Origin of the sequence: Phenylobacterium sp., from assembly GCF_035309685.1 — a bacterium.
Taxonomy (GTDB): domain Bacteria; phylum Pseudomonadota; class Alphaproteobacteria; order Caulobacterales; family Caulobacteraceae; genus Phenylobacterium.
In genome coordinates this window covers 1-55556 of record NZ_DATGEX010000012.1, presented here as the reverse complement: position 1 = coordinate 55556, position 55556 = coordinate 1, and the positions used below count along the sequence as shown (strand labels likewise).

Here is a 55556-nt window from a genome sequence, read left to right as displayed (position 1 = left end):
CGGCGTCGATCAGCGGCACGCAGACGGTGACCGTGGTGCCCTCGCCCAGGGTGCTGGCCAGGCGGACGTCGCCGCCCATGGCCTGCGCCAGGCGGCGGCAGATGGCCAGGCCCAGGCCCGTGCCGCCGTAGTTGCGGCTGGTGGTGGAGTCAGCCTGGCGGAAGGACTCGAAGACCTCCTCCAGCTTGTCGGCCGGGATGCCCACGCCGCTGTCGATGACGGCGAGCGTCAGCCGGGGTCCCGCCGCGTCCGGCTCGACGCCGACCCGCAGCGTCACCGCGCCGGCCTGCGTGAACTTAATGGCGTTGGACATCAGGTTGAACAGGATCTGCCGCAGCCGTCCGGCGTCCTCGACGATCCGGCGCGGCGCGTCCTCGACCTCCAGCACCAGCTCCAGCCCCTTGGCCTGGGCGCGCTCGGTCCACAGCTGGACGGTCTCGCGGCAGAGGCGCGGCAGGTCGAGCTCGCCGCGGTTCAGCACCACGCCGTCGGTCTCGATCTTGGCGATGTCGAGGATGTCGTCCACGAGCGCGCGCATGGTCTCGGCGGCGCCGTGCACCATGCCGATCTTCTCGCGGGTCTCCGGGTCGAGCTTGCCGCCGCTCAGGATCACCTGGGTCATGCCCAGCACCCCGTTCAGCGGCGTGCGGATCTCGTGGCTGGTGGCGGCCAGGAACTCGGTGCGGGCGCGCAGCGCCTTTTCCAGGGCGTCGTTGGCTTCGCTGAGCTTGCCGTTGGCGGCGCGGACCTCGTCGCGGCTGCGGCGGATCCAGAGGAAGCTCACCGCCAGCAGGATCGCGATGACCACCGAGGCGATCAGCAGCACCGTGGTGATCAGGTTGCGCGATCGGGCCAGCGCGATGTCGCGCTGCAGCTCGCCGGCCTTCAGCTGGGCGATGCGGGTCTTCTGGTTGGCGAAGTCGAACTGCGCCGACATCAGCGCCGCGGTCGTCGAGGCGGCGACGTCGCGCGCCTGGTCGTCCAGCCGCTTCAGCGCCGCCAGGTGCGCCAGCGCATGCGGCGCGTCGCCGAGCTGCGAAAAGGCCTGGTAGGCGGTCTCGTGGAAGTCGCGGAACGCCGGCGGGCTCTTGGCCAGGTCGACCCCCTGGAAGGTGCGGCCCAGGAACGCGGCGGCGGCCTTCGGCTGATGCCGCGCCAGCTGGATCTGGGCGGCCACGCCCCAGATAAAGGGCTGCTCTTCGCGCGCCGCGGGGTCGGAGCCGGAGAGTTTCAGGCTCTCGTCCAGGTGACGCTGGGCCGCGTCGAGCCGCCCGCCCGCCACCTCCGCGGCCGCCAGGTTCTCCAGCACCTGGGTCTGCAGCTCGACGCTGTGCATCTTGCGCGCCACGGCGAGCGCGCGTTCGAACGCAGCGATGGAGTCCGGGTATTTCTTCTGCGACTTCAGCGCCATGGCGATGTTGTTGTCGGCCGTGATCAACAGCGCCAGGTCCGCCGGATAGAGGTCGGCGGACTGGGCGTAGTATTCCAGCACCTTCGCGTAGTCGCCGGCGTCCTGGTAGATCGAGCCGATGTACTGCAGGGCCATGGCCTGGCTGCGCGGCTGATGGGCCTTGCCGAAGATGCGGTAGGCGGCCTGGAAGCGCTCGAGCGCGGGCTGGATCTGGCCGCCGGTCGCCAGCAGGTCGGCCTGCGCCAGCATCAGGTCGCCGTGCAGCTTGCTGTCCGGCGCGCGGGCCGCGGCCGTCGCCAGCGCCTGTTCGATCACCGGCGTCGCCTCCGGCAGGCGGTTCAGCCGCGACAGCGCCGCGCCCTGCAGCCACTGGGCCGTGGCGACGTGCACCGGCTGGGCGGGATCGCCGGTCTGGCGCTTCGCCAGATCGAGCGCCTGCAAGGCGTCCTGCAGGGCCGCGTGGGGATCGGCCATCATCGCCGACTTGGCGGCGTCGACGCTGGCTTCGAAGCCGTCCGGGGCGGCGGCGGGACGCGGCACAGTCCCCGCATGCGCGATCGAGGCCACGAGCACGGCTGCCGCGGCGGCGAAAGCCGTCCGTCTGGCGTTCATCGCCCGCTGTTCGCCCCAGAACATCCCGCCAGATTACGGCGTAATCTTTAAGGGTGCTCTAAGGCGGCCGGCCGGGCCCGCGCGCCCTAGAAGTGCAGCCGGTAGCGGGCGCCCAGGGTGTAGGCCTGCGCCTGTTCGGCGTCGGTCAGGGTCTCGGCGCGGCCGAACAGCGCGACGTAGCCCTGCCCGCTCTGCACCGGCCAGGCGTAGAGCGCCTCGCCGGCGATGCGGCGCTGGCCGGAGATGTCGATGTCGTGGCTCACGACGCCGATCTCGCCGGTGTCGCGGTTCACCACCTCGACGCCGGTCAGCTTCAGCGCGCCGTGCTCGATGACCATCGGCTGCGACACCGTCAGCTGCAGGCGGTCGCCGTGGCGGAACAGATCGTGGCCTTGGACGCCCGCCTCGTAGGACGAGGTGGTCAGGCCGCCGCCCTCCACGGCCAGTTGCTGACCCGGATCCGACTGGCGGGTGTGGCCCATGGTGCCGGCCGCGATGAAGCTGAGCTTCGGCGAGAGCGTCCAGTTGACGCCCAGGCTGTAGCCGTCGGTGGTCGAGCCGTGCTGGAAGTCGGCCGGATCGAGCGACTGGATCCCCAGGAGGCCGGTGGCCTCGCGCAGGTGGGTGTAGCCGGCGCTGAGCGTCAGGCGGTCGCTCGGCCGGTAGGTCATGTTCAGCACCTGGGCGCCGGCCTGGTAGGTGTCGGTCGCGGCGCCGGGCGCCTGCAGCATCGGGGCGAAGTTGGGATCGCGCCGCTCGCTGCGCTCTAGCACGCCGGTGGAAATGCTGAACTTGTGCGAGATGTCGTAGCTCCAGCCCACATAGCCGCCGCCCGACGCCAGGCCCAGCAGGGGATTGGCCCCGCCGCGGACGCTGTCGTAGTCGGCCGCCTGGCTGAAGCCGAAGCCCGCCACCGCGGGCGCGCCGTCGCCGTAGCCGGCGACCAGCTTGGCCCGCTCGCCCTGGACCTTCAGCGCCGACTGGTAGTCGGGACCGTCGTCGACGAAGCCGTAGTGCTTTTCCCGGGGCCCGATCGAAAGCGTCATGTCGGCGCCCCAGCGGTTGGGAACGGGCGTCTCCAGGGTGGCGAAGCCGTTGAAGGTCGAGGCGTCGGCGCTGAACTTAGTCGCGCCCGTCGCCCAGCCGTCCATCCGCGCGAGCAGATAGGCCTGGAACTGCTGCTGCGAGCCGTTGAAGGTCGTCAGGTTCTGGCCGATCAGCTTCTGCGACAGCGGGATCGCGAAATCGCGCTGCGTCAGGCCGATGGGCTCGAAGGCGTAGAAGTAGGCGCCGTGCGCGTCCCAGGTCGCCTGGTCGCCGCTCTTGTAGGCCGATAGCACCGCGGGCCGGCTCGTGGCGACGCTCTTGCCGTCCTGCACCGAGTACCAGATCAGGTTGTTCCAGTTCAGCGGCGACTGGGCGGCGGTGACGTCGAGCTCGCCGTAGCCATAGACATTGTCGACGCCCGGGGCGCCGAGGTCCTTGGCCGACTGCAGCAGGATCTGCACCGTCTCGTTGGGGAAGTTGACCAGCCAGGGCCACCGGCCTTGCAAGAGCGCGATAGCGCCCGACACCAGCGGGGCTGCGAAGGAGGTGCCGCTCTCGCGCACCGTGCCGCCATGGCCGTCCGACACCAGCACCAGCTCGCCCGGCGCCACCAGGAAGTGGTTGCGCAGGTAGTCGGTGCACAGCAAGCCGACCAGCGTCAGGCAGGACGAGCCGGGCGTGTTGGAGAAGTTCGAAATCTTGCCGGTCACGTCGACCGAACCCACGACCACGAAGGCCGGCGTCACCAGCGGCGTCCAGTTGACGTCCTTGGTCTGCATCAGACCGTCGTTGCCCGCCGCCATCACGAAGACGGTGTTCTTCAGCGTCAGCAGCACGCTCAGGTTGGTGAAGACGTTGTTCCAGCCCGGATCGAGCGTCATGCCGGGGACGCCGAGCGAAGCGTTGACGACGCTGGCGCCGCTGGCCTTCAGCATCTGGACGCCCTTGGTGATGTCGCTCCAGTTGGCCGTGCCGGTGGCGTCGAAGGGGTTGTAGGCCACCACCTGGGCGCTGGGCGCGATGCCCATCACGCCCACGCCGTCGTGGGCGCCGACGATCAGGCTGGCCACCGCGGCGCCATGGCCGTTGGTGAAGTCCGAAATGCCCGACGACTTGACGATGCTCTTCTGCAGGGTCGCGTCGCCCACGACGGTCATGTCGAGCAGGCCGATGGTGGTCTGCGCGCCATTGCCCTGCTGGGCGGACAGCGTCGGGCTCCAGTTCACCGACTTCATCCACCAGTCGACGTGGTCGGTGCCGGAGAAGTTCATCAGCCCGTCGTACCAATCGAGGAAGAACAGGGCCTGGGTGGTCTGGTCGAGTTTGGCGAGCGAACTCGGGTCGGAAAGGCTGATGCCGTACTTGGCCAGCACCCCATTGGCGAAGCCGGCGTCGAAGGACTGGCCGGTCTTGGCCTGGACGGCCGAACCCCAGAAGCTGCGCGAGCTGTCGACCAGGCTCTGCAGCTGGCTCTCGACCGAAGTGTAGTTCGCGCTCCCCGTCGAGGGGTTCCATGTCGCGAACAGCTGGTCCCAGCTGCCGCCGGCCGTGGTCCAGAAGTCGCCGATCGACAGATAGTTCGGCGCGCCCGAGCCGACCTGGGGCATCGAGACGCCCCAGAACGACTGCAGGTCGCCGTAGAAGGCGCCGGTGTCGCCCCAGAACGGCTTCAGATTGCCCCAGAACGGCTTCAGGTCGCCGTAGAACGGCTTCAGGTTGCCGTAGAACGGCTTGAGGTTGCCGTAGGACGGATCGACGTCGCCGTAGAACGGCTTGATGTTGCCATAGAGGGGCTTGAGCGGACCCGCGCTGGTCGAGGCGCTCGGCGTCGTGGACGTGGTCGGCGCCGTCGAGGTGCTGGGCGCCGTCGAGGTGCTCGGCGTGGTTGAGGTGGTCGGGGCCGTCGAGGTGCTCGGCGTCGTCGAACTGCTGCTCGTGCTGCTCGTGCTCGAGCTGCCGCCGAGCAGGTTGAGCCCGAGGAGCTGCGCGCAGGCGGGCTGCGCGGCGCACGCCACGGCCAGGGCCGAGGCGCTGGCCAGCGCGGCGCGGCGCAGCGGCAGACGGCTGTCGATCAGATAACGCGGCATAGAAATTCGCCCCCAATTGCTCGGGGAATATCGACGTTATTCGTTAAAAAGCCGGTTATAAATCTGGTAAACGCGAAATTCTCAAGGTTAGTCGAATTAATTTCCGTTTACTATGGGTATTATCCACGCCAGTTTGAATGTATAGATCTGTCTATGCCTGGAAACGTGCTGTCTTATGACCTTTCTATTCTGGCATATTCAAATCATCATTGCAACTGAGAGGGGAATCGGCTCGCCCGACAGGCGTATTCTCGGCAAGGGTTGCGGCGCCCTCGCCGTGAGCGGCGGTCATCCAAGGCGCATCCTCGCCGCGTTTCGGCGAAACCTGCCGCGACGTGACACTTGCCGGGACCTTGAAAGAGGCAGACGACAGATCAGCCTCGCGCGGCGCGCGCGGCCGCAATTCCATCGAGGAGCTCACGATGTCTGAAGCCTGGATCATCGACGCCTGCCGTACCCCGCGCGGCATCGGCAAGGTCGGCAAGGGCGCGCTGGCCGACCATCATCCGCAGCACCTGGGCGCCACGGTCCTCAAGGCGCTGGCCGAGCGCAATGGGCTGAACACCGCCGAGGTGGACGACATCATCTGGGGCACCTCCTCGCAGCGCGGCAAGCAGGGCGGCGACCTTGGCCGCATGGCCGCCCTCGACGCCGGTTACGACGTGCGCGCCTCCGGCGTCACGCTCGACCGCTACTGCGGCTCCGGCATCACCGCGGTGAACCTGGCCGCGGCCCAGGTCATGGCCGGGATGGAAGACCTGGTCATCGGCGGCGGCACCGAGATGATGAGCTACACCTCGGCCTCCGCGCCCAAGCCCGACCCAGAAGCCGGTCCGATGCTGATGGACAGCGGCAACCTTTCGCTGCGCGCCAAGCATCCCCAGTCGCACCAGGGCGTCTGCGCCGACGCCATCGCCACGCTCGAAGGCATCAGCCGCGAAGCCCTGGACGAACTCGCGCTGGTCAGCCAGCAGCGCGCCGACGCCGCCATCAAGGGCGGCCACTTCGACAAGTCGCTGGTCCCGGTCTACCGCGAGGACGGCTCGGTCGCCCTCGACCGCGAGGAGTTCCCGCGCCCGCAGACCACCATGGAGGGCCTGGCGGCCCTGAAGCCCGCCTTCGAGGCCATGGCCAACTTCCCGCTCGACAACAAGGGCACCACGTTCGCGGGCCTGATCAACCGGGTCTATCCGGACCTGAAGATCGAGCACTTCCACCACGCCGGCAATTCCTCGGGCGTGGTCGACGGCGCGGCCGCCGTGCTGATGGCCTCGCCGGACTACGCCAAGAAGCACGGCCTCAAGCCCCGCGCGCGCATCGTCGCCATGGCCAACATGGGCGACAGCCCCACCCTGATGCTCAACGCCCCGGTGCCGGCCGCCCGCAAGGTCCTGGCCAAGGCCGGCCTCACGCCCGACGACATCGACCTGTGGGAAATCAACGAGGCCTTCTCGGTGGTCGCCGAGAAGTTCATCCGCGACCTCAAGCTGGACCGCGACAAGGTCAATGTGAACGGCGGCGCCATGGCGCTCGGCCATCCGATCGGCGCCACCGGCTCGATCCTGATCGGCACCATCCTGGACGAGCTCGAACGCCGCGATCTCAAGCGCGGGCTCGTCACCATGTGCGCCGCCGGCGGCATGGCGCCTGCGATCATCATCGAGCGGATTTAGCGAAGCGTACCTCCCCCATTGCGGCGGCAATGGCGGGAGGGGGACCGCTCGCCGAGCCCGGCGAAAGCCGGGCGAAGAGCGAGGGGTGGAGGGGGCGAGCCCCATCCGCCGAGCTGACGGCAGCCGGTCCCATCCGCAGAGTGTGAGGTTCGCCCCCTCCACCATCCGCTCTCCGGCGGATGGTCCCCCTCCCGCCGCTGCGCGGGGGAGGTAGGGGTTTCACCCCGCCTTGCGCACGCCCTTCGACGCCCCGTCCGCCTTGTCGGCTTCGGCGGCGAAGTCGTCCGGGTGCACGAACTCCGACCGGTACCAGGGCCGGGTCTTGGGATCGAAGATCGCCTTCAGCCAGTCCTTGACCAGCCGCACCCGGGCCGGGCGCACGGCGTCGCGGTGATGCACCAGCCACAGCTTGGCCGGCCCTACAGTCAGCACGTCCAGCATCACCAGGTCCGGCTCGACCGAGGCGATGGCCGTCGGCATGGCGCCGATGCCGACGCCGTTCAGCACCGCCTGCACGCAGACCGAGCTGGAGTTGGTCTCGATCCGCTTGTGGGTCAGCGTCTGCCAGGCCTGCACCCGCTCGCCCCACAGCTCCTTCTGATGGGTCTGGGCCGAGTGGTGGATGTAGGGGTGGTGCAGCATGTCCTCGATGGTCTTGGGCGCGCCATAGAGGCTGACGTATTCGCGGCTGGCGAACAGCGCGTAGTGCACATATGCGATCGGCTGGGCGACCGCGTCCGGCTGGGTCGGCTCGCTGAAGGTCAGCGTCAGGTCCGCCTCGCCGTCCAGCGGCCGGTCGGGCCACAGGCCGCAATCGATCGATAGATCGATGCCCGGATGGGCGCGCAGGAACTCGGTCTGGTGCGGGCTGATGAAATAGCCGGCGACCCCGTCGGGCGCCGCCAGCCGCACGCGCCCCTCGGCCAGGGTCTCGCTGTCGCCGACCTCCAGCTCCAGGGCCTCGGCCATGCGCTCCATGGTGCGCACCCGCTGGAAGGCGGCCTCACCCGCCTCGGTGAGCGTCGCGCCGCGCGGCCCGCGGTGGAACAGGGTGGCGTTGAGCTGCCGCTCCAGTTCCTCGATGGCGCGGGTCACCGTGGACGGATTGATCTGCAGGGCGCGCGCGGCCGCATTGATCCCACCGGTCTCCGCGACCGCGAAGAACACGCGCAGGTTGGACCAATCGGCCCGGCGCCGCGAGATCTCCCCCATCTGACCTCCTGCAGTTCTGCGGGCAGCCTATTGCAATCTTATGGGGCGCCCAAGCGCGTTTACCAATGGCTAGACCTTCGGGAACCCGGAGGTCTAGCCCATGACGACCAGCGCAGCAGTCCTGAAGCCCGCCTTGGCTCCCACGGCGGCAGCCCCTCTGGGGGCGCGGCTACGCCGAGAGCTCGCGGCGTTCGACGTGGCGCCGGCGCAGGGCGACGACATCGCCGCGGCGCGCCAATTCGCCGCACAACTGATCGGCGAGGGCATCGTCGCCGCCGCCGACCTGGAGCGGGTGCACCACCTGACCGGCGACAGCGCGCTGTTCGTCACCCGCGAGGAGGGCGAACTCACCGGCGTGCTGGCCTTCGTGCTCTTGAACGTCAGCGGCCTGCGCGCCGTGCTCACCGGCGCCTTCGATGCGCTGAGCCCCGCCGCCGAGCATGTGGCCGGGCCCGGTCAGCCGGCCTGCGCCTTCTACGGCTGGGGCGTGGCGGCCACCACCAAGCCCTCGGCGCGGCGGGTCATCGACGGCGCCCGCGCCATCATGGGCGGCGCCTTCTGCCACCTGCCGAAGTTCGCCCGGCCCACCACCGAGGCCGGCCACCGGCTGATGCGCGAGCGCCTCGGCTTCGAGGATCTGCCCGGCTCGTTCGACGGTCTGGTCTGGCAGGCGCCGATGGAACAGGCGGCCGCCGCATGACCCGCCCGGCCCAAATCCCCGCCCCGCAAGGCGGCTATACGGTCAGCGTCGTCCGCACCTTCGACGAGATGGCGCAGGTCCAGACGGTCCGCTCCCTGGTCTACATGGCCGACCAGAACTGCCCCTATGACGAGGAATTCGACGGCAATGACCTCGCCGGCGCCACCCACCTGTTGCTGAAATGGGGGCGCGAGCCCGTCGGCGTGGTGCGCCTGCGCTGGTTTGGCGAGTTCGCCAAGTTCGAGCGGCTGGCGGTGCGCAAGGAGCATCGCGGCGGCCCGGCGCTCATGCTGCTCTGCCGCGCCACCTTCGAGCTCGTCCGGCGCAAGGGCTACCGCCGCCTGATCGGCCACGCCCAGGTGCGCGGCGAGGCCTTCTGGAAGCGCTACTTCAAGGGCCGCCGCCGTCCCGGCCGGCCGGTCTTCAACTTCTCCGGCTACGCCTATCTGGAGATGGAGTTCGACCTGGAGCCGCACACCGGCGCCGTGGGGCTGGCCAGCCCGCCCATGGTGCTGCTGCGCCCGGAAGGCGACTGGGACCGGCCGGGCGTGCTGGAACAGGCGCCGGCGGAGCTCGCGGCATGACGCGGGTGTTGCGGGGTCCGGGCGGGAAGGACGTCCTGCTGCTCTGTCTCGACGCGCTGAGCGTCGCGCCGGGCGGCGACAACGATGGCGCCCCCGGAGCCAGGGATCTGGCCGCCACGCGCGGCGGCGACGCCTGGAGCGCCAACGCCGCGCGCCTGCTGGCGCACGCGCGGGCCGAAGGCTGGGCGGTGGGCCACGTGATCTCCCGCCGGCCCCGGCCGGGCGAGACGCCCTGGCGGCCGGTCGGCGGCATGACGCCTGCGCCGTCCGAGCCGGTCTATCACCGCGGTGAGCCCTCGGCCTTCTCCAGCCCGGAGCTCTGCGAGGCGATCGAGCGCGGCGAGCGCGGCGAGGTGGTGCTCTGCGGGGTTTCGGTGCAGGGCTCGTGCCTGGCGACCGCGCTCGACGCCCTGCGCCTGAAGCTGCGCCTGACGGTGGCCGCCGACGCGGTGCTGCTGGCGCAGGCCGAGCGCACCGGCCTCGACGGTTTCCTGCGCCTGCAGAGCCTGGGGCTGGCGAAGAGCGCCGTGCGGCTCGCCGCCAGCGACGGCCTGGTGCAGCCCTGGCAACGCCTGCGCCTGGTGCAGGGCGGCCGGGCCTGAGGGCGCCGGCAAAGAGTCACGCCGCCGCCCCCTTCCTTTTGGCGGTCAAGGGACTAGGCTTCACCCGTCGGCAAGGTCAGGGGACAGACGATGGGCGCGGTCAGCGCGGACCCAATTGACGTCGGGGTGGGCGCGCGGATTCGGGCCCGCCGGCTGGCGCTGCGCATGAGCCAGTCGACGCTCGCCGAGCATCTCGGCGTCAGCTTCCAGCAGGTCCAGAAGTACGAGCGCGGCGCGAACCGCATCTCCGCCTCGATGCTGATCAAGGCCGCCCGCGCGCTGAACTGCCCCGGCAGCTTTCTGCTGGGCGCCCGCGGGTCCAACGGCGACGGCGACGGCGAGGCGCTCGCCCCGCAGGAAAAGGCCTTGGAGGCCGAGATCAAGGGCCTCCTGGCCACGCCCGGCGCGGAAGAGCTGCTGCGCGCCTTCGGCCAGCTGCCGGCCGGCGAGGCGCGCGCCTCGGTCATCGCCATCGTCAGCGGCCTGGCCTCGGGCTCCTACGTCCGGCGCGGCTAGGCGCCCGGCCCTCCGGCGGCCTAACCTCTCCAAGCGCGCGGCGCGCGGGAGGACCTGTCCATGCTGAAGCTCTATTCCGGCGATCTCAGCCCCTACTCGGCGCGCGTGCGCCTGCAGATCTACGCCAAGGGCATCGGCGACATCGTCCTCGAACGCCCGGCGACCTTCGGCACGCCGGAGTTCCGAAAGGCGTTCCCGATCGGCCGCATCCCGGTGCTGGACCTCGGCGCGGGCGACACCATCGCCGAGTCCGAGGTGATCGCCGAATACCTCGAGGAGATTTACCCGGAGCCCTCGATGCTGGGCGTAACCCCGCGCGAGACCGCCCACATCCGCACGATCGCCCGGATCGGCGACATCTACCTGATGAACAACATGTTCATGCTCTCGGCCCAGAGCCGCGCCAAGGCGCGAAACCAGGGCATCGTCGACTTGCTGGGCGGCCAGGTGGTGCGCAACATCAAGGCGCTGGACAAGCTGATCGGCCCCCAGGCGGGCAAGGACGGCTTCGCCTGCTGCGGCCGGCTCACCATGGCCGATTGCGCGCTGGTTCCCGGTCTCTTCCTGGTCGAGAACGTCCTGCCGGCCACCGGCATGGAAAATCCGATTCCCGCCGCCGCCAACGTGGCCGCCTACTGGGCCGCGATCCAGACCAACGAGCACGCCGCCAAGGTCCTGGCCGAGCTGCACCGTGGACTGGAAGAGCGCCGCGAGCTGATCCGCTCCGGCGCCTTCGAGAAGATGATGGCCAAGGCCGCCGCAGCGATGGCCGCGGCGGAAGACGCCTGAAGGGCGGCGATGCTGGCCTGGCCGCTCGCACTGGTGGTTGCCGTCGCTGCGGCTGGCGATCCGGCACCCCTGCCATCGCCCATCGACCTGTCGAAGCCATTCCACACCCGATCGGCCTGGCGCCTGGTCGTGACGCGGGGGCCCGACACCACAGATGTCTATGGAGACCCGGCACCGGGATTCCTTCAAATCTGTCTTCAAAACGACGAGGGCGGTTCGTGCGTCGCAGCCCCCGTTTCCCCACCGCCCGCCGATCACGACCCCCCCGGCTACTGGGGTCCGCACGATCTAAACACCGTTGAGCCGGTCTATCCGGGAGGCGCCAACCGAGCGCCGCTGCTTCTTCTGAAGACCTACAGCCTTCCTTCGGGAGATGGCGGCCGGGCGGCCGTCACCCAGTTGGTGAAATACGAGCCGGCGCGAGACGCCTTCGAGCGGATCTATCTCCACGCCACCGGGACCAATCGCAATCAGGAGGCCCGCTTCATTACCGACGGCCCTCTCAGGGGCGATGTGATCTCCGTCGAACCGACGGAAAAAGCGCCCTACAGCTACTGGGTCACCGTCAACCGGCTGACGCCCGCGCGAACCTACCGCCAGGTCCTGCGCTACCGCAGTTCCACCCGCTACAACGACGGCAACCAGCTCGCCGTCATCGACTCCGAGATGGCGACCATCGAGCGGCGCCTGGGCCTGTGGAAGCCCGGCTCGCCCCTGCCGCTGCCGGCCGGCAAGCCGTGCCTCCACCCGACCCTGAAGCGCGCCGAACTGTGGTGCGACTAGCCGCCTCCGGCCCGCCATAGTTCGGCCTTCCGCGGGAAATCATCTGCGCCCAAGGCGCCGCTTGAGGTCGCGCGCCGCGCGGGAGTTGCGATGACGTCTGTGCGCTGCTGGGCCGCTGTCGCCGCCGTGCTCGCGGGCCTCGCGCCGGCGCAGGCCGCCGACCTTTCACCCGCCCGCTGGCCCGCCCAGGACCGCGACCGGTTGCAAGCCCGCCAACTGGCGATCATGCCCGCCGCGACCCGGGAGTTCGCCGGCGGGTCCGCCCTGGTCGCCGGCATGACGTCTCCCATCGCCGTGCATGCCGGAAAGGTGGCGCTGGATCAGGGCGGCTCGGCCGCCGACGCTGCGGCGGTGGCGGCGCTGACCGAGATCGCCACCACGAAGGGGATGACGGTCTCCTTCGCCGGCAAGTTCGAACTGGCCTACTATGAGGCGAAGAGCGGCAAGGTCACGTTCCTCGACGGATCCTGGGCGCCCTATGCGCTGGAGACGGACCCGAAGAGCGTCCCGGAGGCCGATCTCAGGTGGCTGCGGCCAGGGTCTCCCGCGCCCGATGCGAAGACCGCCGCGTGGGGGCGCCAAACCATGACGCCGGGCTTCATGGCCGGCCTCGGCGCCATGCACGCCCGCTACGGTCGCCTACCCTGGGCGAGCCTGTTCCAGCCCGCGATCTGGTACGCTGAGAACGGGATCGTGGTCCCGGCTGGCATGGTCAACTTCTTCCGCCAGTACCGCCCGCTGTTCTCGGCCACGGCCGACGGGCGCCGGTTCGCCGGTCTGGACGAGGAGGGCCCGCCGAAACGCGGCGACCTGATGCGCCAACCCGATCTGGCCGTGACCCTCAGAAACGTCGCCGCCAACGGGCCCTCCGAGATGTATCAGGGCGCGTGGGCCAAAGCCTATGTCGCCGCTGTCGATGCGGCCGGCGGTAGGGCGACGCTGGGCGACTTGAAGCGCTACCGACCCGTCTGGCGCGAGCCCATCCGCACCGAGTTCGCTGGCGCCACGGTCTACGGCATGGAGGGCGGGTCGCTGTCCTGCGCGAGCCTCGGGGCCCTGAACCTGTTGCAGGCCATGGGCGCTCCGGGCCTCGGCCCCTACTGGCGGGACCCCAAGGCGTTCAAGGCCTACGCCCGGGCGATCCGCTACGCGACCATCCGCCAGTACTACCCCGACACCTCGTCGAGCCCCCTGGAACTTGCCAAGGGCTTCCCCGCGCCCGGCTGCGGCGCTCGTGTCACGCCAGCCTATGCCGCGGCCATCGCGCCGGAGCTGCTGAAGAACAACGGCGATCCCTTCGCCGCGCCCGTCGCCGCATCCGGCGAGGGCCACCACACCATGTCCGTTGTGACCGTGGATCGGTGGGGCGACGTCGCCGTGCTGGTTCACTCCAGCAACGGTGGGCCAACCGGTCTCGTGGTTGGCGGCGTCTCGATCCCCAACGCCGCCTCCATCAACAAGGCCTTGCTCGCCACGACCAAGTCTGGCGAGCTGCTGCGCAACGATATCGCGCCGCTCATCGCGCTCCGCCGCGGCAAGCCGGTCCTCGCGATCGGCGCGACGGCGAGTTCGCTCATGCCGGAGACGGTGCGTCTGGCGGGCGAGCTGCTCTCCGGCCACGCAGACCTGCCCGCCGCCCTCAGCGCGCCGCCGCTACTGCAGAACTTCAATCTCGCCACCCCCGGCCAGACGCTCTGGAGCCGCCCCGAACTGATCCCCGCCGCGGGGCCCGACCCGAGCCTCGCCAGGGCCCTTGCGTCACTGGGCGCGCCCACACCCGACCTGCCGCCAGCCGCCTACGATCCGGCGATGATCGCCGCCCTGGCCGCTATGGGCGTGCCCACGACGCAGGAGCCGGCCATCAGGGTGTTCGGCGATCTGCGCGGCTCGGCGACGGTCGTGGCCTTCGACAGGCCATCAGGCACGCCCCGCGCGGCGGAGGTCCCGCTCACCGACGTCTTTGTCGAGGCCGACGGGCCGCGCGACGGACAACCGCCGCGCCGCGCCCGCCGCGCGCCCTAGCTCTTCTTCTTGCCCTTGGCCTTGGTCTGGCCGGGCCACACCGTCTCGATCTTCATCTTCGGGTTGGCGGTGATCTTCAAGTCGGCGCAGTGGTGGTAGGTGAAGCGGCCGTCCGGGTTGATCGGGTGGTTTTCCATGAACTGGATGATCTGCAGCGAGCAATGGTCGCAGTTGATGTTGGGGATCTTCACGTCGGTCTCGAATTCCTGACCGGGGATGCGGGTGTGGTGGTCCCACAGCCCGTCGACCAGCACCGGCGGCTTCGGGTTCGGGTCGACCTTGCCCTTGTCCGACCACGGCTTGCCGTTCGGGCCATCCTTCACCGTGTCCTCGGGATCGGCCGGCAGCTCGGCGCGGTCCATGACCGAGAGCGCGATGCGGAAGAAGCCCGGATGATAGACGGTCTCCTTGACCTTCACGTGCAGCATCTCGCCGCCGGTGACCGCGGTCACCGCGTTGGTCGGGGCGCCCGGATTGCCGGTGACGCCGCCGCAGGGACCCATCTTCTGCGGGTCGCCCAGCTGGTTCTCGACGATGGCCGAGGCCGGTGTCTCAAGGATGAAGTGGGCTTGCCCCACGATCGGCGCGGCCAGCACGAAAGCGCCCGCGGAAAGGGCGGCGAAAAGACGAAGCTTCATGGGCGGTTCCCCTTTATGTGATCGGCGTTATCTAAGCGTCGCTTAGACGAACAGCGCGGCCTTAGGAACTGGAATCTCAACCCCTAGGGAAGCCTGCGCGGCGTCAGGCGAAAAGCCGCCGCGCGCCGCCGGCGCGGGCGCCGCGCAGCCGCAGCCCCAAGGCCCCCAGACCGATCAGCATCAGCGCCCAGGCCCCGGGCTCCGGAATGCCCGGCGAGAACGAGAAGCTGCCGCCCGGCCCATCCTCGCCGACCAGCCGGAACAGCGGGTCGTAGGTGTAGGTCGTGGTGCGCCCGAGCGGATCGGTCGACGACTGCAGGAGGCCGTTGCTCCAGCTCTCGCCGATCGTGCCGCCATCGGGATTGAGCTGCTGGATCAGGTCGCCCTGGGGATCGTAGGTGTAGGTCGTCACGCCGCCCAGGCTGTCCGACAGGGTGTGGACCTCGCCCATGGCGTCGTAGGTGTAGGTGAAGACCCGCGGCGGCCCGCCGAAGGCGTCGGTTTCGCTGTGCACAGCGCCGTCCGGATCGTAGGTGTAGGTGGTCGTGCGCCCGAGGGAATCCTGCACCTGCGTCAGGGCGCCGTCGCCGGGGTCGTAGGTGTAGGTGGTCGTGACGCCGCCCATGGTCGAACTGCCGAGGCGGTTGCCGTCGTAGTCATAGGTGGTGACGGTCCCGGCGCCGTCGGTGGTGGTGTCCATCAGGCCGCTGCCGGCGTCGTAGGCGTAGGTGCTGGGCCGGCCCAGCGGGTCGGTGATCCCGGTCACCCGGTCCTGGCTGTCGTAGCCGTAGTGCGTCGTGTTCCCCTGCGGGTCGGTCACCCTGGTGACGTCGTGCTGCGCGTCATAGGTGAAGCGGATGACATGGCCCTGCGGGTCGGTCACCTCCGTCACCGGCCCGTCGTGGCCGAAGTAGGTGGTGATCCCGTCCGCCGTCGTCTGGGCGATCAGGTCGCCGCGATTGTCGTACTGGTACTGGGTCGAGGTGTAGCTGTCGGTGACGACGCCCAGCGCGTGGCCGGACAGGGTGACCACGCCGCCGTCATAGGCCGTGGCGCAGTTGCCGGGCGCGGCTTGCGGCGCGGCCACCGAAGCGCCCGTGGCGCCCACTGGCGTTCGCCCGGGACAGTCCGCCAGCGCCGGCGTCGCCGCCAGGCTGGCCCCCGCGATGACGACTCCACTCGCGACGAGCCCGGTCAGGGCCGTCCTGGCGGCTGTGAACATGGCGCCCTCCCCGCGCACGCCGCCTGCCGACGGCGGGGTTAACCATATCGCGGCTTGGAGATCGGCGGTACGCGACTCTCCCCAAAGGCGAGCGGCGGCAGGCTTGGTCGATCAGGCGGGGCGCGGTTCGCCCATCGCCGTCTCGTGCGTCTCGCCCAGCCAGGTGCGCAGCGCCTTCAGGAACGGCAGGACGTCGCGGAATTCCTTCTGGGTGAAACCGTCGCGCAGCCGGTCCATGCGCGGGCGGATCGCCGCCATGCACTGGCCATAGGCGGTCCGGCCGTCGGCCGTCAGCCAGATGCGCTTCTTGCGCCCGTCGCTCTGGCAGTGCTCCACCAGGATCAGCTTGCGCGCATGCAGCCGCTGCAGGGTGTTGGTCAGCCCGCTCTTGGTGGTCTGCAGGGCGCGCGCGATCGCCAGCGGCGTGATCCCGTCGCCGCGGCGGGCCAACAGGTTCATCACCTCGAATTGCGGATAGGTCAGACCGACCGGCAGCTTGCGCGCGATCGATGTCCTCACCAGATGTTCGATGTAGCGGATCTCGTCGAACACCTGGACGTCGGGATGATCTTCGGGTTCAGCGGCCATGGCGGCGTACCTCGTTCAGATTTGAACAGGCTACGCCGGATCGCGAGTCGGCTCAAGTTCGATATCGAACTACTTGCCGGCGGCCGCCAGGGTTTCGGCCATGCCGCGCCGCGCCAACTCGTCGGCCCGCTCGTTGAATTCGTGGCCCGCGTGGCCCTTCACCCAGCGCCAGTCGACCTCGTGGCGCAGCCTGGCCTCATCCAGCCGTTTCCACAGGTCGTCGTTCTTCACCGGCTTCTTGTCGGCGGTCTTCCAGCCGCGGCGTTTCCAGCTGTGGATCCACTCCGAGATGCCCTTCATCACATAGGTCGAATCCGTGTGCAGCTCGACGCGGCACGGGCGTTTCAGCGCCTCCAGCGCCTGGATCGCCGCCATCAGCTCCATGCGATTGTTCGTGGTCTGAAGATCGCCGCCCCACAGCTCCTTTTCCCGCAGCGCATCGGCGCCGCCGTAGTGCAGCACCGCGCCCCAGCCGCCCGGCCCCGGATTGCCGGAGCAGGCCCCATCCGTATGGATCACCACCTGCGGCGTCAAAACAGCACCAGGTCCGGGGCCGAACGGTGCACCGCCAGCTTGCGCTCGTATTCCAGCGGGTCCTTGGGCCGGACGAGCGCGCCCTGCGGCGTCGCGCCCCAGTCGTGCAGCCGGGTCAGGAAGAAGCGCATCGCCGCCCCGTGCGCCAGGATCGGCAGGGCCGCCCGTTCGAGATCGGACAGCTTTCGCACGCCCTCGTATCCCGCCACCAGCTGGCGCGCCGAGGTGATGTTGAAACTGCCGTCCGCCTCGAAGCACCAGGCGTTCAGCGCCACCGCCACGTCATAGGCCAGCGCATCGACACAGGCGAAATAGAAGTCGATGGCGCCGGCGAACTTCCCCTGCTTGAAGAACACGTTGTCGGGGAAAAAGTCGGCGTGGATCACCCCGTCCGGCAAGCCCTTCGGCCATCGGTCCGCCAGCAGTTCGAGGTCGGACGATATGGTCGCGGCCAGCCCGGGCTTCAGGTCCTCGGCGGCGGCCGTCAGGCCCGCGAACATCGGCGCCCAGGCCGCCTGCCCCAGATCGTTGGCCCGCGACATCGGAAAGCCCTGGGCCGCCAGGTGCAGCTGCGCCAGCCCCGCGCCCGCCTCCCGGCAGTGGGCGGCGCCGGGCCTTCGCACCGCCAGCCCCGACAGGAACGAGACGATGGCGCAGGGCTTGCCGCGCACGCTCTTCAGGATCGCGCCGGCGCGGTCCGGGATCGGCGTCGCGCTGGGAAAGCCGCGGGCCGCGATCCAGCGCAGCAGCTCCAGGAAGAACGGCAGGTCCTGCGGCCGCACCCGGCGCTCATAGACCGTCAGGAAATAGCGCCCGGCCTCGGTTTCCAGCAGGAAGTTGGAATTCTCCACGCCCTCGGCCACGCCTTTCAGGCTGAGCGGCGCGCCCAGGTCGAAGTCGGCCAGCAAGGTCGCCAGCTCCTCGTCGGTGATGTCCGTATAGACCGCCATGGCCCTGCGATGGGGGAGGTCGCCGGCCTCGTCAAGCGACGCTCGATCCCTAGGCCAACACCTTCGGCAGCTTGAAGCTCACCGTCTCCCGCTCGGCCTCGATCTCTTCCACGGTCACCTCGAAGCTTTCGCCCAGCCGGTCGATCACCCCCTGCACCAGCACCTCCGGCGCCGACGCCCCCGCCGTCACCCCGACCCGCGTCACGCCGGCCAGCCACTTGAGGTCCAGCCCTTCGGCGTCGTCGATCAGATGGGCCCGCGCGCCGGCGCGGCGGCCCACCTCGGCAAGCCGCACGGAGTTGGAGGAGTTGGCGCTCCCCAGCACCAGCAGCACCTCGCTCTTCGCCGCCACCGACTTCACCGCCTCTTGGCGGTTGGTGGTGGCGTAGCAGATGTCTTCCTTGTGCGGCGCGGCGATCTCCGGGAACCGGGCGCGCAAGGCGGCCACGATCTCGGCGGTGTCGTCGACCGACAGCGTCGTCTGGGTGACGAAGGCGACGTTGGCCGGGTCCTTCGGCGTGAAGGCGCGCGCGTCCGCCACCGTCTCGATCAGCGCCACCGCACCTTCCGGAAGCTGGCCCATGGTGCCCACCACCTCGGGGTGCCCCGCGTGGCCGATCAGCACGATCTCGCGCCCGGCGTCGAAGTGGCGGCCGGCCTCCACATGCACCTTGGAGACCAGCGGGCAGGTGGCGTCGAGGTAGAGCATCCGCCGCGCCTTCGCTTCGGCCGGGACGGCCTTGGGGACGCCGTGGGCGGAAAACACCACCGGCCGGTCCGGCGGACATTCGTCCAGCTCCTCGACGAACACCGCCCCCAGCGCCTTCAGCCGCTCGACCACATGGCGGTTGTGGACGATCTCGTGGCGCACATAGACCGGCGCCCCGTACTTGCCGATCGCCCGTTCGACGATCTGGATCGCCCGGTCGACGCCGGCGCAGAAGCCCCTGGGCGTGGCCAGCAGCACGGTGAGCGGCGGGCGGGGCGCGCCAGAGGACAGGCCCGGGGAAGAAGACGGCTGTGACATCGCGCGCAACCTAGGGGCCAAACCCCTCGGGCGTAAGGGGGCGTGGCCGCCAGCCGCGTTGCCGCCATAGTCCTGAGGCTGTACTAGGGGCCACCGGGCGCGCTTCTTGCCGCGCCACTCTCCAAGTCACGGACGCCCGTCATGCGCCGCCTCGTTCTGCTCGCAGCCGCCGCCTTCATGGTCGCGACGCCCTTCTGCGCCCACGCCCAGTACGGCGGCGGTGGCGGCAGTCCCGGCGGCGGCGCGCGCGGGCCCGCCAGCGACACCAGCGCGGCCGACGACGCCAAGAAGCGCAAGCGCGACAAGGAGTGGGGCGACAGCGCCGCCCCGCTGCCGGCCATGCGCAACTCCGGCCCCTGCCCGTTCGTGAAGACCCTCTACGACGCCAGCCGCTACGTGGAGTTCAAGGACGCCCGCGAGGCCTCGGCCAACGTCGGCTTCTCCGGCGAGATCGAGAACATCTCGGCGGGCTGCGAGTACAAGGACAACGAGCCGATCAAGGTGGTGATGGATATCCTCTTCGAGCTCGGCAAGGGCCCGCAGGCGACCAGCAACCAGAAGACCTACCACTACTGGGTCGCCGTCACCGACCGGAACCGCGAGATCATCGCGCGTCAGGAGTTCGACCTGCCGGTGACCTTCCCGGCCGGCAAGGACCGGGTGACGATGACCGACTCGATCAACAATATCGTCATCCCGCGCGGCTCGATGACCACGTCCGGCGCCAATTTCGAGGTGCTGATCGGCTTCGACGTGACGCCGCAGATGGCGGAGTTCAACCGGGTCGGTAAGCGCTTCCGCGTCAACGCCGGCGCGCCCACCGCGGTCGCCTCCGCCGGGAGCTCGCCGCCCCCGAAATGAGCGATCTGAAGCAAGACCCCGGCTCGTCGGCGTGCGCGCTTCCCGCAGCCGGAAGCTGTCGGGGCCGATGAGCGATCTAAAAGGGGAATTGAGCGAAGCGGTCGCGGCCGCCTTCGCGCAAGCCGGCTTGCCGCGCGAACTGGGCCGCGTCACCGCCTCCGACCGCCCCGACCTCGCCGACTTCCAATCGAACGGCGCGCTCGCCGCCGCCAAGCGCGCGGGCAAGAACCCGCGCGAGATCGCCGCCGCCGTGGCCGACGCCCTGAAGGACGATCCGCGCCTCAGCGCCATCGAAATCGCCGGCCCCGGCTTCATCAACCTGAAGCTCACCGACGCGGCGCTCGCCGCCCGCGCCCAGGCCATCGCGTCCGACCCCAGGCTCGGGGCCGAGCTGGTCGCCCAACCGCGCCGGGTGCTGGTGGACTACGGCGGCCCCAATGTCGCCAAGCCGATGCACGTGGGCCACCTGCGCGCCTCGATCATCGGAGAATCGATCAAGCGCCTCTACCGCTTCCGCGGCGACGAGGTGCTGGGCGACGCCCACTTCGGCGACTGGGGCTACCAGATGGGGCTGCTGATCGGCGCGGTGATGGACGAAAGCCCCGCCGTCGCCGCCACGGTCGAGGCGCTGAACGCCGGTCAGACAGCGGATCTGGCCGCCTTCGAGACCGTCAGCCTGGCCGACCTGGACCGGCTCTATCCGGAGGCGGCCGCCAAGGGCAAAGCCGACACGGACTACCGCGACCGCGCCCGCAAGATCACCGCGGCCCTGCAGGACCGCCAGGCGGGCTACCACGCGCTCTGGCGGCGGTTCCGGGACGTGACCCAGGTCGCCCTGACCCGCGACTTCCACGCGCTGGGCGTCGACTTCGACCTCTGGAAGGGCGAGAGCGACGTCGAGGACCTGATCGACCCGATGGTCGCCGAACTCGACGCCAAGGGCCTGCTGGTCGACGACCAGGGCGCCCGCATCATCCGCGTCACCCGCGAGGGCGACAAGAAGGAGCTGCCGCCCCTGCTGGTGGTCTCCTCGGAAGGCTCGGCGATGTACGGCACCACCGACCTCGCGACCATCCTCGACCGCAAGCGCAGCTTCGATCCGGACCTCGTCATCTACTGCGTCGACCAGCGCCAGGCCGACCACTTCGAGATCGTCTTCCGCGCCGCCTACCTGGCCGGCTACGCCACCGAGGGTGAGCTGAACCACGTCGGCTTCGGCACCATGAACGGGACCGACGGCAAGCCCTTCAAGACCCGCGAGGGCGGGGTGCTGAAGCTTGCCGACATGATCGAGATGACCCGCGAAAAGGCCCGCGAACGGCTGCACGAGGCGGGTCTGGGCGAAGACCTTTCCGCCGACGAGTTCGAGGAGATCGCCGGCAAGGTCGCCGTCGCGGCGCTGAAGTTCGCCGACCTGCAGAACTTCCGCGGCACTTCCTACGTCTTCGACCTCGACCGCTTCACCAGCTTCGAGGGCAAGACCGGCCCCTACCTGCTCTACCAGGCCGTCCGGGTGAAATCCCTGCTGCGCCGGGCGCAGGCCGAGGCCGCCGAGCCGGGCCCGATCGCCGTCAACGAACCCGCCGAGCGCGAGCTCGTCCTCACGCTCGACGCCTTCGAGACCGCGCTCAGCGAAGCCTACGACCGCTACGCCCCCAACGCGGTGGCCGAGCACGCCTATCGCCTGAGCCAGGCCTTCTCGAAATTCTACGCCGCCTGCCCGATCATGACCGCGCCGCCGCCGGTGCGCGCCTCGCGCCTGGCGCTGGCCCAGACCACGCTCGCCCAGCTCGAACGCGCCCTCGACGTGCTCGGCATCGCGGTGCCGGAGCGGATGTAGCCGACCTCCCCTCCCCTCAGGGGAGGGCAAGACGCCGCCGCCGCAGCGCCGCGCCGGCCAGGCCGAAGCCCGCGATCATCAGCGCCCAGGCCGCCGGTTCCGGAACGGCGCCCGGCGCCGCGGTCTCGACCACGCTGACGTTGTCCAGCCCGATGTAGGCTTGGCCGACGTTCCCGGTGAAGGTCAGGGCCGTGCTGGCGCCCGAGGCGACGAAGGACAGGGTTTCGGTCGTCCAGCCGTTGTGGCCGCTGTCCGCCCCGCCGGTGGTGGTCTGGAACTGCCGGCTGGCGGCGCCGGCTGACGCGAGGAGTCCGGCGGGAAGGCCGTACTGCCCTTCGCCGCCGAGGTCGAAGGTCAAGAGATAGGTCGCGCCCGCGTCGGTGGCGATCGTCTGCTGGATGCCCGACAGGTTGACGGCCGGATTGTCGCCGTAGCCGGTGAGGTCGATGGAGAAGGCGCCGTCCGACGCGGCGATCCCGAAGCCGTTCGGGGCCGTCACCCAGGTGATGTCGCCTCCGCCGGTTGTGGTCCATCCGGTGATCACCGTCGAGCCGGGCAGCAGGTCCATGGCGCCCTGGTCGCCATGCGGATTCAGCCGGTCGACATAGGTCCCGGCTTCGAAGCTGCCGTTCACCACCAGTGGGGACGCCATGGCCGGGGCCGCGATCAGGAGGGTGGCAGTGGACACGACAGCAACGAGTGTGAGCTTCTTCATCCTCAATTCCCCTAATAGGCGAGTTCAACTTCAGAACTCGTCTTGAAAGGCGAACTGGTTTTCAGCAAACCGGCTGACTTCGACCTGAACGCCCAAGAACAGTGTTCCCGACGCTAGCGACCGGCCGTGGTTAATCCTATGGTACAGATGTCCTAGGGTAAGCACGCCTCGCGGACGGGGGATCTGGGGGTAAGACAGCCGGATGGCCGAAACGGATTCGGAGGCGATCGACGCCTGCGTCATTGCGCTCTATCGCGCGAGCCGCGAGCAGCACGCCGACGCCTTCGAGGACGCCGCCCTCGACCGCCTCGGCGAGATCGTGCCCTTCGACTTCGCCGTCTGGTCGCGGGCCGGTGTGGAAGACGGCGCGGTGCGGCTCTACAGCGCCCACCAGCTGCGGATGCCGCCCGGGGCCATGGAGGCGCAGGCCGCCATGGGCGAGCGCGACGTGCTGGGCGCCGCGGCCTTCGCTGCGCTCGGCCGCACCATCAACGCCAGCCCCGCCGCCGCCTTCACCGACGATCCCGTGGTCATCCGCGACCTGCTGGAAGCCTTCGACCTCGGCCATTTCCTGACCACCTGCCTGGTGGATCCGTTCACCGCGCTGATCTCCTCGGTGACGCTCATGCGCCGGGCCGCCGCGCCCGGTTTCACCGAGACCGAGCGGGCGGCCAAGGAGCGGCTGACCCCGCACCTCGTCGAAGCCCTGACCGCCAACCGCCTGCTGCGGTTGCTGGAATGGCGCGGCGGCCCAGAACCCTATCCCTACGCCGTGGCCATCTGCGACGACGCGGGCCTGATCGAGTTCGCCAGCCGCCAGTTCGTCGAACTGGTGCGCGCCGAATGGCCCTCCTGGACCGGGCCGCGCCTGCCGGCCGCGCTCAGGTTCTCGGCCCAGGCGCCGACCCGACAGGTGCTGCAGGCGGTGACGGTGCGCGGCGAGCCCTCCACCGGCCGCGCCGTGTCGGTCCGCATTCGCGCCCGCCAGCCGGTGGACGATCTGTCCGCCCGCGAGACCGAGGTCGCGCGGCTGAGCGCGCTCGGACGCTCCAACAAGGAGATCGCCCAGGAACTGGCGCTGTCGCCCTTCACCGTGCGCAACCATCTGGACAGCGTCTACCGCAAGCTCGGCGTCTCCAAGCGCAGCGAGCTCGGCGCCCTCATGAGCGAGTTCGGCTAGCCGCGCCCTTGCGTCGGCGCCGAGCCGCCGCCAGAACCCGCCGATGGACCTTCAGATTCGACCCGCCCGCCCCGAGGACGCGCCCGGCCTCGCCGAGCTGTTGAACGCAATCATCGCGCGCGGCGGCACGACCGCGCTCGAGGACCCGTTCACGCCGCAGGCGCTCGACCGCGCCTATCTCACCGGCCCCGACGTCATCTGCTGCTTCGTGGCCGTCGAGCGCCCGGAAGACGGCGATGGCGGCCGTAACGCGGGCTTCCAGACGCTCGGCCGCTATCACGGCCTGCCGCGGGACGTCGGCGACATCGGCACCTTCGCCCGCGTCGGCGGGACGGGACGCGGGGTTGGCGCCGCCCTCTTCGCCGCCACCGCGGCCGAGGCCCGCCGCCAGGGGCTCACAGCCATCAACGCCACCATCCGCGCCGACAACACCGGTGGGCTCGCCTTCTACAGCCGCATGGGGTTCGTCGATTTCAGCGTCCGCGCCGCCGTTCCGCTCAAGGACGGGACCCCCGTCGACCGCGTCAACAAGCGCTACGATCTGCGGCCAGGCGCCTGAGTCCTTCGCCCGGCGCCGGGTCCGCAATGGCCGCGCAGCTTTTCGCCATGAGGTTGCAATCGTCGGGTTGACGCCCCTCGCCTGAGCCGTGCAGCTTGGCTTCGGGGGGAGCTTCACTATGGCGACAATCGACCTGTTCAACGGCTTCGACATGGGCGCGGCCATCTCCGCCGATCTGTCGCGCGCCACGGAGACCACCTCGCCCACCTCCGAGGTCCTGACCTTTCAGTCGGGGACCCGGATGACGATCACCGGAATCAACCTGACCCATGCCATCGATGGCGCGCCGGCCAGCGGCACGGTGACCGGGATCGACTTGGCCTCCGGCGACCCCCACATGGTGATCAGCGGGAGCAGCATCGACGCCTCGCTCGTTGGCCTGGCCTTCCAGGAGGGCGACTTCAACCAGGCCCTGCCCAGCCTGCTGGCCGGCGACGATGTGATCACCGTGCGCGGCACCGCGCCGCCGGCCGTCGACACCACCTTCACGGCCCAGGGGTGGGGCGGCAACGACCTGATGGTCGGCGCCGGCGACGGCTCGCGGATCAATTTCGATGGCGGGTCCGGCGACGACACCCTGCAGGCCGGCCTGTCGGGCGACACCTACCTGCGCGGCGGCGACGGCGACGATTCCATCGTCGGCGGCGTCGAGTTCGACGACATCAACGGCAACAAGGGCAACGACACCATCGACGCCGGCGCCGGACCCGGCAACGACTGGCTGGTCGGCGGCCAGGGCGACGACCTGATCACCGCCCACGCCGGCAAGAACCTGCTCTACGGCAACCTGGGTAATGACACCCTGCATGGCGGCAACGGCGGCGACGTCCTGCGCGGCGGCCAGGGCGACGACGTCATCGTCGGCGGGTCCGGGAACGACTTCGTCTCCGGCGACCGGGGCAATGACACCGAGACCGGCGGAGCCGGCGCGGACACCTTCCACACCAGCCAGGACGCCGGCATCGACCGGGTGCTCGACTTCCACATCTCCGAGGGCGACCAGGTGCTGCTCGATCCCGGCACGACCTTCCATGTCAGCCAGGTGGGCGCCGACACGGTCATCGATCTTGGGAACGGCAACGAGATGATCCTGGTCGGCGTGCAGATGTCGACCCTGACCGGCAATTGGATCGTCGGCGCCTGACGTCCGCGTAAACCCCTGGCGATCTCCCGCCGATCCGGGCGATAACAGCGGTCGGAGGGCTTCAGGCGAGATGACCGCCGAACCGACCACGCCATCCGCGGCGCCGGCCGCGACACGGCCGCCGGGCGCGGCCTCGCCGCTGCGCCGTTTCGCGCTCGCCGTCCTGCTGCTGACCCTGCTGGCCGGCATCTGCGCGCCCTTCTTCATCGACCCCATCGCCCGCCACGCGCCCCAGGCCCACGGCGGCCAGGTCAGCTTCGCCCGCTGGGGCCCGCTCTCGGCGCCGATCGAGCTCAAGGGCGAGTGGCGGATGGTCTGGCGCTCCGCCCCCGCGCCCGGCGCGGCCTTCCTGCTGCCGGTCCCCGGCCCCTGGGCCGGCCGCCACATGGGCGGCCCGACGGGCGGCCCTGCCGGCGCCGTCGCCCTGCCGGAGCTGGGCGCGGCGTCCTACCAGCTCAGGCTGCGCGACCTGCCCGCCGGCCACTACGCCCTCTACGTCCGCCAGGGCTTCCACGCCCGGCGCATCCTGGTCGACGGCAAGGTGATCTCGGAGGTCGGCCGCTACGCCGCGGTCGCCGATCAGGCCGCCGACGCCCACCGCGCCCAGGAGGTCAGCTTCGACACCGACGGCGCCGACGTCGACCTCGCCATCGACGTCGCCAACTTCCACCACCGCGACAATGGCCTGTCGGACGCGCCGATCCTGGGGCTGGCCGACCCGATGGCGCGATGGATCGCGCTCGACTGGCTGCAGAGCGTGCTGCTGGTCTCGGCGCTCCTGCTGCTCGCCGCCTACGGCCTGGTGGTCTTCCTGTTCCGGCCGCGCGAGCGCGCCTCGCTCTACTTCGGCGTCTCGTGCCTGTTGCTGTTGCCGTTCGGCGCCCAGACCGCGCACGACGACCTGATCGCGCTGGCGGCGCCGGCCTTAAGCCTCAACGTCCTGCTGGCCGGCCAGTACCTGACCAGCGCCGCCTGCATCAGCGCAGCCCTCGCCTACGTCCGGGCGCTCTATCCGCGCGAGTCGCCGGCCTGGCCCTACTGGATCCTGCAGGCGCTGAACGCCGCGCGCCTGGCGCTCTACGTGGGCCTCGCCTTCGTCGGCGACACGGTGCTCCTGAGCCGCGCCTCGCAATACGCCTCGGCCTACCGCACCATAGCCTTCGTCTGCATGCTGATCGCGGTCATCGCCGCCTGCGTGCGCCGCCGCGACGGGGCCATGGTCTTCCTCTTCGGCCTGGGCTCCTTCGTGCTGGCGCTGATCTACACCGACGTGGTCGCCAACGCCGACCTGCCGCAGGTGCTGGGCCACAGCCTGGTGCCGGTCGCCTCCCTGCTGTTGCTGTTCTCCCAGCTCGTGATCCTCGCCGAGCGGTGGAGCGGCGCCATCGACGCGGCCGAGCAGTCGAACATGGACCTGCGCCGCCTCCTGGACATCAACATCTCGATCTCCAGCGAGATGCAGCTGGGCGCGCTGCTCAAGAAGATCGTCAGCGTCACCAGCGCCGTCATCCACGCCGACCGCAGCTCACTCTTCCTGCACGACGAGCGCGCGAACGAGCTGGCCTCGGCGGTGGCCGAGGGGGTCGAGGGCGAGGGCCTGCGCTTCCCCGCCGACGCCGGCCTCGCCGGCTGGAGCTTCACCCAGGGCCAGGCGGTGAACCTGCCCGACGCCTACGCCGACCCGCGCTTCAACCGCGCCGTCGACGCCGCCACCGGCTACCGCACTCGGAGCGTCTTGACCGTGCCGGTGACCACCCGCGACGGCCGCCGCGTCGGCGTCATGCAGGCGCTGAACCACCAGGACCGCGCGAGCTTCGGCGAGGGCGAGCTGGAGCGGATGAGCGCTTTCGCCGCCCAGGCCGCCATCGCTATCGAAAACGCCACCCTGTTCACCCAGGTCGCCGCCGAGCGGAACTACAACGAGAGCATCCTCTCCTCCATGTCGAGCGGCGTCATCACGCTCGACCGCGAGGCCCGGGTCGCCAAGCTGAACCCCGCCGCCAGCGCCATCCTGCGCGTCTCGCCGGAAGCCGCCGAGGGCGCCAGCGCCACCGCGCTCCTCACCGGCGACAACGCCTGGCTGATGGACGAGATCGTCGCGGTCAGCGCCGGCGGCCAGCCCAAGACCCTGCTCGACGCCGACGTGCGCACGGTCGGCGGCGAGAAGATCTCCGCCAATCTCTCCATCGTCCCCCTGCGCACCGAGCAGGAGACCGCGGGCCTGCTGATCATCATCGAGGACATCACCCAGGGAAAACGCCTGCAGGGCGCCATGCGCCGCTTCATGAGCCAGAGCGTCGTCGACCAGGTGCTCGGCCGCGAGGACGAGGTGCTGTTCGGCAGCGCCTGCGACGCCTCGGTGCTGTTCGCCGACATCCGCGGCTTCACCTCGCTGGCCGAGCGGCTGGAGCCCCGCGACACCGTGGCGATGCTCAACGAGATCTTCACCGAGCTCTTCGAGGCGGTCGCCGCGTCCGACGGCATGCTCGACAAGTTCATCGGCGACGCGCTGATGGCGGTCTACGGCGCCCCGCTCAGCTCCGGCCGCGATGCGCAGAACGCCGTGGAGAGCGCTCTCGCCATGCAGGCCGCCATCGCCGGCATCAACGCCGCCCGCAAGGGCCGCGGCCAACCCGGCATCGCCCTCGGCATCGGCATCGCGTCCGGCGAGATGGTCGCCGGCGCCATCGGCTCGCCCAAGCGCATGGACTACACCGTCATCGGCGACAGCGTGAACCTCGCCGCCCGCCTGGAGACCGCCACCAAGGACTATGGCGCCTCGATCATCGTCTGCGAGGACACTGCGGCGGCCTGCCAGGGCGTGCGCCCGCTGCGCGAGCTCGACACCCTCCGGGTCCGCGGACGCGAGCGCCCGGCGCGCATCTTCCAGGTCCTGACCGCTGAGCGCCCGGTCGGCGCCAAGACGCTGGCCGCCTACGCCCGCGGCCGCGCCGCGCTCGCCGACGGCCACTGGATCCAGGCCGCCGAGGCCTTCGAGGACGCCGTCGCCGCCGACCCGACGGACGGCCCCTCGCTCCTGATGCTGCAACGCGCCCAAACCCTCGTCCGCCAACCGCCCCCCGCCGACTGGGACGGCGTCTGGGCCCCGGCGGAGGCGCAGGGCAAGCCGGCGCCAGCCTAAATAGGCAATAGATTTCGCGACTGGCGCCCGCCACGGTTGAGGCTGGTTCAAAGCCTCGCGTGAGGAAGCGTCATGTTCCGCGTTCCAGCCACCGCCGCGCGCCTCGCGCGGCTCGCGCCCGCCGCCGCCGGCGTCGCGGCGTTGATCGCCGTCGCCTCGCCGGCCCGCGCCAACGATCCGGCCTACGGAATCTGGACACAGCTCCACGTCGAGGCGGGGGCCGGCGTCGCGGTGAACAAGGTCTCGGACTCTGGCCTGACGCAGGCCGCGGCGCCGATCACCTACACACTCACCGCCTTCGCTTCCGGCGGCGGCGCTTCGGCTGCGTCGACCGCAACGGCGACCTCCTTCTACGGCTATCTCGACGTCGCCGCATCGGGTTCCGCCAGCCCCAGCCCGACGAACGGCGCGGGCTCCAGCTTCTCGGCGGATGTCGGAGGCTTCCCTGTCGACTATTTCCGCGACCAGATCTTCGTGCAGCCCGGCGCGCTCCCGGTCGGCAGCCTGGTCCAGCTCGGCTTCACCATCGACTATGGGGCCGGCTCGGCAAGCGCGGTCACCGACCCTGCGAGCCTGCAGCCCTCGCGGGCCGCTCTGTCCACGGACTTCCACCTCACCGACCTGGACACCGCCGTGACCATCTTCGACATCCCCCACGGCTTGGGGGCCGGCGTCGACTCGTTCACCGTCATGGTCCCGGTGGGCCAACGTCTTCGCCTTGAAGGCAGCCTTGTGGCGTCCGGCAGCGCAAGCAGCACCTTCGCCGACACATCGTTCTCGGTCACTGATCCGACCACGATCCACTTCGACGCCATCACCCCCGGCCTCGACCTGACGACCGCCAGCGGCCACGACTACGGCTTGGCCGGCGTGCCGGAACCGGACGCCTGGGCGCTGCTGCTCGTGGGCTTCGGCGGCCTTGGCGCGGCCTTGCGCGCGCGCCGTGGCCGCCTCGCCGCGATCGCGTCCTAGCTCGCCGCCAGCGCGTAGAGGAATTCCACATACCCCAGCGTCGCGCCGGCCATGCCGCGCAGCTTCGGGTGCTCGGCCTCGATCACATAGTATTCGTCCGGCGCGTGCTGTCGGGACCCATGGCCAAAGCCGAAGTGGCCGGCCGGCAGGCTGACCGGCGGCCCCGTGAAGATGTAGCCGGGCCACGACCCCGCCAGCCTCGGCGACAGCGAAACGTCCAGCCCCGCCTGCCGATAGACCGCCAGCGACGACTGGATCAGCGCCGAGGACTCCTCCGTCTGCGTCGGGTCGTAGCCGCCGGTCACGGTGACCGAGATGTCGCCATAGCCGCGCTTGGCCAGGTGCGCGCGCAGCTTGCGCTCCGCCTCCGCCGCGGTCTGGTCGGGCACCAGTCGGAAATCCAGTTTCGCCGTCGCCTTGGACGGCAGCACCGTCTTGCCGCCCGGCCCGGTGTAGCCGGCGAACATGCCCTCGATGTTCACCGTCGGCTGCGACGCCAGCCGCTCCAGCGCGTCCCGATACGGCAGGTCGCGCACCCACGTCTGCACGCCCATGAACTTCTTGCGGTCGGCCTCGGGGTTCTTCGCCACGTCCTCGGCGATGATCTGTTTCTGCCGCGCGGTCAGCGGCTTCACATGCTCGAACCAGCCATCGATCGCCGGGTCGTTGCCATCCTCGGAGGTGAGCGTCGAGAGCGCCTTCACCAGCCGCCACACCGGGCTGTCCAGCTCGGCCTTGAACGACGAATGGATGTCGTCCAGCGCGCCCCGGCCCCAGGCCTTGGTGGTGCAGACCAGCTCCACCTCGATCAGTCCCTTGGCGCCCAGGTCGACCTCGACGCCGCCGGTCGGCGACTGCGCCGCGAACGGCATCCAGACCTCGTGGCACTTTTTCAGGGCGGCCAGAACTTCGGGGCGATGCACCACCTGGCCGAAGTGCGGCGAGCCGATCTCCTCCTCGCCCTCAGCCACCAGCACCAGGTTGACCGGCGGCTTGCGCCCCGCCGCCCGCAGCGCGTGCAGCGCCGCCAGGAAGGTCGCCTCGGGCCCCTTCTGGTTCACCGCGCCGCGCCCGATCAGCACCTTGCCGAGGCCCGTCTTCTCGACGATTCGGCCCTCCAGCGGCGGCGAGGACCACTCCGCCGGATCGAACTGCTTCACGTCGTACATGAAGTACATGCCGACCGTCCGCGCCGCGCCATTGTCCATGGTGGCGAACACGCCCGGCCGCCCGTCGGTCTGGATGATCGTCTGGTTCTGGAACCCGGCGTCCTTCAGGAGCTCGGCCATGTACCGGGCCCCCTCCTGCACGTTGCGCCCCTCCGCGGCGATGGACGGCAGCGCGATCCAGTCCTGCAGCCGCTTGATCGCCTCCGGCCGCTGCCGCTCGACCGCCGCCTTCACCTCGGCCAGGTCCGGCGCCGCCCCAGAAGCAGGAGACGCCGCCAGCAGCCGCCTGGGCGAAGCCAAGGCCACGCCCGCCGCGCCGGCCATCAGCACCAGCCCGCGCCGACTAAGCCCCCTGAGAATCCGCCCGTCGATCATGTCCGCCCCCGTCCGCTGAGATGGGCGAGCTTAGGGTCGAAGGGCGAGCCGGGACAAGCAAGCCGCGCGGCGCCCACCAGATCCTCCCCCAGCGCGAAGCGCGATTGAGGGGGAGGTGTCGCAAAGCGAAGCGATGCGACGGAGGGGGTTGCAGCCCACGGCGCCTCGAACCGCGAAAGCGCTTGGTCGCGCCAAGACCCTTGCTAGGCTCGCCGCATGGACGGGTCGCGGGTCACCTAGGATCGCGCCAAGGCTCTGATGTCCATCGGATCCCCCAGTCAGGACGCGCCGAGGACTGGCAAGGGCCCGCAGACGTCCTTCAGCCGTCGCGCGTCCGGCGCCGGCGCGGCGACGTGGAGCGCCTTGGCCCACTGTAGTTCGTCGGCCGAAATGTTCGCGATGAGCCCGTTGTCGAAGCGCGCGCGCTGGACGGCGACGCGCAGGCCGGCGACGTCGGTGGGGCCAAGCCGGGCGGGATCGCCCTGCAGCACCTTGAGCACCGACCAGGCCGCGACCTCGTCGGTGTAGAAGCCGCGCACGCTGTTCACCTGCATATAGTAGCTGCTCAGCAGGTTGAGCTCCTGGTCGTCGAAGTGCGTCAGGGTCTGGGCGGCGCGGTGGTTCTGCCAGATGTTGTCGTTGAGCGCGTTGCCGATATCGGGGATCACCGGACCAAGGCGGGGGACGGGCTGGTGCGCCGCCGCCTTCTCGATCACCGCCTCCAACGCATCCAGCCGCCGCCCGATGCAGGGCTCGGCGGCGACGCGATAGGCGAAGTGCCGGTCGGTCCAACTCATCTCCTTGGCGATCTCGGCGCGGGCGATCTTGACCTCGTGGGCCCAATGCAGCCGCTCCGCCGCCTGCTCGGCGCCCAGCGCCGTCAGCACGCCGACGACGATGATGACGTATTCCTTCAGGAACTCGCGGACGTTGTGCCAGGGCTTGGGTTTGTGGATGTCCATGCCGCCCCCCAAGCGGTTCACTGCGCCGCGACGGTAGGCGGACTCGCCGAAGGTCCGCAATGTCCTTGCCCCTTGCCGCCCCGGGTCTAATCTTGCCCCCAGGCCTAGTGGATGGAAGCGATGAGCGACGCCGTTGGCCCTGGCGATCTGGTACTGTGCGTCAACGCCGCCCCAAACCATGCCACGGGAAGGCCTGTGCCGTTGCGGGCCGGAGAGACCTACCGCGTGATCGGGGTCATGGAATTCGCCTGCCCCTGCGGGCGTTCCGACGCCCTGCTCGACGTCGGCATCGACTTCGCCTGGTGCCAGACGCGCTTCCGGCTGCTGCCCAAGCCCAAGGCCCAGGCGAAGACGCGCCGGGTCTCGGCGCCTAAGGAAAAGGAAACGGTCCGCTGAACAGCCCGCGCGACCTCGTATAAGCCGGTCTGGCTCAAGCGATTCCGGAGGCCTCGATGCGGGTGGGTTGGACGATCGGCGGGGTGTTGGCCTTCGCCATTGCGGGCGCCGCTCGGGCGCAACAGCCCGCGCCGCCGCCGCCCTTCGACCCCGCCCACGCGGCCGCGCTCTTCGCCGAGGCTAGGGTCCTCTGCGAGCGCGACGCCGGCAAGCTCTGGAACCACAGTCTCTGCGGCCCGATCCTGCTGGTCGATCCGGACAGCATGACCATGATCGCCAGCCAGGCCGACAAGGGCGGCGTGCTGAAGCCTGTGGCCGGCGCGCTGTTCACCGGCAGGATCCCGAACGACATGATCGTCGCCAACACCGCCACCGACTGGTCCGGGACCGTCTGGACCCAGCTCATCTGGCCCTTCGTCCCGCCCGATGCGCCGACCCGTCACGTCATGCTGGCCCACGAACTCTTCCACCGCATCCAGCGCGACCTGCCGATCCCGCGCCTCGGCGACGGCGACAACGGCCACCTGGACACCCTCGAAGGCCGCTATCTTCTGCAGCTCGAATGGCGCGCGCTGGCCGAGGCGGTGGCCGCCAAGACTCCCGCCGTCCGCAAGTCTGCGGTCGCCGACGCGCTCCTCTTCCGCGCCGAGCGCGACCGCCGCTTCCCCGCCGCGGCGAAGGACGAGCTCGGGCTGGAACTCAACGAGGGGGTCGCCGAATACACCGGCGTGCGCCTCGGCCTGACGGCGCCCGCCGAGCGCACCGCCTATGCGGTCAAGGACCTGGCGGCCCACGTCGGCGACGACACCTTCGTGCGCTCCTTCGCCTACGCCACCGGCCCGGCCTACGGCCTGATGCTCGACCAAGCCGACCCCGCCTGGCGCGGCAAGCTCGGGTCCGGCCCGGCGCTCTGGCGGCTCCTGCAGACGGCGCTCAAGCTCCCCGACCCGGCGCCCACCGAGGCCGCCGTCGCCGCGCGCGCCAGGCTCTACGACGACGGCAAGCTGCGCGCCGTCGAGGTCGCCCGCGAGGCCGCGCGCCAGCAGCGTCTGGCCGGCTATCGCGCGGGCCTCGTCGAGGGCCCGGTGCTCGACCTCCCGCTCGCCAAGGCCAACCGCCAGTTCCGCCCCTCGACGCTGGTCGGCCTCGACGACTTGGGCACCGTCTATCCGACGCTGCGCCTCACCGACGCCTGGGGCGTGCTGGAGGTCACCGGCGGCTCGGGCGCGCTTCTCTACAAGGGCTTCGGCCGCGCCACGGTGTCGCTGAAGGGCGCCGACGCGACCCACCTGAAGGGCCCAAGCCTCGTGGGCGACGGCTGGTCCCTCGACCTGAAGCCCGGCTGGTCGCTCAGGCCCGGCCCGCGGCCCGGCGACCTGACGCTCGCGCCGACCCCCTGAAATTCCGACAAGCTTGACAACAACGCGCGGCGATTTTCGGCACAAGCTTCGCCGTGGAGCGCGGCGCGTTAATCATATCAGGTAATGGGTTTCTTATGCGCAGCTCATATGGACTGCGGAGAATACGCTTCTAAAGCGAAAACGTTATCTTCATACGCTGTATACTCTATAGTCGACTCAACTCTGTTGTTTATGGATATGTTATGACCCTCCGCTCCCTGCTGCTGATCGCCGTTTCGACCGCCACGCTTGCCGGCGCGCAAGCCGCCCAGGCGGCGACCAACCTGCTGACCAACGGCGGGTTCGACGACATCGGCGCCGGCGCCGTGCCGGAGGGCTGGGGCGGCCTCACCTACTACACCGACGGCACCCACCCCGGTCACGTCGCCCTGCCGGGCTGGACGGTCGAGGCCGGCAGCGTCGACCTCACCTCGACCAGCTCGGGCTGGGGTCCGGCCGACATGGGCCCCTACTCGCTGGACATCAACGGCTGGAGCGCCGGCACGATCAGCCAGCAGTTCGCCACGGTCGCGGGCCAGACCTACAACGTCTCCTACGCCTTCAGCCGCAACGAGGCCGGCTCGCCCAACGACCCGGTGCAGGCCACCGTGGCCGCCGGCGGCGTCAGCCGGCTGATCAGCGTCAGCTACGAGGACCCGTCCTTCGGCAGCATCGGCCACATGCTCTGGCACCACGGCGGCTTCAGCTTCGTGGGCGACGGCAATGAGGCGACCATCCGCCTGGCCGCCGTCACCGACAGCAACGCCGGCGTCTTCTTCGACACCGTCTCGGTGACCGGCGGCGTGCCGGAACCGGCCGCCTGGGCCCTGATGATCGTCGGCTTCGGCGGCGTCGGCGCGGTGCTGCGCAGCCGCCGCCGCGCGGCCCCGGCCACCGCCTAGCCGCGAATACCCTCTTCTACCGGCCGCCCTTCTGGCCGATGCTGCGCCAACGATAAGGCGCAGCGTCGCTGGGAGGGATCATGGGACAAGAGCTTAGGGGCGCGGCCCCGAGCCGGCGCGAGGCGCTGGGTCTGATCGGCGCCGCCGCCGTGGCGGCTCCGCTGGCGGCGCAAGCCGCGGAGCCGCAGTTTCCGCCGGGCGCGGTGATCCGCACCATCCTCAAGGACTACGCGCCGTCCGAGCTGGCGGGCGGGGCGACGCTGTTCCACGAGCACATGTCGACGCGCGACGGTTTCATGACCGACTGGCTGCGCCATTCCGCCGAGACCCGCGAGGCCAACCGTGCGCCCGGGACGCCCGCCCGGCCCGTCGGGCCTCCCGCCGCGGCCGCCGGGGCGACTCCGGAACCCAACTTCATGGCCGACGAAGGCCTGATGGTCGGCGAGATGGAGGCCGCCAAGCGCGAGGGCATCGGCTGCATCGTCGACGCCGGCCATCCGGACATGGGCCGCGACGTCGCGTTCCTGCGCCGCATCTCCCAGCGCTCCGGCCTGCCGATCGTCGCCAGCGCCGGCTTCTACACCCAGCCCTTCTATCCCGCCGACATCGGCTCGTGGAGCGAGGACAGGGTCTTCGAGGAAGTGATGAAGCAGGTGCGCGCCAACCCCACCGGCGCGCTGGGCGAGATCGGCTCCTGGGACTACATCACCAAGGACGAGCGCAAGGTGTTCCGCGCCATCGGCCGCGTGCACAAGGCCACCAACATCCCGATCTTCACCCACACCGGCATCCCGGGGAAGTCGGCCCTGGAGCAGCTCGACATCCTGGAGGACGCGGGCGTCGATCCCAAGCACGTGGTCATCGGCCACCTGGGCAACCTCGCCGACCCCAACACCGAGATCCAGCGGGCCATCATCCGTAGAGGCGCCTTCATCGGCTTCGACCGCCAGGGCGGGGCCGGCGACGCGCCGGTGGTCTCCATGGCCGCCTCGCTGATCGCCCAGGGCTACGCCGACCATCTGATGTTCGCCTCGGACTTCTCGAGCCCCCGCGACCTGAAGAAGAACGGCGGCGCGGGCTACGCCAAGACGCTGACCGTCTTCGTGCCGAAGCTGAAGGCCGCCGGGGTGGGCGAGGCGGACCTGCACAAGATCATGTACGACAACCCCCGCCGCTTCCTGGCCTTCGTCCCGAAGATCAAGCGGACGGCTTAGGCCTCATCGCAAACAGGCCGGCGACCAGCAGGGCGCTGGCCGTCAGTCCGGCGACGATGCCCAGGCTCGTCCACTCCTGGGTGGTCTGTGGGTGCGCCATCACCCGCGGGATGTGCACGATCGGAAACCAGCTGGCGTACATCGCCGCGGTCAGGATCGCCGCCAGGCGCCCCAGAACGCCCGACAGGATCGCTAGGCCCGCCGCGATCTGGGCCGCGCCGGTCGCCGCTGCGAAGAAGTCGTGCGCGGGAATCCAGGCCGGGATGAAGTCGGCGGTGAACTTGAAGAACACGAAGTGCATCACCCCATGCCCGATGGTGCAGACCCCGAACACCAGGCGCGCCACGAGCGCGGCGCGGTCCGACCAGGCGGTGCGCCCCACGCTGGCCGCCAGCGCCAGCGCGCCGGACGCGATCGCCAGGACATGGAAGGAATCGTCGGCGATCGCCTTCAGGTGTCCGACCATCAGCGGCCCGTGCAGCGCCACCACCGTCAGCGCGAACAGCGCCGCCAGCCCAAGCGCCGCGGCCCGCGCCGTGCGGTCGGCGAGCAGGCTCAATCCGGCGACGATCAGCACGCCGCCATCCACCCAGGCCCAGGGCAACGGCGGCAATCCCCCCGCCGGCATGGGCTGCAGCGCCACGATGAACTTGGAGAGCATCAGGCCCTGGACGCCGAACGCCACGCAGGCGCCGGCCAACAGCCACCGCCCGATCCGCGTCTCATAGGTCATGCCGCTTACCCCCAAACGCTTCCAGGCCGCGCAGCCTGCACCCAAAGGGCCAGCGCCGACTTGGGCGTTCTTGCTGCCCGCCCAGGGCTCGCGCCTAAGGCTCCCCGGGCCCGCGCACCCGCAGCCCCTTGGCCTCCAGCCGCGCGATCACCCCGTTCTCGGCCAGGAGCCGGCGCAGGCCGACCACCGCCACCGCATGCCCGGGCGCCGCCGCCAGCGCCGCGGCGATATCGTCGGCCTCGTCCTGGCTCATCCGGCTCCACAGCTCCGCCCCGCCGCTCAGCACCTGCAGGCAGCGGTCGAAGCCGCGCGGCTCGGTCAGCGCGGTCGCCACGTCGCCCCTGGCCCAGCCCTCCAGCGCGCGCCTGGCCGGCGCCTCGCCCGCCTCCACGTCGTCCAGCGCCCAGCCCAGGCACTGCTGCTGCACCGCCGGCGTCATCCCGGCCATCGCCGCCTGCGCCAGCGGCAGGGCCGCGTAGCGCTTCGAACTCTTCAGCGTGAGCCCATGGCGATGCACGGCGCTGCTCACCTGCGAGTCCAGCGGCGCCCAGCCGCTTCTCGCCTCCTGCAGCATGAAGGCGCCGGCCACCAGCGGCTGCCACCCGTCGTACCTCGTCACCTTCTTGCCGCCGCGTGCGGCGTCGGCCGCGTAGCGCTCGGCCAGCGGCCGGGGCAGGCTAGCCTCCATCGGGGTCTTCGATTTGACTTTCGACAGCAGCCGCAGCACCGCCGGCAGGTCCAGCAGGCTGGCCTTGACGCCGGGCGCCTTGATCACCGCATTGGCCCCGGTCAGCCGCCGCTCCAGCACCGAGCGGTCCCACGCCACCCCGCGCGGCACCGGCCCGTCCGGCATCCCCAGGATGTAGACGACCGTGTCCTTGTCGCTCACCCGCCACCAGGCCGGCCCCGGCTCCTTGGCCTGCACCACCAGCTCCGAGACGATGGCGCCCTCGGGATCGGCCACCGGCCCGGACGGCGGCGCCGCGGACGGCGCCGATGGGGCGCCCATCAGCAACGTGGCGAGCCCCGCCAGCAGCACAGCCCTAAACCACAGCGGCATCCGCCTCTCCGCGCTCCCCAGCGCCTAGAGCCATCCCCCGCCGCCGCCGGCTTGTCCAGCGCGCTTAAGCGTCCCTCACCTCACCGGCAAGGCCCGACCAGGCGCCCCGTCATCTCGCTGTGGACCTTCATGGTCATCTTGCCGGCCGCCTCCCCGTCGCCGCTCACCTTGAACGACGTCGGCGTATAGGCGCCGTGGAAGTGGAACTTCGCTGTCCCGTCCTCGTCGTGGCAGACCGCGGTCGCGTCGAACCCGCCGCCGGCCCCGATATGGATGTCGGACGGACAGTGGAAGTCCTTGTTCATGATCTGCTTCATCCCGTCCGCCACCTCGGCGGCGGTGATGCAGCGGCGCGAGGTGACCGGCGGCCGGCGCCGCATGGCCTCCATCATCTGCGGCGACATCATCGGGCTCTCGAGGATGGTGAGCTTGCGGGTCTCCTCCCACATGCCGGGCTGGATGGACTGCGGCGGCGCCTGGGCCGCGGCGCCGCCCACACCGGCGCCAAGAGCGCCCGCGCCCGCCACACCCGCCGCCAGCAGGCTCGCAACAACGACCTGGCGCATCGTCTTAGACCTCCGATCACCTAACCCCCGACCGGACGTGGGCCATCCTGTCACGCCCAGCCGCCGGAGCAACCGGTCTCGCCCGGTGCGCGAGCTTGGCCGTGGCGGACGCGCTCGCGCCTCACTCCCCATCCTTCCGCCCGCCCGGCAGCGGCAGCATCCCCGGCGGCGCCCGCCAGCCCGGCGTGTCCTCCCGCTCCACCTCTCCGGTCAGCGGGTTGGGGCAGAAGGCCACGACCTTCCGCTTGCCGGTTTCCGGGTCCACCTGCACCTCGAAATGCCGGAACAGGATCGTCTGGACCTCGCGCGGCTTCTCCGGCTCGCTGAGCTTCTGCCGGTAGGCCTTGGGCGCCATCGCCCCGGCCATCCAGCGCAGCTGCCCAAGCCGCACCTGCGTCAGGTACGCCGTCTTGGGGGTCGCCGAGCTCGCCAGGTCCCAGCCCATCTCGCAGAACCGCTCCGCCTGGATCTCGCGCGCCGTCCGCACCGTCTCGGCGAAGTCCGGAAAGGCGCGCCGCCAGTAGAAGATCGTCGAGTGGCACGGCATGGTCGGGTCCGCGCAGATCGAGGTCATGCTCTCGCCCGCGCACAGCCGGTCGTACACCGCCCGCGCCGTCTCTTCGCAATAGGTCCAGACCCCGCCCCCGCCGCGCGCCGGCCGCCCGCCCGTCACGCGCGCCGCCATCAGGGCCTCGCCGAAGTCGGGATTGTCGCGCGCCCACCGCCCCACGCTCTGCGCCGTCGGCATCCCTTCCTCGCGGCACACCGCGTACAGCATCTCGCCGCCCGCCACCCGCGCCAGGATCGCCTCGGCCACCGCGTCGGACCAAGGCACGCTCGCCTTCACCCGCGTCCACTTGGGGCCATCCGGACACGCCCGCGCGCGCGGCTCCTTTGCAGGCATGGCAAGACCTCACAAGAAGGGAATAGGAGCGAACCCCAACCCGCTCATCCCGGCGCAAGCCGGGACCCAAGCCGAGTCCGCATCGCGCCGAACGACGCCGACGCGCTCTATGGATCCCGGCTTTCGCCGGGACGAGCGGAGGAGGGGAAAGGGCGCGCTTCGGGCGCAAACCCGCACGCTGCCAAAACCCTCGCACAAACGCGCGCGGAGATCAAGAACAAACGAAGAACATCAGTGGAAGCGAGTTGTCCTCGCCTCTGCCGTGACGGTCAGGTGGTGGCGGGAGCCGAGCGGCGGCTGCGCAGCCTCTGGCCAACGCTGCCGAAGCCCAGGATCATGAGCGCCCAGGAAGCCGGCTCCGGGACGCCGCCGCCCGCGCCGTACTCGGGATAAAATACGTTCGCGCCGGACACGATGTGCAAGTCGCCCGATCCGCCCCCATAGACGCGGCCCTGCAGGTTCACGCTGTCCATCTGGATGGTGTCGGCCATGGCCACGATGGCGCCGATGAAGGTCTGTTTGTTGTTGTTCAGGCTGACTTGCTTGCCGCTCGACTTGAAGTTCCAGAGCACCTGGTCGCCGTTTGTCAGGCCGGTCCCGGTGAACTTCACGGTGCCGCCGAGGTTCACATTGGAGTTGAACGAGAAGTCGAAGACCACCGGCGCGCCGCTGCCGTCGCCGACGATGTCCAGCACCGAGTTGTCGTTGGCGCTGTAGCTGGTGACGTTGAAGACCCGGACGCTGACGCCGTCGACGGTTTCCGCCTTGCCCGCGCTCTCATTGATGGTCTCGCCGGCGTTGGTGAACGCTATGTTGTTCCCCCCGGTCAGCGCCGTCGACAGGGCGCCGATATCGGTCAGCGCCGTGGCGACCGCCGCGTCACTGTAGTTCACCGACGTGGGGCCGACATTGCTGGCGTTGGTGTTGTGATACTGGCCGCTGTTGGCGGCGGAAAAGTCCAGCGCGCCGCCGATCGTCCCGGGCCCGCTGAACTGCACCTTGCCCGTGCCCCCGACGCCGATGGCGCCTGTAATGATGTCGTTGCTGATGCTGAGGTTGTGGCCGCCCGTGCCCGTATAGAGGACCGTGAAGTTGGCCGCCGCGCCCAGCGGCAGCTCGGTCGCGGCGGTGGCCGATGTCGCCAGACCCCCGCCCAGCGTCACGGCGAGCGCCGCGCCGGCGAACTGCGAAATCGAACGCTTACTCATCCTCAGATGGCTTTCTGTCTGACCGGCGACTGATCCGGACGTGAGCCGAGCCCAACCCCGACTGGAGGTTTGGTTAACTACGGCAAAGCTTTCGGACCATTTCCGTCCGCATGCCAGTCAATTCGCCTCAAAGGCGAACAGATCGCGCCGGCCGGGAGCTTGCGCGTCATCGCGCGTTGGGCGCTCCTGCAGCCTTGGGCCCTGGACCTAATCCTCCGCTCATCCCGGCGACCCGTAGGGCGGCGCGACGCAGCCAAAGCCGGGACGAGCGGAGGAGGGGGAAGGGGAGGCGCACAGGACGCAAACCCGCACGCTGCCGAAATCCTCGCACAAACCCGCGCGAAAATCGAGAACGGAAGCAGAACATTGTCTTGCCTTAGCGGACCCTTAGCCCTGCCGCCTCAAACTCCACCCATGCGCGCCGCCATCGCAGCCCTCTTCGCCGCCACGGTCTTCGCAGGCCCGGCTCTCGCCGCCCCGGATCGGGCCGACGACTGGCTCTGCCGCGTCACCCCGACGGCCGACCTTCTGACCAACGAATTCGTCCTGCGGGGCGACCGCAAGACCCTCTGTGTCGGCGGCGAGTGCCGCGTCATGACCGCGCCGGACGACCACCATCGCCAGTACCGGTGCGGCGAACTCGAAGCGGATCACCACTGCCTGCGCGACCCGCTCCTCGTCCCCGCACGCGCGCCCCTCATCTCGGCGGAGCACATCGTCTTCGACCTCGCCGCCCGGAGCTTCGAAGGTGAGGCCGCAGGCCAGATCGGCATGGCCCGAGGCCCCTATGACCGGTCCTTCATGGGGTCCTGCTCGCCTGTCCCCGGCGGCTCAGCGGCGGCGGTCGCCGAGCACGGGCCGCCCGCTCTGACCCGGTTGTCGGAGGGGGAGGTCAGGGCGCTGTTTTCCACCCAGATCATCATCCGCGAAGGCGCCTTCGGCGGCGGTCTCGCCGACCAGTTCACGCCGGACGGCGGCTACAGCCAATCCGGCAAGTTCGTCCCACGCCAGGGGACCTACGACATCCGCGGCGACCTCGTCTGCGTGAGCGAGGAAGGCGGCGCCGAAACCTGCCGCACCTTCTACCGCGCCCCCGACGGACAGCTCTGGCAGACCATCAATTTCGGCGGCACGGGCATTGTCGTCGCCATCGGGCGTGTCCGGATCGAATATCCGCGAGGCCGCTGACACTCCCATCGGAAAGCCCCTCTCCCAGATGCGCAGCATCGTGGGAGAGGCCGGGAGAGGGCGGCGCCGACGCCCAGCCCAGCCGAAACCTTGGACCCGATCGCACCCCACCGGCAGACGGATCCAACCGGAGCGCAACCCGGTCCACAGCGCCACCCTCTCCCAACCTCTCCCACGGCGCTGCTGCGCCTGGGAGAGGAGCGGACCGGGAGTCCGCACACGGGACACACCCCGCCTTAAACCCCAGGGTTGAAACGAGCCCTGGGTCACGGAGTTAAGGCTCAGGACCTGGCCATCAAGCCTCTTCGGCCTTCCGCTCAAGGCGCTCCCGCATGACTTCGAAGCTCATCTCCGCCGCCCTTGCCATCGCAGTCGTCGCAACCGCGGCGCACGGGCAAGACGCGCCCGCCGCGGCGGACACGCCAACCCTGGCCGGCCCGAGCTTTCCCGGGTGGACGGCGAAACCCGGTCCCATGGACATGGCCCGCGCCGCGCCCCCGGCCGCCATGAACCGGGACATTTCAGGCGCGACGATCCTGTTCTGTACGGTCGCGGCCGACGGTCGCCTGAAGGATTGCAGGATCCAGAGCGAGACGCCCACGGGCTGGGGCTTCGGGCAGGCGTCGCTCAGTCTTGTCCCACTGTTCCGGATGAAGCTGACGAAACCCGACGGCGCCTCGGTCGAAGGCGGCACGGTGCGAATCCCCATCCGCTTCATACCGCCATAGGCGCGGAAGCGTAGCCCGTCTCCGGCGCGTCCCCACAGGGACACACCCCGCCGTAAACTCCACGGTGGATGGGGGCCTTGGGCCCCGGCCATGGGGCTAAGTCTCAGGCTGGCGAAGGCCGACGCTCCGCGCGATGGTGCTCTCGGCTCGCGTCGGGTCGGGTCGGGGGAACGAACAATGGCGCTCGCGATCTTCATGGCGATGGCATTGCAGGCGACGCCGGCGGCCAACGTCCCACGGGTTCGCCAACTGGCGGAACAGTGGGTGATGGATGAAGAGAAAGGGCCCGTGACCTGGACGCTGCGGATGATGCTCTTCGAGGCGGAACTGGCGAGGCGATCCCAGGACGCGCTTGGCCTTTCCGATCCCACGCAGAAGGAACAGGTGCGCGCCGCCATCCACGGCAGCCTCCAAACCCTGACAGCCGAGATCGTGGAAGATCGGATTTCTGAACTCGCTCAGACCTACAGCGCCGACGAGATCGCCGAAATGATCGCCTTCCGCCATAGCGACGTGGGCAAGGCGTATTCAGCAGGCAGCACGCAGCTCGCGCTCGAACTGATGCTGGGTCCTCCTGACGCCAAGGCGAGCGATGACCCCAAGCCATCACCTCAGAAGCTGGCGTTGATCAACCGGCTCCTGAAAGCAGAGGGCGTCGAGGCGCGGATACGCCGCCAACAGCGGGCTGGCGCGGCGACAGTGAATGAGATGAAAGCCGAGCCTGGTGGGGCCGGCGAGGCGGCGACGCAGGTCGCGGCGATGCTCAAGACCGACGACCCCGCCTATGTCACCAACATGATGACCGCGACGGTCCGGTTTGACGCCAAGACCTATTCGGACGAGCAGTTGCGGCAGTTGCTTGTCTACTTCGAGGGCCCGGTCGGCCGCGCGCTGATCGCGAGTGGTCCTCGGCTTGAGGCGATTGCGATCACGAGGTCTCGCGCCATCCTTGAGCACGGCATTTGGCGCGCAGGAGAGGCCGGGTGCCAGGCCATCGCGTGTGACGCCTCTCAACATCAAAAGCTCGATGGTGCGGTGGCCAAGTTCGAAAAGCTGGTCACCGCAGGCCTCGATACGTTGGCCAACTAACGGCACGAGCTCATCCCCCACAGGGGACACACCCCGCCTTAAACCCCATGGTTGAAACGAGCCTTGGGCCCTCGGCTTGTCAAGGACGCGCCCCTGGCGCGCCGCGAAGCGGGCGGCCTTCGGCCGCTCCTTGAGAAGCCGAGGGCCCAAGGCAAACTGGCCGCCATGGAGTTAAGGCTCAGACTGGCCTAGGGCACTGACGCTTGGCCGGGATATCGTCTCGCCATGCGGGTCCCATTGATCTTCGCGTCCGGCCACCTTCTCGATGGCGTGCCTGCAGGCTCCGGAGCCGACGAGGCATTGGCGCACGCTTGTCGCTCCCTGAGGCAGTTCGCGATTGCCGTAGACGGCGTGGAGGAAGCGTTCGCCGCGCTCGTCGAGGCGTCTCGCGTCGAGACCGCACTATCTTACGAAGCAAGCAAGAAGGTCGGTCCCGGTGAGGGTTTTCCTCTACCGGCAGACTTCGGTCTGAGGCCTCGCTACTGGCAAGAGCGCCAGCTATTCCACGCCAAAGCGGGAGTTATCGCTTTGGACCAAATCAGAGAGGCATTGCTTCACGTCGAATCTGTCACGAAGAGCGACGCCGCTTTGGACGCTCGGCACCAACTCCTCGCCGCATTTCCTGATCTCAATGGCCTACGAGACTCAGTTGCCCACGCCAGTTCCCGAGCACGCTGGATGACGGACGCTCGCAATCGGCCACCAATATCGCTCGCCCTCACGGCAGATGAAACCGCGAACGGCATCCTGTGGTCTGACTTTGTTAGCTCGGTCGGCCACGTCGACGGTACGACATTTACGTTCCGTGTGGTTCGTAACGGGCATCCCGCAGCGGGTCGGCTTGAGCTTACTGATGGCAACATCACCTTGGCGGCGGAGCTCATTCAGCAGCTCGTGGACGCCTTACCCTGGAAACCGATTGCTCCAAATGTCGGCCCTGTGCGACTCCGACTGGGCTAGGCATTCTCAGAGGGGTTTGAATGGTGGCTGGATCAACTTCTGCCGCACACTACTGCTCGACGGCACTGAGTTGGGCCTATGATTTTCAGACTCTTATCTCAGGTATCTTGGCAATTCTCGCGGCGCTTGGCACTGCCGCAGTGGTGCTGCGAGCGGCTAGGCTTCCAATCGAGGCATCCGCCCAGCGCGAACAAGCTGCCGATGATCGAAAACGGCGCTACCTTTGCTCGATTTTGGCCGAGTGCTGCCGACGAGTGGGCTCAAGAGCGCGCCAGGCCGAAGGGACGATCACGGTCGTCATCGCCGCGAACTCCACCGTAAATGATGCGATCAGGGCGAAGGTGGCTTTAGGAATCGACGCGGTTGCGGATGACGTGGAACTGATGGCCCTTCTGCCGGGTGCAGTCATGCCTCGATGGATCGCATTCCGCAGGGTCATCGATGATCATAACTTCGATATGAATAGAGCTGGCGGAGCGTTCGGCGACGAGAACTTCAGACGCAGCATCCGAGACCGACTAGTTCGAATCGGAACGGAAGCAGCGGCATTAGCGGCCGTACTTAGCGCTGAGGCCGGAGCGACAGCAGCCTAGCTACGCGCCCAAGACCGGATGTCCAGCGACACCCAGCTCGGAACTACTTCTTGCCACCACTTCCCTGATTGGGAGGAGGTCCCGGATTGGAGCCTCCTTGACCGGTGGTTGGCTGATTTCCGGCCTGAGGACTACGCGCCGGCGTCGGCTGTGCGCCTCGTTGAATGTTTGAAGGAATCAAAGGTTTGGTCATCTTGTAATCCTACTTCTTTCCGCCGCTGCCCTGGTTCGGCGGTGGTCCAGCCGTGGCTGTCACCGGCTTCGGTTGCCGCCCTAGCTGATCCGAAGCCTTGGCTCGGGGTTGTCTCCCATCGAAAGCCATCAGGGGCGTGGATTTCTCACCTTGAGCCATCGACCGTTCCTTCTTTCGAGTTGAATAGGTCTACTTTTTTCCGCCACTGCCTTGGTTCGGCGGCGTCGAAGTTGCCGGCGACTTGCTTGTCGACGTCGTTGGCTTAGCCGCACGCGGCTGGTTGCCTTCAACGATCAATCGCGGCTGCATTCCCCCTTGTAGACCATGGGGCGATTTAGGGCCGCCTCGCGTTCCATTCGCAACCATCGTAGTGCTCCCAATCCCGTGCTCTACTAGCTCGAAGAAGCCACGGATTTTAGGGGCCAAAACTCCAGCGTTTGAATTTCCCCTTGAGCAATCAAGACGCTGCTCCCCTTGGCCGTCCAAGTATTGTCGTCCTCCAAATTATAAACCTGCTCGATGAAGATGTCGCGCTCAGTAGGATCGGTGGACGTGAACGAGTTCGGGCTCAGATGGCCTTGCCATCTCGTGCCGTCCTTCAACGTCGCCATGATCCAACACTCCTCACATGCCGAAAAGCGCCAGTCCCATGCAGTGTTAACCGGGTGACTTAGATGAATGCCCAAGCGTTGAAGTGCCAAACGGCTCCAGCCAAAGCTACCGTCCAGCCCGAGCCAAAGGCCAAGCAGTGCCGGGAAGATCATGCTGATGGAGATGGAGAAAATCGGTGCCGGGACCACGCCCGGCATCGGCCACGGCACCTCGGCGGCAAGCCCCAGCAACGCTTGATACAAAACAGACAGGGCAACGTAGCCTACGATCGCATCCTTCAGTTCGAGCCTTCTGTTGGGCAGCAGTTGCCCTCGCACATAGACAATCACGACACCCGGCAACACAGCTTGAGAAAGCAACTTGATTGTCTCGGGTTTTAGGAACTCGTCCATGTCGCCTCAGGCAGTCGATCAGTGGCTGATCTCGATCGAGTGAGATTGAGTCATTATACGGCGAGTCGGAGCATGCGTGACGCAGCCCACCCCCAACCTTGACTCCCCCGCCCTCATCCCCCACTCCTCCCCCTCGACTCTCGCGGGAGAGATCGGGACCGTCCTGACCATCGGACGCACCCCGGAGCCGAAGGCGCAACCGCCCCGGAAACGCTCAGGCAAACGGACCGCGATGGGCTGATGCACGCTGGAAAGATCCTCCGAAGCTCGTGAGAGCGTAGGCGGACGCCGAAGGAGCAGGGGACCCCCAGACCACCGGGCGTCCGAAATCTCTCAGGCCCAAGGACAGCGGGGGCGCGGGATGCCAGGGGTTTGCCCCCGGCGGCTCGCCCCATCGTCAGCCGGAGTCCTCCCGTGGCCAACAGCCCGCCCACCGACACCCCGCTCAAGACCACCCCGCTGCACGCCGCGCACATCGCCGCCGGCGCGCGGATGGTCCCCTTCGCGGGCTACGAGATGCCGGTGCAGTATCCCGACGGCGTGCTGAAGGAGCACCTCTGGACGCGCGAGCACGCCGGCCTCTTCGACGTCTCCCACATGGGCCAGGCGCGCCTGCGCGGCGTCAATCCGCTCGCCGCCTTCGAGGAGCTGGTCCCCGGCGACTTCATCAACCTCCAGCCCGGCCGCCAGAAGTATTCGCTCCTGCTGAACCGCGCCGGCGGGATCATCGACGACCTGATGGCGAGCCGGCCCGTCACCATCGACGGGACCGGCGACGACGGCCTCTTCGTGGTGGTCAACGGCGCCTGCAAGGAAAACGACTTCAAGGTCATCGCCGACGAGCTCGGCCCGCAGGTCGCCATCGAACGGCTGGAGGACCGGGCGCTGATCGCCATCCAGGGGCCGGAAGCCGCCGCGGTCTTCCAGCACTATGCGCCTGGGGCCGCGGACCTCGCCTTCATGGACGTGCGCCTGATGACCGCGTTTGGCGTCGACCTGATCGTCTCGCGCTCGGGCTACACCGGCGAGGACGGCTACGAGATCTCGATCCCGGGCGACGCGGCCGACGACGTCTGGATCAAGCTGCTCTCCGACCCCAGGGTGCGGGCCATTGGCCTGGGCGCCCGCGACTCCCTGCGGCTCGAAGCGGGCCTGCCGCTCTACGGCCACGACCTGGACGAGACCGTCTCCCCGGTCGAGGCGGGCCTCACCTTCGCCATCAACAAGAACCGCCGCGAACAGCGCGATTTCCCGGGCGCCGCCCGCATCGTCAAGGAGCTGGCCGAGGGCCCGCCCCGCAAATGCGTGGCGCTGAAGGTGCTGGAAGGCGCCCCGGCCCGCGAGGGCGCCGAAATCGCCGACGCCGCCGGCAAGGTCATCGGCGTCGTCACCTCCGGCGGCTATTCGCCGGTCCTGAAAGGCGGCGTCGCCCTCGGCTTCGTCCCGCCCGCCCATGCCGACGTCGGCGCCCAGCTCAACGTCATCGTCCGCGGCAAACCCCAACGCGCCGAAGTCGTCAAATCCCCCTTCGTCCCCCACCGCTACGTGCGGAAGGTGTGACCCGATGAGCCCCGTTCGCGCGTCAGCGCAGCCATTCCAAACCGCGGAGACCGCGGAGATACGCGGAGGGCGCCGCCGCCACTCTCTGCGAATCTCCGCGATCTCCGCGGTTCAATCCAACGGCGCCTGCGGCGCCCACGCCCTTTCCTAGGAGAGACTGCATGCGCTTCACGAAGGATCACGAGTGGGTCGAGGTCGACGGCGATGTCGCGACCGTCGGCATCACCGCCTACGCCGCCGAACAGCTGGGCGACGTGGTGTTCGTCGAGACCCCCGACGTCGGCAAGACCGTCAAGGCCGGCGACGGCTTCGCGGTGGTCGAGAGCGTCAAGGCCGCCTCCGACGTCTACGCCCCGATCAGCGGCGAAGTGGTCGAGGCCAACGCCGCGCTCGGCGACGCGCCCGAGACCGTCAACGCCGCCCCCGAAGCCGCCGGCTGGTTCGCCAAGGTCAAACTCGCCAACCCGGCCGAAGTCGAAGCCCTCATGGACCGCCACGCCTACGAAGCCTACCTGCAGACGCTTTGAGCGCCGCGCAGACACAAGAAAATTGAACCACGGAAAACACGGAAAGAGCACGGAAAGAGGGGGAGAATCCCGATCGCCTCAGCCAGGTTGAATCGCGCGCGAAGCGCGCAATGAAGTCACCTGCGGCCGTTGATCTTCGCCTCTTCTCTTTCCGTGCTCTTTCCGTGTTTTCCGTGGTTCCCCTCTTTCTTCTTTTGGATCGCCCATGCGCTACCTGCCCCTGACCCCCGATGACCGCGCCCAGATGCTGGGCGTGATCGGGGCGCCCGACATCGACGCCCTGTTCGCCGACGTCCCCGCCGCCGCGCGGAAGAAGGACCTCTTCGACCTCCCCAAACGCGCCGGCGAACTCGAAGTCGAGCGGGAGCTGGGCGCGCTTGCGGCCCGCAACCGGCCTGCCGGTGAAGGGCCGTTCTTCTGCGGCGCCGGGGCCTATCGCCACCATGTGCCGGCCAGCGTCGACCACATCATCCAGCGCAGCGAGTTCCTCACCAGCTACACGCCCTACCAGCCGGAGATCGCCCAGGGGACGCTGCAGGTCCTTTTCGAATTCCAGACCCAGGTGGCGGCGCTGACCGGCATGGATGTGGCCAATGCGTCCATGTACGACGGCTCCACGGCCACCGCCGAAGCGGTGATGATGAGCCAGCGGGTCACCCGCCGCGAGAAGGCCATCCTGTCGGGCGGCCTGCACCCGCACTACGCCGCCGTCACCCAGACCATCGCCCATGCCGAGGGCATGACCATCGTCCGCCAGGCGGCCGCCATCGACGCCGAGGCCGCGGTGATCGCCGCCATCGACGCGGAGACAGCCTGCGTCGTCGTCCAGACCCCCAACATCTTCGGCGTGGTCACCGACGTGACCAAGATCGCCGAAGCGGCGCACGCCGCCGGCGCCCTGCTGATCGTCGTCACCACGGAAGCCGTCAGCTTCGGCCTCCTGAAATCGCCAGGTGAAATGGGCGCCGACATCGCCGTCGCCGAGGGCCAGTCGATCGGGGTCGGCCTGAACTACGGCGGCCCCTACGTCGGCCTGTTCGCCTGCCGCGAGAAGCTGGTGCGCCAGATGCCGGGGCGCCTCTGCGGCGAGACCCTCGACGCCCAGGGCCGCCGCGGCTACGTCCTGACCCTCTCAACCCGCGAGCAGCACATCCGCCGCGAGAAGGCGACCAGCAACATCTGCACCAACTCCGGCCTCTGCGCGCTCGCCTTCACCATCCATCTTTCGCTGCTGGGCGAAGTGGGTCTGCGCCAGATGGCGGCGCTCAGCCACAGCCGCGCCCGCGAACTGGTCGGCGCGCTGAGCGGCGTCTGCGAGGTGCTGACCCCGCGCTACTTCAACGAGATCGCGGTGCGCGTCCCGAACGCTTCGGCGACCGTCGAAGCCTTGCTGCAGGATGGCATCGTCGCCGGCGTCCCCTACTCGCGCCTGGCGCCCGAAGCCGGCCTCGACGACGTCCTCCTGCTCGCCGTCACCGAGACCACCACCTCGGCGGATATCGCGGCCCTGTCTGCGGCCCTCAAGGGGAGGCTCGGCTGATGGCCATGAACAATGTGGGCCGCCCCACCGCGCCCGGAACCTCTTCGACCGAAGGCCACGCCTCGCTCACCGGCGCCCGCGGCCTCTTGCAGGACGAGCCGCTGATCTTCGAACTCGGCGGCTGGGACAAGACCGGCGTCGACTTCGATCCGGCCGACCACGACGCCTCCGATCTCGGCGATCTGGTGCGCACCGCCCCGATCGGCATCCCCGGCCTCTCTGAGCCCGAGACGCTCCGCCACTACGTGCGCCTCTCCCAGAAGAACCACGCCATCGACCTGGCGCTCTATCCGCTGGGCTCGTGCACCATGAAGCACAACCCGCGCCTCAACGAGAAGATGGCCCGCCTGCCGGGCTTCGCCGACCTGCACCCGCTGCAGCCGGTCTCGACCGCCCAGGGCGCCCTCGAACTGATGGACCGCCTGGCCCACTGGCTGAAGACGCTGACCGGCATGCCCGCCGTGGCGCTGACCCCCAAGGCCGGCGCCCACGGCGAGCTCTGCGGCCTGCTCTGCATCAAGGCCGCCCACGAGGCCGCCGGAAACGGCCACCGCCGCCGGGTCCTGGTGCCGACCTCCGCCCACGGCACCAACCCCGCCACCGCCGCCTTCGTCGGCTACTCCGTCGAGGAGATCGCCCAGACCGCCGACGGCCGCGTCGACCTCGCCGACCTGGAAGCCAAGCTCGGCCCCGACGTCGCCGCCATCATGGTCACCAACCCCAACACCTGCGGCCTCTTCGAGCGCGAGGTGATCGAGATCGCGCGCATATCGCACGCGCACGGGGCGTACTTCTATTGCGACGGAGCCAACTTCAACGCCATCGTCGGCCGCGTTCGCCCCGGCGACCTCGGCGTCGACGCCATGCACATCAACCTCCACAAGACCTTCTCCACCCCGCACGGCGGCGGCGGCCCAGGCGCCGGCCCCGTGGTCCTCTCGCAGGCCCTCGCCCCCTTCGCCCCCACGCCCTGGCTGGTCCACGGCGCGGACGGCCTGGAACTGGTCGAGGAAGCCCGCGACGAGGCCGCCCGGACCTTCGGCCGGATGTGCGCCTTCCAAGGGCAAATGGGCATGTTCGTCCGCGCCTACGCCTACATGCGCAGCCACGGCGCCGACGGCCTGCGCCAGGTGGCCGAGGACGCCGTGCTGAACGCCAACTACATCAAGGCCGTGCTCGCCGCCGAGATGACGCCAGCCTTCCCGGACGGGCCCTGCATGCACGAGGCCCTGTTCGACGACCGCTGGCTGGAGGGGACCGGCGTCACCACGCTGGACTTCGCCAAGGCCATGATCGACGAGGGCTTCCACCCGATGACCATGTACTTCCCGCTGGTTGTGCACGGCGCGATGCTGATCGAGCCCACCGAGACCGAGTCCAAGCGTGAGCTCGACCGCTTCTGCGACGCCCTGCTGGCGCTGGCCCGCGCGGCGAAGGCCGGCGATGTGGAGCGCTTCACCGGCGCGCCGTACCTGGCGCCGTTGAGCCGGCTCGACGAGACCCTGGCGGCCCGCAAGCCGAAGCTAACGTGGCGCCCGGAGCACGACGTCTCAGTGGCGGCGGAGTAGAAGCTTCCGTTCGCGGAAGGGTATTTCGCGTCACGAGCGAAGCGTTCGTGTCGAGGATGCATCGCAGGTGTGTCTCCGGCGCCATCCGCGTCCGAATAGAGATTCTGAGTGAAATTTAACCGGGCCGGCGCCTTTACGATTCAAAGGTGCGTTCGCATATCAGGTTTGCGCAGCGGCGGTTCGACCTCCTCTTGAGTCGTGCGCGCGCTCCCAGGTTAGACACCCGTGACGTTCGCCATGCCTTCCTTGCGCGTCTACCGCGCCTCCGACGAGTTTGCCCGCGAGCTAGCCGCTCGCGTGGCGCGTTGGCTGCTGATCGCGCTGGGTCTGGTGATCATGCTGGTCGGGCTGCCGTTGGTGGCGCTGCCCGGGCACCTGGGCCTGCCGCTGATGGTCGTCGGGCTGATGATTGTGCTGCGCAACTCGTTCAGCGCCAAGCGCCGCTTCGTGCAAATGCAGCGGGCGCACCCGAACATGGTCTTTCCGATCCGCCGCCTGATGCGCCGCGAGCCGGAGATCGTCCAGGTGTTCTGGCAGCAATATCTGCGCGTCGAGCGCCTGGTCCTCCCCCGCCGCGTGCGCTTCGCGGTCAAGGGCCGCCGCGCGCTGAAGCGCCGCTTCCGGCGTCAAGCCGTCTAGCCGCTCAGTTCCAGAATCTGGAAAAGGCCCCGGGAGCGATCCCGGGGCCTTTTCATTTGGGTTCGAGGCGACGGCTGAAAGCTACTGCAGCTTGCCGGCCAGCTCGCCGATGCCGCCGTCGATCAGCGGATCGGACTTGGCGCCAGCGATGCGGGCGGTGAGCACCTGTTCGGCCATCTGCGCGGCGAGCTCCCCGGCCGCCGCCTTCACCTCGGCGGTGGCCTGCGCTTCGGCCGTGGCGATCCGGCGCTCGGCCAGCTGGCCGCGGCGTTCGATCTGTTCGGCCAGGCGTTCCTGGGCCTCGACCTGCATCCGCTTGGCCTGCTCCTGTGCATTGGCCAGGATCTCGGCCGAGAGCTTCTCGGAGGCTTCGCGGTCGGCCTGGATGCGGGCCAGCAGAGCCTGAGCTTCCTCGCGAAGGCGGTTGGCTTCGTCGAGCTGGCCGCGGACCTTTTCGCCCGCGTCGCCCAGGGCCTTCCACGCGAACTTGTGCACGCCCGCAAAGACCAGGATGGCCAGGAAGACGATGAAGGCGACGCCGACCCAGAAGTGGGCTTCGGTGAACAGTTCCATCGGTCAGGCCCCCTTGGCCGCGCTGGCCAGCTCGGCGGGCGTCGCCGTCTTGCCAGTCAGCTTGCCGACGATGAGGCCTGCCGTTTCGCTGGCGATGCCAGCGACATTGGCCATCGCCGCGTCACGCGCCTTGGAGATGCGGGCCTCGGCGACGGCGGCCTGTTCGGCGAGCTTGGCTTCTTCCGCCGCGAGCTTGGCGGCGACCTCGGCCTGGGCCTTGGCGCGGGCCTCGGCGGCGACGCGCTGGGCCGCGGCGCGGGCCTGGGCGGTCTCGGCGGCGGCGGCCTGGGCCTGGGCCTCAGCCTCGTCCTTCAGACGGCGCGCGTCAGCGATGTCGCCGCTGATCTTGTCCTCACGCGCATCGATCGTGCCGCCGACCCGCGGCGCCGCGAACAGCCGGATGAACACCAGCATGGCGATGAAGATGATCAGGAACCAGACGATCTGGCCTGGCCACCATTGGAGGTCGAACTGCGGCAGGCCGGCGGATTTCGCAGGCTCGGCCGTGCTTTCTTGGGTCGGGGTCGCCATCGGCGATCAGTCTCTTATGGACGCGGCTTAGGAGCCGAAGAGGATGATCAGCGAGACCACGAAGGCGAACAGGCCCATGGTTTCGGTCAGCGCCATGCCGAGGAACAGCATGGTCTGCTGGCTGGCGGCGCCCGCCGGGTTGCGGATGGCGGCTTGCAGGTAGTTGCCGAACAGCACGCCCAGGCCGACACCGGCGCCGATCATGCCCATGGCGGCGAGGCCGGCGCCGATGAGCTTGGCGGAGGTGTGGAAGTCGACGACGGAAGCGACGGGATTCATGGGGTAGTCCTCTGTAGAAGTCGGTTTGGATTAGTGGCCGTGACCGAAGTTCACGACCTCGTTGAGATAGACCGTGGCCAGCGCCGCGAAGACGAAGGCCTGCAGGATCGCGACGACCAGTTCGAGGCCGGTCAGCGCCACGATCATCGTGAAGGAGAGCACGCTGGGAATGAAGGCCAGCGACGCCAGGCCGCCGGAGAGGCCCACGATGGCCAGCGCCACGACGAAGGAGCCGAACAGGCTCATCACCACGTGACCGCCCAGCATGTTGCCGAACAGTCGCATGGCCAGCGTCACCGGCCGCACGAAGTAGGACAGCATCTCGATCGGGATCATGAAGATCAGCATGAACTTGGGCATGCCGGAGGGTGCGAACAGGGTGACGAACTTCGGCCCATGCTTCACGAAGCCCAGGATGAAGACGCTGAAGAAGGTGAGCACCGCCAGCGTGGCGGTCACCGCCAGCTGAGAGGTCACCGCGAAGGTCAGCGACAGGCCGGCGATATTGCCCACCGCCAGCACCACGCTCATCAGATTGAGCGTCAGGATGACCATGAAGAGGGTGAAGAGATAGGGCACATAGGGCCGGCCCTCGGGCCCCAGGATCGGGCCGACCAGCACGCGGTCGATGATGTTGTAGAGCGCCTCGACGACCGCCTGGCCCCGGTTCGGCACGATCTCGCGCCGCGCGGTGGTCGCCAAGAAGATCACCAGCAGCAGGGCCCCGGCGATCATGGTGGCCACCGAATTGGTGATCGACATGTCGATGGCTAGCTTGCCGACATGGAAGGTCGGCAGGTCCACGATCTTGTGGATCGCAAACTGCTCCATCGGGTCGATGGCGGGTTGGTTCGCCATGGGCGGCCTTAGTCCTCGTCCTCGTCGTCCGGAACGCTCGGCGCGGCAGGCGCCTGACGGTCCAATGCAATTTTGTTCGCCCGCGCCGCGGCGTTGACCGCGGTGAAGATCGAAAACCCTGTGCCGATCAGCAGACCGCCGACCACGCCCCAGGGCTGGGTATGCGCGAAGTGATCCAAGAGCCAGCCAAGGCCGACGCCGCCGAGCACCCCACCAACCACTTCCCCCACGAAGCGGTAACCCTGCGCCATGGCCGCGTGAGTATCGGGACTCACCTTGCGGGTTTGCGCCGCCTCCGCCGCTCCCAAGCGTTGATCGAGGCTTTTGAGGGCCTCGTCCGGCAGGTCTTTGGCCGGGAGATCGCTGGGGTGTGGCATACGTCGGAAGGCCTCTAGACCGCGACGTCGCCGCCACGGCGGGGGCTTTTAGGTCGCGCGGAACCTATAGACCGTGCTGCGGCGCGTCAAGGCTGGCCGAACAGCCCATAACTCCATGTTTTTGTGAGATTATTTCTTCTCCAGATCGTCAGCCGGTTTAGCTGGGGCGTCCAGCCGCAGACCACGCCCCTCACCGGCCGCCGGCATCTCCAGGATTCGAGGTGGCCCGCGGCCGAGCACTATTGGGCGGCCATGGCCTCGGCCTGATGCAGGTCCACGCTGACCAGCTGGGAGACGCCGCGCTCGGCCATGGTCACGCCGAAGAGGCGGTCCATGCGCGCCATGGTCACCGGGTTGTGGGTGATGGCGATGAAGCGGGTCTCGGTGCGCCGTCGCATCTCGTCGAGCATGTTGCAGAAGCGGTCGACGTTGGCGTCGTCGAGCGGCGCGTCCACCTCGTCCATGAGGCAGAAGGGGCTCGGCTTGGTCAGGTAGATGCCGAACAGCAGCGACGTCGCCACCAGCGTCCGCTCGCCCATCGAGAGGAGCCGGACATGCTGGATGCGCTTGCCCCGGGGCGCGGCGAGGATCTCGATCTCGCTGTCGAGGGGCTCGTCCGGGCTCGCCAGCCGGAGATCGCACTCGCCGCCGCCGAAGAGCGTCTGGAAGACGGTGTGGAAGTTCGCCTTCACGGCCTCGAAGGTCTCGAGGAACATGGCCCGCGCGGTCCCGTCGATTTCCCGGATGGCCTGGATGAGCGACTGGCGCGCGCTCACGAGATCGTCCCGCTGGCCCGTGAGGAACTCGAGCCGCTTGATCTCGTCGGCGTGCTCCTCGACCGCCAGCGGGTTCACGGGCCCGATCGCCTCCAGCGACGACACGATCCGCCCGGCCTCGGACTCGAGCGTCTCGAGGTCGAGATCGAGCAGCGGCGCCGTCTCGAGCAGCTCGCTCAGCGGCTTCCGCCACTCGGTTTCCACCCGGTCGATCAGGCTCCGGCGGAATCCGGCCGCCTCGGTCAGCTCCAGCTGGAGCCGATGGTTTTCCTCC

51 protein-coding genes, 1 pseudogene and 1 riboswitch (1 of these 53 running past the window's edge) are annotated in these 55556 nt (G+C 69.1%); of the genes and pseudogenes, 28 read left to right on the top strand and 24 right to left on the bottom strand.

What is annotated here, in order from left to right; all coding sequences use genetic code 11:
• Nucleotides 1-2023 carry the 5' portion of an ATP-binding protein gene (locus tag VKQ35_RS02695; protein WP_324358510.1) on the bottom strand. Its footprint begins 464 nt before the window's first position, so only the first 2023 of its 2487 coding nucleotides appear in the window; the start codon lies at nucleotides 2021-2023; its stop codon lies beyond the left edge, outside the window.
• Between the two features lie 86 nt (nucleotides 2024-2109).
• Nucleotides 2110-5157, bottom strand: a complete 3048-nt coding sequence (locus tag VKQ35_RS02690; protein ID WP_324358509.1) for a S8 family peptidase — start codon at nucleotides 5155-5157, stop codon at nucleotides 2110-2112.
• 422 nt (nucleotides 5158-5579) lie between these two features.
• On the opposite strand from VKQ35_RS02690, the gene VKQ35_RS02685 reads away from it, so the two are divergent.
• Complete coding sequence (locus VKQ35_RS02685; protein ID WP_324358508.1) at nucleotides 5580-6830, top strand: acetyl-CoA C-acetyltransferase; 1251 nt, start codon at nucleotides 5580-5582, stop codon at nucleotides 6828-6830.
• A 219-nt stretch (nucleotides 6831-7049) separates the two neighbouring features.
• On the opposite strand, the gene VKQ35_RS02680 is transcribed toward VKQ35_RS02685, so the two are convergent.
• Nucleotides 7050-8042: a LysR family transcriptional regulator gene (locus VKQ35_RS02680; RefSeq protein ID WP_324358507.1), complete on the bottom strand. Its 993-nt coding sequence runs from the start codon at nucleotides 8040-8042 to the stop codon at nucleotides 7050-7052.
• 100 nt (nucleotides 8043-8142) lie between these two features.
• Between VKQ35_RS02680 and VKQ35_RS02675 the strand changes: the two genes are divergently transcribed.
• The 7 genes from VKQ35_RS02675 to VKQ35_RS02645 all read left to right on the top strand — a co-directional run bounded on the left by VKQ35_RS02675 (nucleotide 8143) and on the right by VKQ35_RS02645 (nucleotide 14038).
• Nucleotides 8143-8742 carry a hypothetical protein gene (locus VKQ35_RS02675; protein WP_324358506.1) on the top strand — a complete coding sequence of 200 codons (600 nt, stop codon included), beginning with the start codon at nucleotides 8143-8145 and terminating at the stop codon, nucleotides 8740-8742.
• A complete protein-coding gene (locus VKQ35_RS02670; protein WP_324358505.1) occupies nucleotides 8739-9326 on the top strand; it encodes a hypothetical protein in 588 nt (195 codons plus the stop codon). Before VKQ35_RS02675 ends, VKQ35_RS02670 begins: the two co-directional genes overlap by 4 nt.
• Nucleotides 9323-9928, top strand: coding sequence for an isochorismatase family protein (locus VKQ35_RS02665; protein WP_324358504.1), 606 nt, complete (start codon nucleotides 9323-9325; stop codon nucleotides 9926-9928). Before VKQ35_RS02670 ends, VKQ35_RS02665 begins: the two co-directional genes overlap by 4 nt.
• A gap of 90 nt (nucleotides 9929-10018) precedes the next feature.
• The gene (locus VKQ35_RS02660; protein WP_324358503.1) at nucleotides 10019-10444 is read left to right on the top strand and encodes a helix-turn-helix transcriptional regulator; all 426 of its coding nucleotides are present in this window, start codon (nucleotides 10019-10021) and stop codon (nucleotides 10442-10444) included.
• A gap of 60 nt (nucleotides 10445-10504) precedes the next feature.
• Nucleotides 10505-11233 carry a glutathione S-transferase family protein gene (locus VKQ35_RS02655; protein WP_324358502.1) on the top strand — a complete coding sequence of 243 codons (729 nt, stop codon included), beginning with the start codon at nucleotides 10505-10507 and terminating at the stop codon, nucleotides 11231-11233.
• Nucleotides 11234-11242: 9 nt separating this feature from the next.
• Nucleotides 11243-12016 carry a hypothetical protein gene (locus VKQ35_RS02650; protein WP_324358501.1) on the top strand — a complete coding sequence of 258 codons (774 nt, stop codon included), beginning with the start codon at nucleotides 11243-11245 and terminating at the stop codon, nucleotides 12014-12016.
• Nucleotides 12017-12106: 90 nt separating this feature from the next.
• Nucleotides 12107-14038: a gamma-glutamyltransferase gene (locus VKQ35_RS02645; RefSeq protein WP_324358500.1), complete on the top strand. Its 1932-nt coding sequence runs from the start codon at nucleotides 12107-12109 to the stop codon at nucleotides 14036-14038.
• On the opposite strand, the gene VKQ35_RS02640 is transcribed toward VKQ35_RS02645, so the two are convergent.
• The 6 genes from VKQ35_RS02640 to ispH form a co-directional block, all read right to left on the bottom strand.
• A complete protein-coding gene (locus tag VKQ35_RS02640) occupies nucleotides 14035-14676 on the bottom strand; it encodes an SCE4755 family polysaccharide monooxygenase-like protein (protein WP_324358499.1) in 642 nt (213 codons plus the stop codon). The genes VKQ35_RS02645 and VKQ35_RS02640 overlap by 4 nt on opposite strands.
• A gap of 103 nt (nucleotides 14677-14779) precedes the next feature.
• Nucleotides 14780-15898, bottom strand: a complete 1119-nt coding sequence (locus VKQ35_RS02635) for a PEP-CTERM sorting domain-containing protein (RefSeq protein ID WP_324358498.1) — start codon at nucleotides 15896-15898, stop codon at nucleotides 14780-14782.
• 111 nt (nucleotides 15899-16009) lie between these two features.
• A complete protein-coding gene (locus tag VKQ35_RS02630) occupies nucleotides 16010-16486 on the bottom strand; it encodes a MarR family winged helix-turn-helix transcriptional regulator (protein WP_324358497.1) in 477 nt (158 codons plus the stop codon).
• A 69-nt stretch (nucleotides 16487-16555) separates the two neighbouring features.
• Nucleotides 16556-17020, bottom strand: coding sequence for a ribonuclease HI (gene rnhA, locus VKQ35_RS02625; protein ID WP_324358496.1), 465 nt, complete (start codon nucleotides 17018-17020; stop codon nucleotides 16556-16558).
• Nucleotides 17017-17970, bottom strand: coding sequence for a homoserine kinase (gene thrB / locus VKQ35_RS02620; protein WP_324358495.1), 954 nt, complete (start codon nucleotides 17968-17970; stop codon nucleotides 17017-17019). Before thrB ends, rnhA begins: the two co-directional genes overlap by 4 nt.
• Before the next feature lie 49 nt (nucleotides 17971-18019).
• Nucleotides 18020-18997 (bottom strand): 4-hydroxy-3-methylbut-2-enyl diphosphate reductase, encoded by a 978-nt coding sequence (gene ispH, locus VKQ35_RS02615; protein ID WP_414692306.1) that lies wholly within the window; start codon nucleotides 18995-18997, stop codon nucleotides 18020-18022.
• 141 nt (nucleotides 18998-19138) lie between these two features.
• Between ispH and VKQ35_RS02610 the strand changes: the two genes are divergently transcribed.
• The gene (locus VKQ35_RS02610) at nucleotides 19139-19858 is read left to right on the top strand and encodes a Tat pathway signal sequence domain protein (RefSeq protein WP_324358494.1); all 720 of its coding nucleotides are present in this window, start codon (nucleotides 19139-19141) and stop codon (nucleotides 19856-19858) included.
• A gap of 67 nt (nucleotides 19859-19925) precedes the next feature.
• Nucleotides 19926-21698, top strand: a complete 1773-nt coding sequence (gene argS / locus VKQ35_RS02605; RefSeq protein ID WP_324358493.1) for an arginine--tRNA ligase — start codon at nucleotides 19926-19928, stop codon at nucleotides 21696-21698.
• Between the two features lie 16 nt (nucleotides 21699-21714).
• On the opposite strand, the gene VKQ35_RS02600 is transcribed toward argS, so the two are convergent.
• Entirely contained in the window at nucleotides 21715-22413 is a 699-nt protein-coding gene (locus VKQ35_RS02600; RefSeq protein ID WP_324358492.1) for a DUF642 domain-containing protein, read from the bottom strand.
• A 202-nt stretch (nucleotides 22414-22615) separates the two neighbouring features.
• On the opposite strand from VKQ35_RS02600, the gene VKQ35_RS02595 reads away from it, so the two are divergent.
• The 5 genes from VKQ35_RS02595 (at nucleotide 22616) to VKQ35_RS02575 (ending at nucleotide 29410) form a co-directional block, all read left to right on the top strand.
• Nucleotides 22616-23593 (top strand): helix-turn-helix transcriptional regulator, encoded by a 978-nt coding sequence (locus tag VKQ35_RS02595; RefSeq protein ID WP_324358491.1) that lies wholly within the window; start codon nucleotides 22616-22618, stop codon nucleotides 23591-23593.
• Between the two features lie 43 nt (nucleotides 23594-23636).
• On the top strand, nucleotides 23637-24152 hold the full coding sequence (locus VKQ35_RS02590; RefSeq protein WP_324358490.1) for a GNAT family N-acetyltransferase: 516 nt from the start codon (nucleotides 23637-23639) through the stop codon (nucleotides 24150-24152).
• A gap of 118 nt (nucleotides 24153-24270) precedes the next feature.
• Nucleotides 24271-25296, top strand: coding sequence for a calcium-binding protein (locus tag VKQ35_RS02585; protein ID WP_324358489.1), 1026 nt, complete (start codon nucleotides 24271-24273; stop codon nucleotides 25294-25296).
• A 70-nt stretch (nucleotides 25297-25366) separates the two neighbouring features.
• Nucleotides 25367-28438 (top strand): adenylate/guanylate cyclase domain-containing protein, encoded by a 3072-nt coding sequence (locus VKQ35_RS02580; protein ID WP_324358488.1) that lies wholly within the window; start codon nucleotides 25367-25369, stop codon nucleotides 28436-28438.
• Between the two features lie 72 nt (nucleotides 28439-28510).
• Nucleotides 28511-29410: a PEPxxWA-CTERM sorting domain-containing protein gene (locus VKQ35_RS02575; RefSeq protein WP_324358487.1), complete on the top strand. Its 900-nt coding sequence runs from the start codon at nucleotides 28511-28513 to the stop codon at nucleotides 29408-29410.
• Here VKQ35_RS02575 and VKQ35_RS02570 read toward each other — a convergent pair.
• Entirely contained in the window at nucleotides 29407-30954 is a 1548-nt protein-coding gene (locus tag VKQ35_RS02570) for a M20/M25/M40 family metallo-hydrolase (protein WP_324358486.1), read from the bottom strand. The two genes, VKQ35_RS02575 and VKQ35_RS02570, sit on opposite strands and share 4 nt — an antisense overlap.
• 278 nt (nucleotides 30955-31232) lie before the next feature.
• Nucleotides 31233-31916: a hypothetical protein gene (locus VKQ35_RS02565; RefSeq protein WP_324358485.1), complete on the bottom strand. Its 684-nt coding sequence runs from the start codon at nucleotides 31914-31916 to the stop codon at nucleotides 31233-31235.
• Nucleotides 31917-32036: 120 nt separating this feature from the next.
• Here VKQ35_RS02565 and VKQ35_RS02560 point away from each other — a divergent pair, with 120 nt between their 5' ends.
• The 4 genes from VKQ35_RS02560 (at nucleotide 32037) to VKQ35_RS02545 (ending at nucleotide 35828) form a co-directional block, all read left to right on the top strand.
• Nucleotides 32037-32312, top strand: a complete 276-nt coding sequence (locus VKQ35_RS02560; RefSeq protein ID WP_324358484.1) for a hypothetical protein — start codon at nucleotides 32037-32039, stop codon at nucleotides 32310-32312.
• 56 nt (nucleotides 32313-32368) lie between these two features.
• A complete protein-coding gene (locus VKQ35_RS02555) occupies nucleotides 32369-33712 on the top strand; it encodes a hypothetical protein (protein WP_324358483.1) in 1344 nt (447 codons plus the stop codon).
• A gap of 203 nt (nucleotides 33713-33915) precedes the next feature.
• On the top strand, nucleotides 33916-34614 hold the full coding sequence (locus tag VKQ35_RS02550) for a PEPxxWA-CTERM sorting domain-containing protein (RefSeq protein WP_324358482.1): 699 nt from the start codon (nucleotides 33916-33918) through the stop codon (nucleotides 34612-34614).
• Between the two features lie 80 nt (nucleotides 34615-34694).
• Nucleotides 34695-35828 (top strand): hypothetical protein, encoded by a 1134-nt coding sequence (locus VKQ35_RS02545; RefSeq protein ID WP_324358481.1) that lies wholly within the window; start codon nucleotides 34695-34697, stop codon nucleotides 35826-35828.
• Here the strand turns inward: VKQ35_RS02545 and VKQ35_RS02540 are convergent.
• The 5 genes from VKQ35_RS02540 to VKQ35_RS02520 form a co-directional block, all read right to left on the bottom strand.
• Nucleotides 35812-36561 carry a DoxX family membrane protein gene (locus VKQ35_RS02540; RefSeq protein WP_324358480.1) on the bottom strand — a complete coding sequence of 250 codons (750 nt, stop codon included), beginning with the start codon at nucleotides 36559-36561 and terminating at the stop codon, nucleotides 35812-35814. The genes VKQ35_RS02545 and VKQ35_RS02540 overlap by 17 nt on opposite strands.
• A gap of 94 nt (nucleotides 36562-36655) precedes the next feature.
• The gene (locus tag VKQ35_RS02535; RefSeq protein WP_324358479.1) at nucleotides 36656-37621 is read right to left on the bottom strand and encodes a TraB/GumN family protein; all 966 of its coding nucleotides are present in this window, start codon (nucleotides 37619-37621) and stop codon (nucleotides 36656-36658) included.
• An 80-nt stretch (nucleotides 37622-37701) separates the two neighbouring features.
• Nucleotides 37702-38187, bottom strand: coding sequence for a DUF3617 domain-containing protein (locus tag VKQ35_RS02530; protein ID WP_324358478.1), 486 nt, complete (start codon nucleotides 38185-38187; stop codon nucleotides 37702-37704).
• 121 nt (nucleotides 38188-38308) lie between these two features.
• Nucleotides 38309-39022 (bottom strand): hypothetical protein, encoded by a 714-nt coding sequence (locus tag VKQ35_RS02525; RefSeq protein ID WP_324358477.1) that lies wholly within the window; start codon nucleotides 39020-39022, stop codon nucleotides 38309-38311.
• A gap of 338 nt (nucleotides 39023-39360) precedes the next feature.
• Complete coding sequence (locus VKQ35_RS02520; protein WP_324358476.1) at nucleotides 39361-40299, bottom strand: PEPxxWA-CTERM sorting domain-containing protein; 939 nt, start codon at nucleotides 40297-40299, stop codon at nucleotides 39361-39363.
• Nucleotides 40300-40713: 414 nt separating this feature from the next.
• Here VKQ35_RS02520 and VKQ35_RS02515 point away from each other — a divergent pair, with 414 nt between their 5' ends.
• From VKQ35_RS02515 to VKQ35_RS02500, 4 genes are all read left to right on the top strand, one after another.
• Nucleotides 40714-41487, top strand: a complete 774-nt coding sequence (locus VKQ35_RS02515) for a hypothetical protein (RefSeq protein ID WP_324358475.1) — start codon at nucleotides 40714-40716, stop codon at nucleotides 41485-41487.
• A 332-nt stretch (nucleotides 41488-41819) separates the two neighbouring features.
• Nucleotides 41820-42215: an energy transducer TonB gene (locus VKQ35_RS02510; RefSeq protein ID WP_324358474.1), complete on the top strand. Its 396-nt coding sequence runs from the start codon at nucleotides 41820-41822 to the stop codon at nucleotides 42213-42215.
• A gap of 177 nt (nucleotides 42216-42392) precedes the next feature.
• The gene (locus VKQ35_RS02505) at nucleotides 42393-43304 is read left to right on the top strand and encodes a hypothetical protein (protein WP_324358473.1); all 912 of its coding nucleotides are present in this window, start codon (nucleotides 42393-42395) and stop codon (nucleotides 43302-43304) included.
• A gap of 980 nt (nucleotides 43305-44284) precedes the next feature.
• Nucleotides 44285-44857 (top strand): hypothetical protein, encoded by a 573-nt coding sequence (locus VKQ35_RS02500; RefSeq protein WP_324358472.1) that lies wholly within the window; start codon nucleotides 44285-44287, stop codon nucleotides 44855-44857.
• 585 nt (nucleotides 44858-45442) lie between these two features.
• On the opposite strand, the gene VKQ35_RS02495 is transcribed toward VKQ35_RS02500, so the two are convergent.
• The gene (locus tag VKQ35_RS02495; protein ID WP_324358471.1) at nucleotides 45443-46054 is read right to left on the bottom strand and encodes a DUF6338 family protein; all 612 of its coding nucleotides are present in this window, start codon (nucleotides 46052-46054) and stop codon (nucleotides 45443-45445) included.
• Between the two features lie 133 nt (nucleotides 46055-46187).
• Nucleotides 46188-46294: riboswitch (glycine riboswitch) on the top strand.
• A gap of 174 nt (nucleotides 46295-46468) precedes the next feature.
• On the opposite strand from VKQ35_RS02495, the gene gcvT reads away from it, so the two are divergent.
• The 5 genes from gcvT to VKQ35_RS02470 all read left to right on the top strand — a co-directional run bounded on the left by gcvT (nucleotide 46469) and on the right by VKQ35_RS02470 (nucleotide 51888).
• Nucleotides 46469-47614 (top strand): glycine cleavage system aminomethyltransferase GcvT, encoded by a 1146-nt coding sequence (gcvT, locus tag VKQ35_RS02490; protein ID WP_324358470.1) that lies wholly within the window; start codon nucleotides 46469-46471, stop codon nucleotides 47612-47614.
• Between the two features lie 161 nt (nucleotides 47615-47775).
• On the top strand, nucleotides 47776-48141 hold the full coding sequence (gene gcvH, locus VKQ35_RS02485) for a glycine cleavage system protein GcvH (protein ID WP_324358469.1): 366 nt from the start codon (nucleotides 47776-47778) through the stop codon (nucleotides 48139-48141).
• Between the two features lie 205 nt (nucleotides 48142-48346).
• Nucleotides 48347-49681, top strand: coding sequence for an aminomethyl-transferring glycine dehydrogenase subunit GcvPA (gcvPA, locus tag VKQ35_RS02480; protein ID WP_324358468.1), 1335 nt, complete (start codon nucleotides 48347-48349; stop codon nucleotides 49679-49681).
• Nucleotides 49681-51249 carry an aminomethyl-transferring glycine dehydrogenase subunit GcvPB gene (gene gcvPB / locus VKQ35_RS02475; protein WP_324358467.1) on the top strand — a complete coding sequence of 523 codons (1569 nt, stop codon included), beginning with the start codon at nucleotides 49681-49683 and terminating at the stop codon, nucleotides 51247-51249. Before gcvPA ends, gcvPB begins: the two co-directional genes overlap by 1 nt.
• 225 nt (nucleotides 51250-51474) lie before the next feature.
• Entirely contained in the window at nucleotides 51475-51888 is a 414-nt protein-coding gene (locus VKQ35_RS02470; RefSeq protein WP_324358466.1) for a hypothetical protein, read from the top strand.
• Nucleotides 51889-51969: 81 nt separating this feature from the next.
• On the opposite strand, the gene VKQ35_RS02465 is transcribed toward VKQ35_RS02470, so the two are convergent.
• The 6 genes and pseudogenes from VKQ35_RS02465 to VKQ35_RS02440 form a co-directional block, all read right to left on the bottom strand.
• Nucleotides 51970-52461, bottom strand: a complete 492-nt coding sequence (locus tag VKQ35_RS02465) for an ATP F0F1 synthase subunit B (protein ID WP_324358465.1) — start codon at nucleotides 52459-52461, stop codon at nucleotides 51970-51972.
• A 3-nt stretch (nucleotides 52462-52464) separates the two neighbouring features.
• A complete protein-coding gene (locus VKQ35_RS02460) occupies nucleotides 52465-52992 on the bottom strand; it encodes a hypothetical protein (RefSeq protein ID WP_324358464.1) in 528 nt (175 codons plus the stop codon).
• Nucleotides 52993-53019: 27 nt separating this feature from the next.
• Nucleotides 53020-53271, bottom strand: a complete 252-nt coding sequence (locus VKQ35_RS02455; protein ID WP_324358463.1) for a F0F1 ATP synthase subunit C — start codon at nucleotides 53269-53271, stop codon at nucleotides 53020-53022.
• A gap of 30 nt (nucleotides 53272-53301) precedes the next feature.
• Nucleotides 53302-54129: a F0F1 ATP synthase subunit A gene (locus VKQ35_RS02450; protein WP_324358462.1), complete on the bottom strand. Its 828-nt coding sequence runs from the start codon at nucleotides 54127-54129 to the stop codon at nucleotides 53302-53304.
• A gap of 8 nt (nucleotides 54130-54137) precedes the next feature.
• Nucleotides 54138-54506: an AtpZ/AtpI family protein gene (locus tag VKQ35_RS02445; protein ID WP_324358461.1), complete on the bottom strand. Its 369-nt coding sequence runs from the start codon at nucleotides 54504-54506 to the stop codon at nucleotides 54138-54140.
• Nucleotides 54507-54745: 239 nt separating this feature from the next.
• Nucleotides 54746-55556: pseudogene (locus tag VKQ35_RS02440) on the bottom strand (chromosome segregation protein SMC); the annotation flags it as partial.

Coding starts and splice junctions, on each gene's coding strand:
- VKQ35_RS02450 (WP_324358462.1), bottom strand. CDS start 54,129: ATGGCGAACCAACCCGCCATCGACCCGATGGAGCAGTTTGCGATCCAC.
- VKQ35_RS02590 (WP_324358490.1), top strand. CDS start 23,637: ATGGACCTTCAGATTCGACCCGCCCGCCCCGAGGACGCGCCCGGCCTC.
- VKQ35_RS02600 (WP_324358492.1), bottom strand. CDS start 22,413: ATGAAGAAGCTCACACTCGTTGCTGTCGTGTCCACTGCCACCCTCCTG.
- VKQ35_RS02540 (WP_324358480.1), bottom strand. CDS start 36,561: ATGACCTATGAGACGCGGATCGGGCGGTGGCTGTTGGCCGGCGCCTGC.
- VKQ35_RS02495 (WP_324358471.1), bottom strand. CDS start 46,054: ATGGACGAGTTCCTAAAACCCGAGACAATCAAGTTGCTTTCTCAAGCT.
- VKQ35_RS02545 (WP_324358481.1), top strand. CDS start 34,695: ATGGGACAAGAGCTTAGGGGCGCGGCCCCGAGCCGGCGCGAGGCGCTG.
- VKQ35_RS02690 (WP_324358509.1), bottom strand. CDS start 5,157: ATGCCGCGTTATCTGATCGACAGCCGTCTGCCGCTGCGCCGCGCCGCG.
- thrB (WP_324358495.1), bottom strand. CDS start 17,970: ATGGCGGTCTATACGGACATCACCGACGAGGAGCTGGCGACCTTGCTG.
- VKQ35_RS02565 (WP_324358485.1), bottom strand. CDS start 31,916: ATGGACATCCACAAACCCAAGCCCTGGCACAACGTCCGCGAGTTCCTG.
- VKQ35_RS02585 (WP_324358489.1), top strand. CDS start 24,271: ATGGCGACAATCGACCTGTTCAACGGCTTCGACATGGGCGCGGCCATC.
- VKQ35_RS02465 (WP_324358465.1), bottom strand. CDS start 52,461: ATGGAACTGTTCACCGAAGCCCACTTCTGGGTCGGCGTCGCCTTCATC.
- VKQ35_RS02680 (WP_324358507.1), bottom strand. CDS start 8,042: ATGGGGGAGATCTCGCGGCGCCGGGCCGATTGGTCCAACCTGCGCGTG.
- VKQ35_RS02460 (WP_324358464.1), bottom strand. CDS start 52,992: ATGGCGACCCCGACCCAAGAAAGCACGGCCGAGCCTGCGAAATCCGCC.
- VKQ35_RS02575 (WP_324358487.1), top strand. CDS start 28,511: ATGTTCCGCGTTCCAGCCACCGCCGCGCGCCTCGCGCGGCTCGCGCCC.
- VKQ35_RS02500 (WP_324358472.1), top strand. CDS start 44,285: ATGGTGGCTGGATCAACTTCTGCCGCACACTACTGCTCGACGGCACTG.
- VKQ35_RS02530 (WP_324358478.1), bottom strand. CDS start 38,187: ATGCGCCAGGTCGTTGTTGCGAGCCTGCTGGCGGCGGGTGTGGCGGGC.
- VKQ35_RS02660 (WP_324358503.1), top strand. CDS start 10,019: ATGGGCGCGGTCAGCGCGGACCCAATTGACGTCGGGGTGGGCGCGCGG.
- VKQ35_RS02645 (WP_324358500.1), top strand. CDS start 12,107: ATGACGTCTGTGCGCTGCTGGGCCGCTGTCGCCGCCGTGCTCGCGGGC.
- VKQ35_RS02655 (WP_324358502.1), top strand. CDS start 10,505: ATGCTGAAGCTCTATTCCGGCGATCTCAGCCCCTACTCGGCGCGCGTG.
- VKQ35_RS02535 (WP_324358479.1), bottom strand. CDS start 37,621: ATGCCGCTGTGGTTTAGGGCTGTGCTGCTGGCGGGGCTCGCCACGTTG.
- VKQ35_RS02595 (WP_324358491.1), top strand. CDS start 22,616: ATGGCCGAAACGGATTCGGAGGCGATCGACGCCTGCGTCATTGCGCTC.
- VKQ35_RS02570 (WP_324358486.1), bottom strand. CDS start 30,954: ATGATCGACGGGCGGATTCTCAGGGGGCTTAGTCGGCGCGGGCTGGTG.
- VKQ35_RS02455 (WP_324358463.1), bottom strand. CDS start 53,271: ATGAATCCCGTCGCTTCCGTCGTCGACTTCCACACCTCCGCCAAGCTC.
- argS (WP_324358493.1), top strand. CDS start 19,926: ATGAGCGATCTAAAAGGGGAATTGAGCGAAGCGGTCGCGGCCGCCTTC.
- gcvPB (WP_324358467.1), top strand. CDS start 49,681: ATGGCCATGAACAATGTGGGCCGCCCCACCGCGCCCGGAACCTCTTCG.
- VKQ35_RS02685 (WP_324358508.1), top strand. CDS start 5,580: ATGTCTGAAGCCTGGATCATCGACGCCTGCCGTACCCCGCGCGGCATC.
- VKQ35_RS02610 (WP_324358494.1), top strand. CDS start 19,139: ATGCGCCGCCTCGTTCTGCTCGCAGCCGCCGCCTTCATGGTCGCGACG.
- VKQ35_RS02635 (WP_324358498.1), bottom strand. CDS start 15,898: ATGTTCACAGCCGCCAGGACGGCCCTGACCGGGCTCGTCGCGAGTGGA.
- VKQ35_RS02445 (WP_324358461.1), bottom strand. CDS start 54,506: ATGCCACACCCCAGCGATCTCCCGGCCAAAGACCTGCCGGACGAGGCC.
- gcvH (WP_324358469.1), top strand. CDS start 47,776: ATGCGCTTCACGAAGGATCACGAGTGGGTCGAGGTCGACGGCGATGTC.
- ispH (WP_414692306.1), bottom strand. CDS start 18,997: ATGTCACAGCCGTCTTCTTCCCCGGGCCTGTCCTCTGGCGCGCCCCGC.
- VKQ35_RS02505 (WP_324358473.1), top strand. CDS start 42,393: ATGGCGCTCGCGATCTTCATGGCGATGGCATTGCAGGCGACGCCGGCG.
- VKQ35_RS02670 (WP_324358505.1), top strand. CDS start 8,739: ATGACCCGCCCGGCCCAAATCCCCGCCCCGCAAGGCGGCTATACGGTC.
- VKQ35_RS02630 (WP_324358497.1), bottom strand. CDS start 16,486: ATGGCCGCTGAACCCGAAGATCATCCCGACGTCCAGGTGTTCGACGAG.
- VKQ35_RS02580 (WP_324358488.1), top strand. CDS start 25,367: ATGACCGCCGAACCGACCACGCCATCCGCGGCGCCGGCCGCGACACGG.
- VKQ35_RS02515 (WP_324358475.1), top strand. CDS start 40,714: ATGCGCGCCGCCATCGCAGCCCTCTTCGCCGCCACGGTCTTCGCAGGC.
- VKQ35_RS02550 (WP_324358482.1), top strand. CDS start 33,916: ATGACCCTCCGCTCCCTGCTGCTGATCGCCGTTTCGACCGCCACGCTT.
- VKQ35_RS02640 (WP_324358499.1), bottom strand. CDS start 14,676: ATGAAGCTTCGTCTTTTCGCCGCCCTTTCCGCGGGCGCTTTCGTGCTG.
- VKQ35_RS02665 (WP_324358504.1), top strand. CDS start 9,323: ATGACGCGGGTGTTGCGGGGTCCGGGCGGGAAGGACGTCCTGCTGCTC.
- VKQ35_RS02560 (WP_324358484.1), top strand. CDS start 32,037: ATGAGCGACGCCGTTGGCCCTGGCGATCTGGTACTGTGCGTCAACGCC.
- VKQ35_RS02555 (WP_324358483.1), top strand. CDS start 32,369: ATGCGGGTGGGTTGGACGATCGGCGGGGTGTTGGCCTTCGCCATTGCG.
- VKQ35_RS02675 (WP_324358506.1), top strand. CDS start 8,143: ATGACGACCAGCGCAGCAGTCCTGAAGCCCGCCTTGGCTCCCACGGCG.
- VKQ35_RS02510 (WP_324358474.1), top strand. CDS start 41,820: ATGACTTCGAAGCTCATCTCCGCCGCCCTTGCCATCGCAGTCGTCGCA.
- VKQ35_RS02520 (WP_324358476.1), bottom strand. CDS start 40,299: ATGAGTAAGCGTTCGATTTCGCAGTTCGCCGGCGCGGCGCTCGCCGTG.
- VKQ35_RS02650 (WP_324358501.1), top strand. CDS start 11,243: ATGCTGGCCTGGCCGCTCGCACTGGTGGTTGCCGTCGCTGCGGCTGGC.
- gcvPA (WP_324358468.1), top strand. CDS start 48,347: ATGCGCTACCTGCCCCTGACCCCCGATGACCGCGCCCAGATGCTGGGC.